Source organism: Haliscomenobacter sp., assembly GCF_965225875.1.
Classification (GTDB): Bacteria; Bacteroidota; Bacteroidia; order Chitinophagales; family Saprospiraceae; genus Haliscomenobacter.
Genome location: NZ_CBDDBS010000001.1, coordinates 173,015 through 230,685, shown reverse-complemented (window position 1 = coordinate 230,685; position 57,671 = coordinate 173,015). Strand labels below are relative to the sequence as shown.

Sequence of the window (57,671 nt, the reverse complement as noted above, 5' to 3'; positions counted from 1 at the left end):
GACAAAATCGGCAAATAAACGATCAAAATGATCACTACTCCAAAAATAGAAGATCGCATGATGCGACTGGCGGCTTCCAGCACACTTTCGTTCATTTGGTCTTTGCTCAAATGGACCGTTTGGCCGGGTTCAACTTCAATTTCTGGCCTCGCCAAAAAGCGAACGTGCAGGTAGTGTAAAGTCGCTTCCACAATGATAACCGCTCCATCCACAATCAAACCGAAGTCCAAGGCGCCCAGAGACATCAAGTTGGCACTCACGCCAAAAAGTTGCATCATGGAAATGGCAAAAAGCATGGACAAGGGGATCACCGAAGCAATGATCAGACCTGCCCGAAAATTACCCACCAGAAGCACCAGCACAAAAATGACGATAAGTGCTCCCTCGATCAAGTTTTTCTCTACAGTGGCAATGGTGCGGTTGACCAGTTTTTCCCGGTCCAAAAAAGTACTGATGGTAATACCTTCGGGCAAGCCTTTTTTGACTTCTTCGAGGCGGGCTTTTACCCGTTCGATAACTTTTGCCGCGTTTTCACCCTTGAGCATCATCACGATGCCCAACACAATTTCGCCTTCGCCGTTGTGGCTTACTGCACCGTAGCGCAGGGCTTTGCCAAAACGGACTTCCGCAACATCGGCAATGCGTACGGGCAGGCCATTGACGTTTTTGATCACAATTTGACCAATGTCGTCAAGGCTTTTGACCAGACCCTGTGCCCGAATGAAATAGACACTGCTGTGTTTTTCGACATAGGCACCGCCGGTGTTTTCATTGGCACCTTCCAGGGCAGTGAGTATTTCTGGCAGGCCAATTTGTACACTGCGCAAGCGCTCGGGACGAACGGCTACTTCGTACTGTTTCAGATCCCCACCAAAGCTGTTGATTTCTACAACTCCGGGTACACCAGTCAGTTGTTTTTTGATGATCCAATCCTGGATTTCACGCAGATCAGCCGCGGAAAACTTGTGCTCGTAGCCAGGTTTGGGTTCAATGCGGTAATGCAAAATTTCTCCCAATCCTGTCGAAATGGGGGCCAATTCTGGTACCCCAAACCCCGGCGGAATGTTTTCTTCCGCCATTTTGAGTTTTTCATTCACCATTTGGCGGGCCAGGTACACATTGATGTCTTCTTCAAAAACAATCGTGATTACACTGAGCCCGAAGCGGGAGATAGAGCGCAACTCGACTACGCCCGGTATGGATTTTACCGCACTTTCGATGGTAGCGGTTACAAACTGCTCTACTTCCTGCGTAGCCAGGGTAGGGCATACCGTGAGCACTTGCACCTGGTTGTTGGTGATATCGGGAATGGCGTCAATGGGCAGTCGGGTAAAGGAATAGATCCCGGCAATGACCATCGCCAATGTCCCTAATCCCACCATAAACTTGTTATGGATGGAAAAACGGATTATTTGAGTCAACATGGACTGTTGATTTATAGAAAAAAATAAAAAGGTGGAAAACTGGCTCAATAGAAATGAGCAATGACTAGGTGCTAGTCATTCAAGATGGGAAATTAAACTCGGGGTGGCTGCCAAATGCAGGAAAGGTGGGCTGCACCCGGATTTTGATCGTGTTGAAAAACCGAAGAGTTTTTGGGCTCCTCCCAATTATGAGGCGGCACCAGTAAATCCGCATGAAGTGGAAGCACGGAGTCTCCAGTCACGTTCATGTGCATGCAAGAATCGTGGTGTTTGGCTTTGCCTGGTAACTTAGAATGGTCGTGTTGATTGCGGTGGCTGGCGTAATCCTTGCCATAGTGTTGGCTTAGAAATTCGCTTAGGGTTGTAGCCGGATTTTCCTGGCGATGAGCTTGATAATGGGCCATGAGTGCTGGAAATTTAGCAAACTCTTCTAACCACTGTGGCGCCAGCGCCAACAGCAGGTAAAAAGCAAGCATAAATCGACTCAGGTAAATTCTCATTTATTATCAAGTAAAATGCTCCGCGCTTAAGATAACTTCGACGCGGAGCAAAGATTGCACAAAAGTCAGTAATTTTTAGTGGAAAGGCAATGAAAATTTTTAATTCAGTCAAAACAACCCTCAAAATAGGCCGATCCGATTTTGACTTTTGGCGCTGGAATCAAAACTTTGCCAAGCATCGTTGGACAAAATATTTTTGGTTAAGGCTTCGAATTCACTAGGACTCATCAGAATAGGCGTGTAGCCACTATTCATTTCATTTAGAGCCCGGATGAAGACTTTGAAATTGTCTTCACTGCCAATCAATAAGGCTTTATAAGTGAGGTTTTCCAATTCAAAATTGGGCTCTTTGAGTGCCATTTTTAGGTCGTACATTTTGCGTTCTTCCAGGTTGGCACTGGTGCGATAAGCGTCTTCCAATGAAAAATTAGCGGCGATCATCAACTCGGTGTACAAGTGGCGCAACTTGCTGTCGATGAATTGCCCCATAGGATATTCATTGAAATGATTGGGTACGTTAATCATCAGCTCAGCAGCTACTGCACTCAATTTGCCAACGTGTTCAAATTCTTCGTTGGCTACCCGATTAAAAATATCGGTCACCCATATGGTATCCAGAGAACGATAGAAGTCGTGAGCCAGTTTTTCTTGTTCAACGAGGTACAAAATAACGGACTCTTTGCTCTTGAGTTGTTGGCCAATTAGAGACTGGGCATGAAGTGCGAAAGCGGCACAAAGGAGGATGGAGAGAACCAATGTCTTTTTCATGACTGCTGGTTTTTTTCTGTTAATCGGTTGTTTACGCTAACAAAATTGCAGTCATTTCAAGGGATTTACCCTGCCAAAAGTCTTCGATCAGACTGACAATAATCAGTCCGCAATTAGAGCAGCTACGGCACTTGTTTTGGATTTATCGAGGCTCAGTGCGCCTTCTTTTTTTCCAGGAATCCGGATTTGCACCAGGTTGCGCTGGTCATTGAACAATTCCAGCATCAGTTTACTGGCAATCTCAATTTTTTGGGTTTCAGCGGCAACCGCGTTGAGCTTTAAATAGCAGGTGATGGTTTCGTGGGTATTTTCGGTCCTTTGCAGGCTGAAGTTGCCACTTTTACCATTGATTTTGAGTTGTAATTTACTGCGCAGGTATTTGATAATCAGATCGTCAGTCTTAAGTTTTCCACTTTGGATTTGAGGGGCGTAGGTTTCGTATTGAATGGCCCGAGCGAAGTCATCAGAGAAAAAAGTGACCGAACATTCCAGGTTTTTACTTTTTTCAGTACCGTAAATCTCCATCACAGTAAGGTGGATGGGGTGGGGGGCTAAGAGTGGGAAAGTGAACAGGAAAAGAAGCAATAGTTTCATCATAGTCCATTTTCCCAATAAACGATTGGGGGAACGGAAAAGTTATACCGAATTGTAGAGACGCACGGCCGTGCGTCTCATACTGGTGGGATATCAGAAAAAACCCACGGCCGTGCGTCTCTACAATAGTGTTAGGTGTAACAAGACGCACAGCCGTGCGTCTCATACTGGTGGGATATCAGAAAAAACCCACGGCCGTGCGTCTCTACAATGGTGTTAGGTGTAACAAGACGCACAGCCGTGCGTCTCTACGCTTAATCCATTGCTTTCTTAAAATCGGCGCTCTCAGGTGTCACCCCAGAAGCAAAGAAGTGAGTCAGCTTGCCGTTTTCGTCGATGAGGTATTTACAAAAATTCCAGGAGGGGACATCACTGTTCCAACCGTTTTGACTCGGGTCAGTGAGCCATTTGTACACAGGGCTTTGGTTGTCACCCTTGACGTCTACCTTTTCAAACATCTGAAAGGTTACGCCGTAGTTTTTTTGACAAAACTCTTGAATATCGTTCGCGGTACCAGGTTCCTGGCCCATGAATTGGTTGCAAGGAAAGCCCAGAACGACTACGTTTTCTTTGTTTTTTTCATAAAATGCCTGCCAATCGGCGTATTGGGGAGTATAGCCGCATTTTGAAGCGACATTCAAAACGATGATTTTTTTACCCTTGTATTGGGCCATGGATACGGTTTGTCCATCCAGGGTGGTGGCACTTAAATTGTGGAAAGAAGAGGCTGAAGACATAAGTTTAGGTGTAGCATCAGTAGAACTGGAAGATGAAACAACTTTGTTGGCATTGAAGCAACTGGATACCCAGGCTGGAATGCTGAGCAAAATGGCAAAAAGGAATCGAGGACGCATTGGTTTGATCTGTTTTATGGTTCAATGGATGTAGAACAGGTGAGGGGGAAAAAGGTTTTTGGCTTGGACAAGACAAAAACCTTTTTTCGCGTTTTGAAAAAAATCCTTGTACATGAAACTCAGAACTTTACTCTCGGTAATGGTCATTTCTGTTGCTACACTTAATGCTCAGACCATTAACCTCAAAATCGTCAATGCCCAAACACAGGAAGCTATTCCTTACGCGGCGGTTTTTTCCAAAGACAATAAGGAGGGGAGTTATGCGGATGAAAAGGGGGCGTTTTCGTTTGAATTCAGTGCAACCATTGATACAATTTTACTTAGTACCATTGGTTTTCAAACACTAAAAATGGCCTTGCACGATTTACGCGAGGAAACAAGAATTGCACTTCTGCCAATAAAGTTGGACTTACCAGTCGTGACCATTACTGATGCTGAATTCAAAAGAGAAGATATTGCATTGGGATATTTTAAAAGATTTCGCGGAATTCCCACTGGTTCTGTTGCAACCAATGCTAACAACCGCTTTGCCATGCTGATCCAGAATTCACTGGAAAAGAAGGCCTGGATTACAAAATTGAGGATCAGGTTTGACGTAGATCAGCGTTCCCTTGCATCATATTATCGCATTAGGCTGCGGATTTATGCCAATAATGAAGGGAAACCAGGTGAAGATATTTTGACATCAGCACAACCAATTGATATTCGAGGAAACCAGCAATCGCTGGAATATGCCATACCTTATGGAAGTATTTCATTCCCATCAGAAGGTATATTCATTGGTTATGACGTACTTGGATATAAAGATGAAACCGGGAACTTTCATGTGTTTAAAAGTGGACAAAAAGTCCCGAAAAAAAAATCGGGATGGTATGATTTTCTTTGCCCATCAATAGCCGTTTGGCAAAAAGCTAAAGAAAAGGAGGTTTTTGAGGCCAATGGATTGGGTGGCTGGCGCAAATCCCCTATGTTGTTTCGGCTTGGCGCTCCCATGTTTGGTATTGTTGCGAGTTTCAAAGCGCCTTAGACAAGCCCTTAGACATTTTTGTCGGCTGCGATACTAGAAGAAAAAAGCTCAGGAAATTACAACAAAATACGCTCAATTTTACACGGTCTTTATACTCCACTCAAATCAGAAGCCATGAAGATCAAGCAATTTTTCTATAATATCCTATTCCTTATGCCAACACTTCTTTTGGCCCAAAAAATGGTGAGTGTAGACAACCGTTGGTATTTTTATGATCTGTCACCACCCAAATACTATAGTGTTGAATTTGCTGCCTTTTTTAAGGACTCTGTCGAAGTCAATGGTCATTTTTACTACCAATTGTACCGAACCGTTGATTCGGCCTATCGACACGTGGAACCAAGTAAAGTCTTTTATCGGGAAGAAAAAGGAATTGTCTACCGTTTGAATAACTCAAACAACAGTGAGGATACCATTTATAATTTCGATTTAAAACTTGGGCAATCCATAGCTTATGATCGACCGGATGTGTCGCCAACTTATCAAACCATTGCCATAGTTTATTCAGTAGATACAGTTAAATTGTTGGATGGCAGTAAACGTCGAAAAATATCAGTGTACAACCCTCGCTTTCTCTCAGGTGGGTACTATATCCGTAGTTTTATTGAAGGAATAGGGAATATTGAACTGGGCACCTTTGCACCGGAGCAAATATTTGACAACGTAGGAGTGGTCTTTCGTTGTTTTTATCAAAAGGGGCAATATGTTTTTGGTAATCATGAGGGCCGTTGTCGGGATATTTACCAAAACTTTCCACTTAGTGTTAGCAAAATAGAGGAACTTAAAAACCTAAAGCTCATTCAGCATACTGGCAATGGTACCATCTCCTTTCACCTAGAAAACGTCGGAAATTATTCCTGCAAGGTCTACAATGCTCTCGGGGCAACACTATTTACCCCTGTTGTTCGGCAAGGGTTCAACCAAATTTCAGTTACGGATTTACCTAAAGGAGTTTATTTTGTTCAGGTTCATGACATTGAAAACAGAAGGCAAAAAACCTTGAAATTGGTGCATTAAAGAGTACCGGATAAACCCAAAACAAAAATGGGGCCGCCGAAGCAACCCCACCTGATGGATAAATTCTTAAACAAAAAACATCGGATTTAAGCTTCTACTTCCTCATGTTTGTGTGCATCAATCAATTTTTGCTGAATGTCCGCGGGCACTGCCTGGAATTCCGCAAAACTTTGATGGAACTTGGCCCGACCTTGCGAAATCGAGCGCAGCGTGCTTGAATACAGGTATAACTCCGCTTGTGGAGCCCGGGCCATGATCTTTTGATAGTGGCCATCCGAGTCCATGCCCAATACCATGGCACGACGCGTTTGCAGGTCGCTCATGATGTCGCCCATGACCTCATCGGGGCAGAGGATTTCTAAATCCATCATAGGCTCCATGAGTTGGGGCGCGGCATCGCGGAAAGCGTCCTTGAAGGCATGGGTGGCGGCCAGCATAAAGGCCATATCGTTGGAGTCCACAGGGTGCATTTTGCCGTCGTACACACATACCCGGATGTCTTGGCAGTGTGAGCCCGTCAGCGGCCCTTCTTCCATTTTGGCCATGATGCCTTTTTTGATGGCGCTGGAGTACTTGGTATCGATGGAACCCCCAACTACACACCAGTAGAAGGCCAGTTTACCACCCCAGGGCAGCTCTTCCACTTCCCGGTTGCGGACACTCAAATCAGAAGGATCTGGCATGCCCTCAAAATAGGGGTCGATGCGCATGTGTACTTCTCCGAACTGCCCGGCACCACCGGTTTGTTTTTTGTGGCGGTACTGCGCGTTGGCCGATTTGGTAATGGTTTCGCGGTAAGAAATGCGGGGTTTCACAAAACTCATGCTGACGCCCTGGGCTTGTTCCACCCGGTGTTTGATCAGATCGAGGTGCAATTGCCCCTGGCCATGCAGCAAGGTTTGTTTGAGTGAGGCACTCAATTCCACACTCGCCGTTGGATCTTCCTCATGAATGGTGTGTAGGGCCTTCATGAGCTTTTCCATGTCATTTTTATTGGCTTGCTCAACGGCAACGGTTACCCGTGGTTCCGGGAAAGAAATCGGTACGATTTCATGATCAGCCCCTTTGGCGTTGAGTGTATTGTTGGTGTGGGTATTTTTAAGTTTGACGGTTACCCCAATGTCTCCCGCTTTCAGTTCATTGACGGAGACTCGGTCTTTGCCATTGGCGACAAAGAGCTGGCCAAAACGTTCGATGGTGCGATTGGAGAAATTGGTGAGTTCATCTCCCGCTTTGAGTACGCCGCTACAGACCTTGAAGTAGGAGAGGAGCCCAACGCGAGGTTCAGAAATGGTTTTGTACACAAAAACCGTTGCAGGAAGGCTTGAATCACAAGCCAGGGTCTTCCCATTGGTGAGTGGCAAAGGTTTGCGATCTACAGGAGATGGACATACATCGTTGATAAAACCCATCACCCGACCAGAGCCCATATCGCGACTGGCGGAAGTACAAAATACCGGAATGATCTGGCCTTGGGCAATTGCAATGCGCAAGCCCTGCGCCAATTCTTCTTCACTCAGGTTTCCTTCTTCAAAATAGCGTTCCATCAGGGTTTCATCGTTTTCAGCGGCTGCTTCTACGATGATGCGGTGCATTTCATCTGCCCGCGCTTTTTCGGCATCGGGAATGGGACGTTTTTCGGGTTTTCCACCACCATCGGGGAAGTAGTACATCACCATGCGCAGGGCATCGATGATGGAATTAAAACCTACTCCCGGGTTGAGGGGATATTGGAAGGGCATTACTTTATTGCCAAAACGGGCAATGGCTTGTTCCAAAGTAGCGTCGAAGTCAGCTTTTTCGTGGTCAATCTGGTTGATGACAAAAATGGCCGGCGCGTCAAAAGTTTCGATGTATTCCCAGAGCAATTCTGCACCTACTTCAACCCCACTTTTGGCGTTGTGGATCAGGACTGCGGTTGTAGCCACCCGGAGGGAAGAAACCACTTCACCAATGAAGTCATCCAGGCCCGGCGTGTCGATGACATTGATTTTGGAATCTTTCCAGGAGACGTGTTCAAGCGAAGCGAAGAGTGAGCCGCCGCGTTCGTGTTCAAGGTCGGTATAGTCGGATACCGTGTTGCCCTCTTCCACGCTGCCGCGGCGGCTAATCTCGCCTCCCTCAAACAACATGGCTTCTGCCAGAGTGGTTTTCCCGACGCCGGAATGGCCCAGGAGCACCACGTTGCGAATCTGTTTACTGTCGAAGCTCATATGGTTAGTGTTTAAATGAAAAAAAGAAAACAAACCAAAAATTTTGCTTTCAGACCGAATTAGAGTGGAATATATTGATTTTTTGGTTTTTATCAAAAATAATCCTTGAAAATTGCAATGGAATTATTAGGATTATTTTGTGGTAAAAACGCATATCCTGCCGTATTCTGCTCTTTTGTCAAAAAGTTCAACGAGATTACTGCAAGAATTGCGGGATTTTGCAAAGAAAAATCAAGGGAAATGATGACTTTTGCCGTACGGGCAACCTGTTGGGGCAACCCTACGTGGTTGCCCACCTTTTAGCGGGCAGCCACGCAGAGCTGCGGCCCTACGAAATTTGTGCGCTATGATCAAATATTACAACATCAACGGCCAACAAACCCCCGTTGAAAACGCTTACCTGCACGTATCCGACCTCAGCATCCTTAGAGGTTACGGCATTTTTGATTACTTTCTGGCACGGGAAGGGCATCCCCTTTTTCTGGATGATTACCTGAATCGTTTTTACCGCTCGGCTGCAGAGTTGTACCTGGAAATCCCCTTCGACAAGGCTACGCTGAGGCAGCATATCTACGACCTTTTGGCTGCGAACGAGGTGCAGGAAGCAGGTATTCGACTGGTACTCACGGGAGGTTACTCTCCTGACGGCTATACCCCAGTCAGCCCCAATTTGTTGATCATGATGTACGATCTGCCCGCCAGCGCTTGGGAGTTTTCGGCTCAGGGCATCAAAATCATCACCCATCCTTTCCAGCGCGAGCTACCGGAGGTCAAAACCATCAACTATTCTACAGGCATCCGCATGCTTAAAACCATAAAAGAACGGGGAGCCTCCGACCTGATTTATGTGGATAAAGGTGAATGGATCCGGGAATCCGCCCGCTCCAATTTTTTCCTGGTGCTCAAAGATGACCGGATTGTCACCGCTGATGAAAAAATCCTCTGGGGCATTACGCGTCGGCAGGTGATCGATGCGGCTCGGGAGGCGGGATATGTGGTGGAAGAACGCCCCATTCACGTCAGCGAACTGGCTGAGGCCAAAGAGGCTTTTTTCACCAGTACCATCAAAGGGGTAATGGCCATCGGGCAAATTGATGAGCTGGTATTGGGCGATGGAAATATTGGAAAGGTGACGAAGGTGTTGCAGGATTTGTTTGTGGAGAAGGTGAAAGGGTATTTGGCGACGTGTCAAATCTAAGGTGTGTCTATGGTGCCTGTGGTTTCTAAGGTGGTTAAATAAAATGCACGAACAGTATTTTCACCACCTTAGAAACCGTAGGCACCATAGACGCACTTCAGGAAGCTATAGGCTTACTTCTCCGACATCGATACCGAACTCTTCTTCACAATAGGCAACCTCACTTGCGAAGGATACTGCGCCGAATGGTGCACATTGTTGTGCGCCACTACGCCCACCGCTTCATCCCAATTGTTCCCACCGGTATTCATGTTCCGGTCAAAACGCGGGAAGTTGCTGCTGGAAATTTCAATGCGGATGCGGTGCCCCTTTTCGAAAAAGTTGCTGGTCGACATAGCGCTCAATTCGAGCTTGTACACCTTACCTTTCTCCATAAACACCTCCTTCTCATAACCCTCGCGGTAGCGCACCCGTTGAATGGTTTCATCCAGGTTATAGGCTTTGCCATCGGGATATACATCGATCAATTTGATGGTGAAATCGGTGTCTTTGACATCGGAAGAAACGTAGAGCGTCGTTTCAATAAAGCCACTCACCTCTACTCCTTCCGCCAAGGGTTCGGTCGTGTACACCAGGATATCGTTGCGGGTTTCCATTTTTTGTTGGTCAAAAGCGCCACCCTGCACAGCATTGCCCGTACAGCATACGTTACCGCCGTAGGATGGAACGGGATTCTGGGGATCATAGGCAAAGGCATCGGGAGTATCTTTGGCCGGAGCAGTTGTACTCAATTTACCATCGCCGTACAAACTATTGGCTTTGCCTCCACTGTTGAGGAAATAGGTGGTCATTTGGGCGGTAGCGGGTGGCCACACTTCGGAAGATTGCCACTTGTTCAAGCCCATCGTGTAATACTGGACTTTGGGTGTTTTGGTCAAGATGCCATTCTGTTCTCCTTTCAACCAATAATCAAACCAACCATAGGTCAAATCATCGTAATTCAGGCGCGCATCACCTACGCTGCGCTCACCCACGATGGTGTTTTCGGTGGCCCGCTTGTAGGAGCAGTGGAGCACAGGGGCAATAACCAGGTACTGATTGTTGCGCACATTGGGGTCTTTGGCGGTAGCGCGGACGTGATTGTACAGGGCGATGTTGGGGCTGCTCGACACATCGTACCAGGAAACAAACCAGAATCCCGGGCGCTCAATTGGCATATTGTCGTGGTAAAGCCCACCCTTGTACCAGTCCGGGTCATTCGGTTTGCGGCGAATCATTTTTTCATAAACCCCCACCGGGCCATTGGCATTTTTGATGATGTCCTGGATGGGGAGGTGTGCCAGGCCTTTGCTCCAGTCAATCCGAGCTCGCTCAGGATCGAGGTCAAAGGAACGGGAAGCGCGGATCAATTGCTCCTGAGTAGCGTCTTTGGGAAACATCGGACGAATCACATCGTTTTGTACCCCGTAAAGCCAGGCTGTAAACAACATTTGCCCGGCTCCACCGCGGTACCAGTTGCCTTGCTCATAAAATTTACCAACCCGACCAACCCCTGCACCAAAACTTTGGGGAATGAAGGTTGTCAAGGCTGGGTGATTCAATCCTACCACCGCCATTTGCCATTCAGCTGTTGATGAGCACCCAATTGGCGCAACTTTTCCATTGCACCAGCTTTGTTTGGAGAGCCAATCTACTGCGTCGTACCCATCGGTGGTGGGTGGCCCGAGGATATCCCAATCGCCTTCGGAGAAGTAGCGGCCACGTTCGTTTTGTACGACATAAGCATAACCCCGTTTTACGGCCTCCAATGCGGATTGGTAAGTGCCATTGCGTTGTTCGCCATCACCCCAGGAGTTGAAGTTGTAGGGTGTTTTGGAAAAAATGACGGGTACTTTTTTGTCGCCTTTGGGGCGGAAGATATCGGTGGCGAGGCGGATGCCATCGCGCATGGGCATCATTACTTTTTGATCAACAATTGCGATCTCCTGTAATTGTTTGAGCACGTCGGTCTGCACGGCTGCGGCCTGCGACCATAGTTTTGGCGTCATGAGCACTAAGCCCAATAATGCCAACCATAGTTGATTTTTCATACTAAAGCTGTCTGGTTTCACAAAGTTGAAAGCTAAGCAATAGCTGGCAAAAATGGATGAGCATTTTGCAGTTCACTGATAAATAGCTGACAAAATCGGAAACTTTCAGCTCCCCTAATGGCTTAAAGCTGAGTGCTACGACCGCTTACCCAATTGCACGTTCAGGAACAAATTCAAGAACAGAGGCTGATTCTTTACATTGGGCGCTGTCTCTGTTTCAATCATAATGGGCACCTTTTGGAAGTAAAAATCGGCCATGATGCCTACTTCAAAAGCTTTGACAAATTCATCAAAAGCGCCCCAGTCGAAGTGCAGCGCAACTTTGGCGTGACCGCCGGGCAGGAAACGAGATTCTCCCAAACCCTTCGAAAAACCATCTGCACCGTAAATGCTGTTGATGTCGAGGAAGCGGGTTTCGTTCTCGGCAGAATATTTTTCACTGCGGAAATTGCGGTTAAAATCTTCAGGTACATAGCGCAGCAGCAAATAATAAGGCTTCAGAATCCCCAAACTGGCCCCCGCGGAATAATCAAGGCCGAGGGCCAAACCTTTGCGGCGTGCTTTTTCAGAGAGGTAGCGCTTTTCGCCAAAAGTAGCGCGCAGCGCATAGAAGTTATTTTGTTTGCCATACACAAAGCCCCGGAATGCACCTTCCAGTGCCGCGATTTGATTGCTTTTGTTCTGGCGGGTTTCGCGGACGTGTTTGAGTTCACCCAACTCAATGCCCCAATAGGAGGTACGGTTGTAAGCCCGGATGTTGCCAAACTGGACACCCGCAGCTATACCATTGGTGTGTGGTTTGAAGTTGAAGGCAAATTCCTTGTTGTAAACCACGCCTTTGCGGCTTTGGTAGTTGTTTTGGCCCAGGGAAAGTGTCTGTTGGGCGCTTGCCAAAAGTGGCAAAATCAAGGCCAGCCCCAGGCTTATGTAGCGTATGTTGATGTTTTTCATTTTCTTAAGGTTATATTCGCCAAGAAGGAATTATCTTTAAACAAACCAGGAGCAAAATGTTTGCTCCGCCTTTGATTTAAATGTACGATTTTTTGGAAAAAAGTGTACACTCTATGCTGGATTTTTCCAAAAAAGACAAATTTCCGTATGCAGATCACCATTTTTAGCACCAATCCTTCCCCTCGCCTGGACTACGTACTCAAGGTTTTTTTTGAGCACTTGTCTTCCCATCCCTATACCATTACTTACGATAAAAACACCTACCTCCGATCTACTGGAGCCAAGATAAATTACAGCAAAGTTTCACTGGATCCCGAAGAATTGTGGGTCATTCCGGAAACTTTGCTGTTTCAAACCAGTCTGCAACACTTCCCTGTACAGGTAAATTGGGTCGAAGGTTGCCCCTGGTTGAGTTTTGAAGAAAAAAATGCCGGGCATTTGCCCGCTGATCCTTTGGCCAGTAGTTTTTACCTCCTGAGTCGTTATGAAGAGTACTTGCCTTTTGCGGCTGATCAACATGGTCGCTTTAGTGCGGCGCAAAGTTTTGCCAAGCGGGAAGGCTTTTTACAAATGGCAGTGGTACAGCATTGGTTGAATGCTCTACTGGAAGTTTTTCAGCAAAAATCCCCTGACTTTCCACCCCCATCGCTGCCCTATTCCTTTGCCCCCACCTATGATGTGGATATGCCCTGGGCTTTTTGTTATCGACCCTGGTGGAAGCAATGGGGAGGCAGCCTGAAAGATTTGCTTTTGGGTAAAAAACAGCGTTGGCGAGACCGCAGGCGGTCGCTTAAAAACCCCGAAAATGATCCCTTTTACACTTTTGTACAACTGCACAAATGGCATGAAAAATATGGCCTCTCTCCCCGATTTTTCCTATTAATGGGCGATGCTGCAACCTACGACACCAATCCATCCCCCAGTCTGCCCGCCCAGCAAACTTTGATTCGGGATTTGGCGGCACGTTATCCGTTGGGCATTCATCCATCCTACTTATCCAATAGTGAGCCCGAGCGGTTGACTATGGAAAAACAACGTTTGGAAAAAATAGCAGATCAAGCCATCACCCATAGCCGCCAGCATTTTCTCAAATTGCACTTGCCGGAGACTTACCGCCGCTTGATTGCAGCGGGTATTCAGGCGGATTATTCGATGGGCTATGCCGACGATACGGGATTCCGTGCGGGCAGTGCAATGCCTTTCCCCTGGTATGATCTGGAGCGTGAAGCTTGCACAAGCCTGATGATACATCCATTTGTGGCCATGGATGTAACCCTGCAACAATACCTGGGGTTGACCCCTGAAGAAGCTTACTCTCGCCTTAAAGAGTTGTACCAGGAAGTAAAACGAATGGGCGGGCCATTCTGCCTGCTCTGGCACAACAGCTCGTTTTATGCCGAAGATGGTTGGGCTGGCTGGGCCGAAATGTATGAGCAGGTGCTTGATTTTGCTCGTTGACTATCCTGCTTAGGGGCTATCAAAAAATAAGTGATCATTTTGCCAGAGGATTAGATAAGTAAACGTTTCATTTCAAGTATCTTATCTAATCCTCTGGCTCAGGAAAAATGATCACTTATTTTTGCCCCACTACCTAGAGCCGTTTGTAGGTTTTACTGAACCGGTATGCCGCCATCACATTCCACATAAAATCCCGATTACCGGCAATGTTTGATGTAAACGTTTGATTGATGGTGCCTTGCAGACTAAACGGGAAATGTTGCTTTGTGATGATCCCTGTTGCAGTAAAATAATTCCCTGTGGAGCCATCAACGTTTAGGAAATAGACCGTAGGAATAAATTGGAATCTAAAATTGCCACCTATCTTGATGTTGCTGATGCTGGTGTTTAAAAATAATACATGGGTGGTTTGTGGCCCGTGATTTTGCAAGCCGTTGCCATTCAAATAAACTGCTCCGACACTCCAATTCGGAGTAATATGAAAATTAGGTACAGCCTCAAAAGCCACAAAACGCAGCATTTCGGTGATTTCAGTTTGAACACCTTTGTCAATGACTTCTTTTCGAATAAGGCTAAAAGCAGGATGAGTCTCGACCCTAAAAGTGAATTTTTTAGTGTCAATAAGTTTGTAGCGCAGCCAAAAGATCAAACCACCTTTGCTGGCATCGGGTACCAGGCGAATATCCGGGTCAAAACTGAATCGCTTCTTCTGAAAGTAGAGATTCATGATGACTGCTGGGCTATTTAAAGAAAAGGTTGGAACGATTGAGAAGCCATTGTTGGTGATCCCAATCGTTCCAGAAAAACTGCTTATGATGGCGGTGCTATCTACAGATTGCCCAAGGCATCTCGATTTGGTAAAAACAATCAAAAGGATAACCAGAGAAAAGGCGCTTTTGAGTTTCATTTGTAGTGTATTGAAGGTGCTGATTTGCAAATGTTTAAGTGGTTTTTTAAACAGGTGCAAATATAAGCCTTCCTTACACTATGGAGTAATGATTTTCAATCCAATTCTTACGAATTTCAAATAAATACTCAATAATGACCACGGGTTTTTATGATGACCCAACCTCAAAAGGGTGCTCAATCCGCTAAAAATTGGAAGACCCTTTCCAAGGGCTGCACCACTGGCGAGTTATCTGCATTCACCTCCATGATATCTGCCATATAATCCCACCATTTGCGCATGATCGGCAGGCCCGGCAACAGGTCTACGCTGTGATCAATACGGCGCTTTTGGTAAGCAAAAAGGTGTCCGGTACGGGGCTCCAGAAAGATTTGGTAGTCCAAAATCCCGGCCTCTTTGATTGCCGCTGATAATTCTGGCCAGATTTCGTCGTGCCGGCGTTGGTACTCTACCTCATTGCCTTTAATGAGGTAGAGTACAAAAGCGATTTCTTCAGTATTTGCCATGATGCTGAACTCTTTACAAACGTTGGAACATCAATTTTACCGGCCCTTTCAGCCCCGAAGGTACTGGTGCCCAGCTGGAAGCGTCAAAAGGTTGGTAGCGGATGTCCACAATATTGATGTCGTAGAATTTTTTCCAAGGCGTTTTTTGCCGATCCAGGTAGCGCACCCGATTGGCCGAAAGATTGGTCACCTCGATCTGGATGGTATTCTCTTTTTGCAAAACTCCCTCTGGTACATTGAGTACAAAAGGCAAGCTCCAAACCGAACCCAGGTCGCGGCCATTGATGCTCACCTTCGCCATTTCTCGCACATCACCCAGGTCCAGGCGCGCTGGTTTTCCAACCTGAAATTCGGGCAAGGAAAAGCTCAAGCTGTAACGCCCGGTTCCACTGAAATACTGTGCCAGAGTATCTGGAGCCTCGGTCCAGGAAGCCAGGGTGTCGGCTTGATAGCCCTTGGGTACGAAGGGTTTGCCGCTCAAAAACTCCACTTTCCAGGGGCCGGTGAAATCTTTCACATCGGCTTCTTCAAATGGCAGCGGCCAACGGGTAAGGGTAGTATCCGCCTTATCCAGCGCCTCGATGAAAATGCTAGAACCAGGGGCCAGTTGCAAAAAGGTTTCAATGTTATTTGGACCCAAGGTTCTGAATCCTTCCCAACCGCTTTGTTGGCTTAAAGGGTCATATAATTTCAGCATTTTGGCATTACTCGCCAAACGAACCCGGCCTTCTTTAAACCGCCCAGATAAGTTGCTGATGAAGTACAGAGTGCCTTTGTCAGTCTTTTTGCGGATAAAGGACAATCCCTTTTCAGCCAGAAATTCCCGACGTACGCCAGCCTTGCTGAGTGCCGCCCCCAAATCCCGAACCAGGGTGACTTGGAAATTCGACATCAAGGCCTGCATAGCTTTGCGCCGCTCTTCCAAATTATTCCAGCCATTCACCGTACGAGGCAATCTGGCTTCAAACAGGATTGAGGCTCCAGCCTGTTTGAGCCGAACTAAAGCCTGGATTGTGGCCAGGGGAATAAATTCGGTTATGGGCAAAACCAGCGACTTGTACCGCGCACCACCCGTGGAAACCAGAACGCCATTTTCAACCTTCAATCCCTGAATTTGCCGATCGGAAACAAAATCATAGGCCAGGCCTTGGGCACTCATCCAGGCGGAAGTTCGCCCAAAAGGACTGTCTTTTATGTCATGCACCATTGAGTGAACCTCCATCGGGTGGGTTTTGCCCTTGCGCCCGGCCGCATGCCACACATCGTAAATGGGGAAATAGAGCAGCACATCGTTGTCCGGTTTGGCCGCTTGCAAACGGCTTTGGCTGCGCTCGATGTAGGCGTTCAGTTGGGGCAAAAATGGCCAGAAATGACTTTGTTGGTTAAAATTGGTAGAGGCGTAAAACAACCAGCCGGGGAACTCTGCGGCGGGTGGAGAATAAGGCACCCCGTGGTAAAAAATATGATTGACGCCGGATACCAAACATTCGTCCACAATTGGTTTGACTTGTGAGAGGGCTACTTTGAAGTGGTTGCCCAACCAGGTAGCTGTTTCACAGGATACCATTTTGCGCCCGGCTACGTGTGCTGCTGAGGCCGCCCACTTGATCACAAAAGCATCAGGTTCGCCAAAACGGTTGACTTCATAATCTGGGTCAACGCGGTAACCAGGAATGCCATAAGGTTTGCTGCCAAAAAACTCGGTTTCGGGCACGTCGGAAGCGGCGTAGAGGTCGAGCAGGTTGGCCGGGGCCCCATGGGCTTCATTGCGCACAATTTTGCCAAACTGTTTGCCCAGTGCCATCAGGGGTTTGGTGAAGTCTTCCAGCAAAACGTCGGAAATGGTCTCATGGTAGTCGGCCCAGACCCGTTTTTCTCTATCGGTGATGGCGGTATCTTGTGCCAGTACATCCAGGTGGGTGAGCAGGTCATAACCGCGCAGTTGTTGGAATTTTTGCACAAAAGTGCTGGTCCAGTTGGCCCCGTAAACTTCGTATGAATCATTGTAAAATGCCCGCACCCCGTAGTTTTTAGCCATAAACACCTGGGCAAAGGTTTGAAAGTAGGTTTTGATAGCCGTCGCGTTGAAGTGGTCGAGCACCCAACCTTCGGCACCCGGGGCGGCCCGTTTAACTTTTTGGCCAGTGGGCAACTGGTACAGTGCATAAAGGTCGCTTTCCCGTGGGTATTCCCAACTGATGCCTTTACTGATGTCCAGTTTTTGGATAAAAGCGCTGTGAGAATAGGCCGATACTGCTATGAGTTTAGCGTTTTTCCATTTTTCAGGGACAGCTGGCAATTGGGTGATTTTTTCATTTGCTTTTACATCCATGCGTTGCACCTGAAAGGCTTGTGCGGCATCTTGGGGTTTGACTTGTGCGCCCCCAAAAGGCCAGCCAGTGCCCAGGGTCATGTCGATGCCCAGGCCCAGTCGTTTGGCTTCAGTACAAGTGTAATCCAACATGGCCAACCACTGCGGACTGAGGTAGGGGATAAAATTGGCTTCTTCGCCCTTCACGCCGTAAATGGGAATGATGTGCAAGCCCCCAAAACCGGCTGCCGAAAAATCTTCGAGGTTTTTTTTAATGTCGGCTTTGTTGACGGCACTGCCCATCCACCACCAGTAAGCCCAAGGCTTGGCGGAACTGACTTGGGCACTGAGGAAAAAGGGAAGAATGAGGAGTAAGGAGATCGTAGTGAAAAGCTTGGAAAAGCTCTGCAAGCGGAAAAATGACTTGGACATGCGCTGTAGGTAATTTTGTTCGGGGGGCAAAGGTAAGATACTTTCTTGGGAAAATTGATGTGCTAAAGCGACATCAATAGCAACGCGGATGAAACGGATCAAGCGGATTTACACGGATTTTCTTTTGCCTGCGGCAAAAGTTTTTAGCCACAAATGACACAAATTTTCACAAATTTAAGCACAAACTTCGTTTGCGCTATTGAGCTAAGAGACGAACGAAGTGAGTGTCCAATTTGTGAAAATTTGTGTCATTTGCGGCTCCTTCAATCACGCCGCAGGCGGGATAAAATCCTTGTTCATCCGCCTTCCGTGTCACCAGCGCTGCTACCATGTCGCTTTTGAACTGATACAAGCAAACACCCTACGACGCCTTCCCCCGCACCGCCATCGGCTTCAAATCCGTCAACTCCGCAATGCTCACCTTCCGGTTTTGTTCAATGCTCTTCCGAGCCGCAATCCCGATCAGGCAAGACATCGCACCATCGCGAGTTCCCGCCTTCAAACCAAACGGATCGGCCATATTCGGATCGCGGAAAATCATGTCGTGCATCCGTTTGTCGCCGCCGCCGTGGCCACCTTTGAACTTGGGTACTTTGACCGACTCGTGTTTGCGCGCAAAATTGTCCATCACGATGATTTCCTCGTATTCGGTGGGTACTTCGTTGTTGTTTTGGGCCATTTCCTGGGCATGGCGATTGGCCTGATCAACACTTTCAAAAACCCCGTGCTGATAAGGGATATCTTGCCAGGAATCCAGACGGCCGTTGAAGCCGTTGAACGCAATGCGCCAGCCTTCGTAAGGTGAATAGGTGGTCAGCGAGTAGTTGACCAGCACCCCGTTGGCGTATTGGATTTGCGCCGACATCTTGTCATAAATGTCAATTTCGGAGCGCCATACACAACCGTCACGGAAATAGCCGTCGTGTGATTCGTTGTCGGTGTACAACGCCGTGTAGTATTTGTCTTTGGTGACATCGTAATAAAACTTACACTTGTCTTTGTGCTTGCAAGTGCGGCACTTGATGCCTCGGAAGGAATTGTTGGCCCCGTAGTGATCCAGGCTGCCGAAGGCGGTTACTGCAACCGGCTCTGAATTGATCCACCAGTTCAACAAGTCAAAGTGGTGTGTAGCCTTGTGCACCCACAGCGAGCCACTCCGCGACTTGATGCCATGCCAGCGACGGAAATAATCCGAGCCGTGGTACACGTTGAGGAACCAGTTGAAATCGACGGACACCAGTTTGCCTACCCGGTCCTGCATCAAGAGCTCCTTAATTTTGGTCATGTGAGGTCCGTAACGGTAGTTGAAGCCGATGGTGACTTTACGCCCAGTGCGGCGCTCCGCATCCAGAATGGCCTGGCATTTGATTTCATCGGTGGTCATGGGTTTTTCAGAGATCACGTCGGAACCCATTTCCAAACCCTTGATGATGAACTCGTGGTGGGTCGCATCCACCGTGGTAACGATGAGCACATCCGGTTTTTGGGCGCGCATCATTTCTTCAAAGTCGGTGTAGGTTGGGCAAGTGGCACCGATGTACTTTTTGGCGGCTTCGACCCGTCCGGGGTTGATGTCGCACAATCCGACAAATTCAACCATATCCCCGTAGTTATCCAATACGGTTTTGCCCCAAAATCCGGTGCCCCGGCCTCCGGTACCGACCATGGCAATGCGTTTTTTTGCCCCTAAATGGGACATGCCTGTCAGGTTGGGTGCTGCCAATACACCTCCAGCTGCTACCGAGGCCGTTTGGATAAATTCTCTTCTGTGCATAGTGCTTATAGTTTAAAGTTGAAGGGTTTTTATATTGAAATGACTAAGGTTTGCATAGCGATGAGTGACATGTGTGATACAAGTCAGAGAGACTGCTTAGAGCCTTCCTAGTATTTATGTGGTAAGTAGTAGTAGAAAAAAATGTGTAGTAGTAAAAGTAAGAAGAGTAATAAAAAAACAGTGATGCAAGGTTACGAATTTTGATGCAAAAAACCTTCCTGTGCTGTCCTGTACTAATTCCGAAAATCAAAATTAGTGCATTGTTGGGGTCTAAATAAAAAGATGATACGAAATTTTTATTTAGACTTGCCTAAATAAAAATTTCTGCTTACCTTAGCGGCGTATTTTCCCAAAATCACTCAATCTATGCTGGCTCGCTACATATTCCTTTTTTTGTTGCTGTTTCCAGGATTTGTTATAAGCCAAACGGCTCGTTTGCAAGGCAAAATCCTGCACGAAAATAACCCATTGCCTTATGCCCATGTACAGATCAAAGGCACTGCCTGGGGTGCCATCAGCGCTGACGATGGTTCCTTTGTAATCGAAAATATGGCAAAGGGACAGTATGAACTCCAGATCTCTGCCCTGGGTTATCAGGTTTTTTCTCGCTCGATTGAGGTACAGGAAGCCTCACTTGACCTGGGCAGCATCGAAATGCAAGAAGATATACTGGGTTTGCAGGAAGTAGTAGTGACTGGAGCGATGAAAGAAACCTTCATCAAGGATTCGCCGGTCAAAATAGACGTGATCACCCATCAGTTTTTGCTGCGCAACAGTGCCCCTACCAACCTCACCGAAAGCATCAAAATGATCAACGGGGTGCAAGAAACAGTGGCTTGTGGGGTTTGTTTTACCAATAGTTTCAGTATCAATGGTTTGCCAGGAGCCTACACTGCGGTGTTGATTGATGGTACCCCTTTGTACGGCAACTTATCGGCGGTTTATGGACTGAATGGTATTCCATCTACTTTTATCGAACGGATTGAAGTGATCAAAGGGCCCAATTCCACTCTTTATGGCTCCGAAGCGGTGGCCGGAGTCATCAATGTCATTACCAAAGATCCTGCGCGCCAGCCTAAACTAGGCCTGAGCACCATGTTGACCACCCACGGTGAGTCCTACGGAACCTTGAGCTTCGCTCCCAAAGTAGGCAAGTGGAATACCTACTGGGGATTGGATTGGGCTTACAGCAATTCCTTTTCGGATGAAAATGCCGATGGATTCAGCGACCGCATCCACATGGATCGCTACACGGTATTCAGCAAATGGTCGATGGATCGGCCAGAAAAGCGGCGCTTCAATATTTTTGGCAAATTGTACTACGAGGATCGCCGCAATGGGGTAGAAGCTTTTTTGAAAAACCGGGCTTACCGTGAGATTCGGGGCAGCGACTATTATTATGGTGAAAGCATTTACACCCAACGTGCCGAAGTGTTTGGCACTTACGATTTGGCCACACCCACCCGCATGTGGATCGACTTTGCCTTTAACAACCACAATCAAAACAGTTATTACGGTGCTGATTTGTACGAAGCAGAGCAGCAAGTGGGTTTTACCAACCTCATCTGGAACCCAAAATTGAACAAACACGACCTGCTCCTGGGCTTGACCAATCGCCCTGCAACGCTACGACGACAATACCGTGGCCACGCCAAATGGTGCCGACCTGCAATACATTCCTGGCGTATTCGTCCAGGATGAATGGACCATTCAACCTAAAATGACCTTGTTGCTGGGCTCTCGTTTGGATTTGTACAAAGGCAATGGCCCTATCTTTTCCCCCCGGCTCAATTTGAAATACAAAACGGGCGATTGGACTACCTGGCGCCTGAATGCAGGTACTGGCTTCCGGCTAGTCAATTTATTCACCGAGGATCACGCATTTGTCACCGGACAACGAGAGGTTGTGATCACTGAAGACCTGAACCCCGAGCGCTCCTATAACTTTTCCATCAACTACAACCATATTTTCACCTTGGGTGAAAGTCAGGGCTCACTGGACATCGACGCCTTTTTTACCCATTTTCTCAACAAAATTATTCCCAGTTACGACACTCCTGGGAAAATCATTTACGCCAATACCGATGGTTATGCCCAAACCCGCGGCATCAATATTTCTTTGCAGCAGCAATTTCGTTTTCCCTTGAGCTACACACTGGGAGCGAGTTTTTTGCGCAGTACCCAGTATGATGCCATCGAAAATGGCAATTTTGAAACCCGGGCCATTCCCTTCGCTCCTGCCTGGACCGCTTTATCAGTGGTCAATTACCGTTTCAAAAAAGCAGGCATTACCTTGGCCTATACCGCCAATTGGACGGGTAACATGGCGCTGCCAGAAGTGTTTGATTTGGATCCAAGCGGGCAACCCTACCCGACACCCCGGCCTACTCGTTCCCCTATTTTTTCGGTGCACAATCTCCAGCTGATCAAAAGCCTCGCCAAGGGGAAACTGGATGTATTCACCGGGGTGCAAAACCTGTTTGACTACCGCCAGGTCTATTCCCCACTAGTAGGATTCAACGACCCACAAACCCAGCCGGGTTTTAGCAATTACTTTGACACGGCCTATGCATTTAGCCCCATTCATGGACGAGAATTTTATTTGGGTGTACGTTGGTCACGCTGATTCCAAAAAAATCTGCTAATTTTCCAGTCTGAAAGTGTATTTTAGACCACACTACTGGACATTATGCTCGAAGGACATGAATTGCCACGTGCTTTAGCGCGTGGAACGGGACTGCCCCTTTTGATGGGCTTTAGCCCAAGTCTTGATTTTCAAGCCAGGGCTAAAGCCCAAATCCGAGGATGTTCCGGTGACCCCAGGCTGAAGCCTGGGGCAATTCAAGTCCTCCGAGCGAAATGGCCGGTGTATCAGACTGGAACACTATGAAACAACTACTATGCATCTTCTCCAGCCTTATGCTGGTACATGTGCTGTCCGCGCAGGTAAACTTTGATGTGCTCATCAGAAACGGCCTGTTGATAGATGGCACGGGCCAGCCGCGGGTCAAGATCGATATTGGGGTGCGCGACGGAAAAATCGCCGCCATGGGTGGTTTGGGCGGAGCAACTGCTACACAGATTATCGATGCTACCGGAAAAATCGTCTGTCCAGGCTTTATCGATGTTCATACCCATATCGAAGGCAGCATCCAAAGCAATCCCAGTGCGGCCAATTTCCTTTTCGACGGGGTTACCTCCCTGGTTACAGGTAATTGTGGCAATTCGGCCAAAGACCTAAATGCCTTTTTTCAGGAATTGGAAAAACTCGGCATCGCGGCCAATGTTGGCACACTGGCGGGGCACAACACCATCCGCAGCGAAGTGATGGGCTCGGTCAATCGTGCACCTAGTGCCAAAGAGCTAACCCAAATGCAGGAATTGATGACCAAAGCGATGAAAGATGGAGCTTTGGGCCTGTCCACAGGTTTGATTTACATCCCCGGCACCTTTGCCAAAACGGATGAAATTGTCGCTTTGGCCAAAATTGCAGCACAATACAAAGGCATCTACGCTTCACACATTCGCTATGAGGATCACCGGGTGTTTGAGGCGGTTGAAGAAGCCGTCACGATTGGCAAGGAAGCCAAAATACCGGTTGAAATATCTCACCTCAAGGTAGCGGGCAAAGCCTCCTGGGGAAAAAGTGAGGCCCTGATTAACAAATTGTACGAATACCGCAGCGCAGGAATTGATGTCATGGTGGATCAATATCCCTATACTGCCAGTAGTACTACTTTGAGTACCCAAATCCCCGATTGGGCCTTGGGTGGGGGCAATGATTCACTTAAAATCCGCCTTGCCAATCCCAAAACAAAAGCGGCAATAGTCGCCGAAATGAAAAAAATGTTGGCCGAAAGTGGAGCTGAAAACTACAGCTTTGCCGTAATCGCCAATTGCCCCTGGGATACCACCCTGAATGGAAAATCCATCCCCCAAGTCACCCAAAAGCAAAAAGGCGAAACCTACAAGCTGGACGATGAGATAGAAACCGTACTCAAACTCTGCTCCCGTGGCCCTCGCGTTCAAATGGTATTCCACAAAATGGGGGAGGAGGACGTCAAAAAAATCATGCAATTTCCTTACTGTATGATTGCTTCGGACGCAGGGGTAGCCAGTTTTGGCCGCAGCATGTTGCACCCTCGCGCTTACGGCACCAATGCCCGGGTATTGGGTGCCTACGTTCGGGAGCAAAAACTCATGGCCCTGGAAGAAGCCATCCGTAAAATGACCGTACTACCAGCAACTCGTTTCAATTTGACTGATCGTGGCCAACTGCGCCCCGGCAAAGCTGCCGATATTTTGATTTTTGATCCCAATAAAATCAGTGCTCCGGCAACTTATGATCAACCCCATGCCTATTCTACGGGTATGGAATACGTTTTTGTCAATGGAATTGCCGTTATAGCATCAGGACAACTGACTGGAAAAAAACCAGGGGTCATTTTAAAAGGAACCCAGGGTTCCAGGACTCCATAGTTTCAAGCTTTGAACCCAAGTTCTGGAACCCTGGAACCCCGTAATTTTGTTCGTCCCCAAAACCTATCCATATTATGCGTAAACTTCTACTCCTCCTCGGCTTTTGTTGGTTTGCCGGCATCGAACTTTCCGGGCAAAACCTGGTGATGGCTGCTCAATTCACCAAAGAAGGCGACATAGCTTTTACTGAAAAAAAATACAACAAGGCGATCAAACTGTACAAACAGGCACTGGTTATCAGTGACAGTTTGCACGCCGCCCGGCGTGGAATGGGGGCCGCATATGAGCAGATGGGCGACTACCAACAGGCGCTAAATGCCTACCTCAAAGTGGTAGAACTAAGCCCCAAATTTTCGCGGGCGGTTTATTATGAAATTGGCCAATTGTATTACAAACTGGGGCAAAAAATGCGGGCAGTAACCTATTTTCAGCAGTTTCAACGCCTGCAATTGCTCGAAGACCTTTCTTTTACGGCCAATGGTTTGCATGAACAAACGCTGGAGGCAGGCTACCTCGAAAAATTACCCAACAACATTCGAGCCTGTACCGTTTCCCAAGATACCAATGTGTTGCTCAAAGATGTAAGCGTCTACAATCTGGGGTCCAACATCAATGATAAACACGACCAATATTTCCCCTGCTTAACCAATGACCAATCTCTTCTCTTTTATACCCGCATGAGCGCCACCGGCCGCGATGAGGATTTGTACTACAGTATTCACGAAGTGAATGGCTGGCGCAGAGGCGAGAATGTGGGCAATACCTTCAACACCAAATTGGACGAGGGCATGAGCACCCTCGTACGCGACGGGCGGCGGATGTTTTTTACCGCCTGCAAACGGGAGGATGTGATCGGAGTGTGTGACATTTGGGAAGCCCAAATCGAGGGCCACGAAATCAAGGAAGTGAAACCCATTTTAGGTCATCCCAACTCAGAAAAATGGGAATCACAGGCGGCGATTAGTTGTGATGGCCGCACCCTTTATTTTTCGAGTATCCGTGAAGGTGGCCTGGGTGGTGCCGACATTTGGTACAGCAAAAAGATGCTGGATGGCAACTGGAGCCCCCCGATGAACATGGGGCCCAACATCAACACTGCCCAGGATGAAGAGTCTCCTTTTATTTCCAATGATGGCCGCACCTTGTTTTTTACTTCTACGGGCCACTTGAGCCTTGGCGATCAGGATATTTTTATGAGTTTTTTGAACTCAAAAGGTGTTTGGGAATTGCCTACCAACCTAGGCCCGGAGATTAATTCTCCATTTACGGAGCGCTGTTTCTACTTGTCTGCAGATGGACGTACCGGTTATTTTGCTTCCAATCGACCCGAGGGTTTTGGAGGGATGGACATCTATCAGGTACAGTTCAAAGAGCCTTTGTACAGTGAACCGATGACTTTTGTGGAGGGGTTTGTAAAAGATTCAGTTTCAGAAAAACCGATACAAACCGTTGTCAAAATCACCGATCGGGAATCCATTCAAACCGACCCGGACGGAAGGTTTTTTATTTGCCTGCCCTCCGTCTCCCTTTTGCATACGGAAGCCAGCGTAAATGGATACCTGCCCTATAGCCGTAATTTCAACATTCCGGTTTGGGACAACAAACGTTTTTATTCCCTTGAACTTCGCCTGCAACCGGTGTATGTAAAACCAGCCGATGTTCCCAAAACCAAGAACAACAACAACGGGAGCAGTGACACTACTGCAACCACCATGAAAGTGCGCAAATCCCAACGTTACAATAAGAGCTTTTTATTCAAGTTTGACAGCGATGAAATGGAGATGAATGAACAAGACAAACTGGATGCATTTATCGCGACCATTGCGGGTAAAGAAGTACAACGCATTGAAATAGACGGCTATGCCGACGACATTGGCAACAATGGCTACAACTTTGAATTGTCGGAAAAAAGGGCCAAAAAAATCGCCCTTTACCTGGTAGATAAAGGCTACCCAGTCAATAGAATAGCCCTCAAAGGCTTTGGCGAAAGTACCGACGAGACCATCAAAAAACTCAATCGAAAAGTAGAGTTGAAAATCATTACTTTGGAATAAAGAAAATGCTTATTTGATTTAAAACAAAGCAATATTGATTTTGTAGAAAACGTTTTGTTAGAGCAATATACATACGCCACTGTAATGCCCAGGCGCATCTATACACTGTAATGCGTAAAAAACCTCGTACCTATATGAAACGTTTATTCCTCCTCGCCGTATTGCTGGCTTACACCCTCAGCAACCAGGCTCAAACTGCACCAACTGATCGCTTACCACTAGATCCCGCAGTACAAACCGGAAAGCTCAAAAACGGGCTGACCTACTACATCCGCAAAAATGCCAAGCCCGAAAAAAAGGTCGAACTCCGGCTGGCCATCAATGCGGGTTCGCTACAGGAAGATGACACCCAACTCGGTTTGGCCCACTTTTGTGAACACATGGCCTTCAATGGAACCAAAAATTTCCCCAAAAACGAATTGGTTGGTTTTTTGGAAAAAATGGGCATCCGTTTTGGTGCCGATTTGAACGCCTACACCTCTTTCGACGAAACGGTTTACATGTTGCCTGTGCCCCTGGAAGACCCCGGCAATTTGGAAAAGGGCTTGCAAGTACTGGAAGACTGGGCGCACAATTGTACTTACGACCCGGCTGAAATTGACAAAGAACGTGGGGTTGTTTTGGAAGAATCCCGGCTAGGCAAAGGGGCATGGGACCGCATGTTCGCCAAATACCGCACTCAACTTTTTGCTGGTTCCAAATACGCCAGTCGCCTACCCATTGGCAAGGATGAAATCATCAAAAACGCCAAGCCTGAAACCATCAAACGTTTTTACACCACTTGGTACCGACCCAATTTGATGGCGGTAATTGTGGTTGGGGATGTTGATCCGGCTGCTACTTTGGCGTTGATCAAAAAGCACTTTGAGGCCATTCCCAATCCTGCTACCATTGTTCCCCGGGTTGCTACCCCGGTGCCTGCCCGGAGCAAAACCGAAGTTCGGGTGGTCAGCGACAAAGAGGCTACCAATTACAGTCTGCAAATTTATTACGACAACATTAAGAGCGCAGATGCCAACACCCTGGGCGCTTATCACCAGTACATTTTAGGGCGTTTGTTGACCAGCATGATGAGCGCCCGCTTCCGGGAGGCGTCCCAAACCGCTAAACCACCGTTCCTCGGTGCGAGTGCATTTAATGGGGGCATGGCCCGGGGTTACAAAAGTTTCACCCTTTCCTGCGGCATCGGCAAGGTAGGCATCGATACTGCGCTGACGGCGGCATTCGGGGTGTTGGAACAAGCCCGAAAATATGGCTTTTTACCTACCGAATTTGAACGTGCCAAAAAAAGTATGCTCAACTCAATGGAGAGTTTTGCAAAAGAAAAGGACAAAACCGAATCCGAAGACTTCGTGCAAGAATACCTCAGCCACTTTCTGGAAAAGGAACCTTCCCCGGGCATTGAACTGGAGTTGAAATACCACCAGGATTTTTTGCAAAAAGCCACGGTGGAGGACGTCAACAAACTTTTTAGCGGCTTCAAAATGGATGGCCACAAATTCATTTTGCTGACCGGGCCGGAAAAAGGCAACCACACCCTGCCAACCGAAGCTCAACTATTGGCGATGTACACCAAAGCCAGTAAACAGGTAGTCAAACCCTATGAAGAAAAAGCCCTGGCTAGTAGCCTGATGTCCGCGCCACCCAGCGGTGGAAAAATTACCAAAGAAAGTTCCAACCCAGCCCTAGGTATTACGGAGTTAACCCTAAGCAATGGTGTAAAAGTCACCTTAAAAACCACCGATTTTAAAAACGACGAAATCCAGTTCCGCTCTGCTCGATTTGGGGGCGTCAACAACTACCCAGTGGAAGATTTGCGCAATGCTTCCTTAATTACGGGGATAGTTGCTGAAATGGGGTTGTCGAGTTTTACACCTAGTGATGTGCGCAAAATCAACGCAGGTAAAATCGCCAATGCCCGTCCTTCAATTGGCAACCTGAGTGCCGGTTTTTCAGGAAGTAGCAGTGTCAAAGATTTTGAGACCGCACTACAAATGGTTTACCTGTACGCCACTGCTCCCCGGCGTGATGAAGCCCTTTTTGCTGGCTACAAAGCCAAACAAAAATCACAGTGGGCCATGATGAGTTCGAACCCCCAGTTTGCCTTTTACGATACAGTCGGTACTTGGATGACGAACAATAGCCCCTGGCAATTTGGCCTCCCCAAACCCAACGATTATGAAAAGGTCAATCTCGATAGGGCCATGGCCATTTATAAGGAATGTATTGGCGATGCTACGGGGCAACACTTCATTTTTGTAGGCAGTCTGGACGAGGCCAAAATGAAACCCTTGATTGCCCAATACCTGGGAGCCTTACCTGTCAGCGGCAAGGAGCGCAATTGGAAAGACAATGGCATGCGCAACATTGCCGGAGTGCAGGAACTCAAGGTATACCGTGGTGCTGAGGCCAAAAGCGAGGTGCTGATTGCATGGCAAGGCGAGGTGGCCTACACGCCCGATCTGGATTTTCAGGCAGACGCACTGGCCGAAATCCTCAACATTCGGGTGATTGAAAAAATGCGGGAAGAAATGAGCGGTATTTATGGGGGCAATATGAGTTGTTCGATCAACAAGCTACCTTTTGAAAACTTTAATGCTTCCTTGACCTTCCCTTGTGGCCCGGAAAATGTGGACAAACTCATTGCAGCAGCCTTGGCGGAAATTGAACAAATCAAAACCAATGGCCCCAAAGAGGAAGACCTGGCCAAGATCAAAACACAATGGATGGAGCAAAACAGGGAAAAGGTCAAAACCAACGGTTATTGGCTGAGTGAATTGAACAACATCCAGATCTTTAAAACTGATCCCCAGCGAATGCTCAATTTCGACAAATACCTGGCGGCGCTTACAGCTCAAGACATTCAAAATGTAGCCAAGATTATTTTTGGTGGGCCGAATCGGGCCACGGCGGTCTTGTATCCAGCGAAGTAGTGAAAAGTGAAAACTGAATAGTTGATTGGCGAAAAGCGAATAATGAGAAGTAAAAAGGACCTCCCTTTGCTTTTTGTTATTCGCTTTTGCTTTTTTACTATTTTTACTTGAAGTTGATAAAAAACTACATCGGATCATGAAGCGAATTTGTGTCATTGGCGCAGGCTGTTCGGGTATTACCACTTTGAAAAATTTATTGCAAGCGGGGCTGAGTGATGTCGTCTGTTACGAGCAAAATGAGCAGATTGGCGGCAATTGGGTGTACTCGGCAGAGGAATCTCATTCCAGCGTGTGTGAGACGACCCACATCATCAGTTCCAAAACGATGTCGCAGTATGCCGATTTCCCTATGCCTGCGGAGTACCCAGATTACCCTTCCCACGATCAATTGTTGAAATACTTTCAGGCTTATGCCGCGCATTTTGGTTTGTATCCCTACATCCGCTTCAATACCAAAGTACAAAAGGCAGAAAAAATAGCAAGTGAAAAATGGGTAATCACCCTTGGCGACGGCCAACAAGAAACCTTTGATTATTTGTTGGTTGCCAACGGGCATCACAATGTGCCCCGACACCCGGAGAACTGGCCAGCGCAATTTGGGGGCAGGTACTTGCATTCCCATAATTATAAAACTGCCGCGCCATTCAAGGATCAAAGGGTCTTGATCGTTGGTGCAGGCAATTCCGGTTGTGATTGTGCGGTGGAAATCAGTCGGGTAGCCAGTTTTGTGGCCATCAGCACCCGCGGCCCACAATACATCGTGCCCAAGTTTTTTATGGGCAAACCCACGGATACCTTTAACGGTCAGATGTTGTGGGTTCCGAAACCTATTGCAGCATTTTTGCGCCAACTGAGTCTGCGCATCCAGGTGGGGAAATATTCAGACTACGGTTTGCCTGATCCAGATTTTCCGGTACTCAAAGCGCACCCTACGGTAAATTCCGAGTTGTTGTACAAAATCCGTCACGGCAAAGTCCATCCCCGCAAGGGTCTGGTGAAGGTGGAAGGCCGTAAGGTGTTTTTTGCGGATGGGGTAGCGGAAGAGTACGATACCATCATTGCAGCAACGGGTTACAAAATCAGCACTCCTTTTTTTGCGCCTGATTTTATCAATTATGAAGAAGCTGACCGGGTTCCCCTTTACCTGCGCATGTTCCATCCCGAACACCCTAGCCTGATTTTTATTGGGCTTTTTCAACCGCAGGGTGCCGTTTGGCCGTACAGTGATTTACAGGCCAAGCTGGCTGCAAATTACATTGCCGGGCGCTGGACCTTGCCCAAAAATCTGGCAGAGTTGGCCGAAAAGGATGCCGAGCACGTTAGTCGGGAATTCCTCAAGGCCAAACGCCACAGCATTGAGGTTCACGCGCATGAATTTGAGCGGGAATTGAAAAGGCAGATACCCAAAAATGCTCCGGCTTGGTCGCTAGAAACGAGCAATTCTGTTTATTAATATTTTTCAGTAGCAATTCCGCACATTCACCCTTTAGTCCATTTCATCATGCTGCAAGCCAACGTTTTTTCCCAACAAGTTGCCCTGGTTACCGGCGGCGGAAGTGGCATCGGATACGCCATTGCCAGCCAATTGTTGAAGTCAGGTGCCCAGGTTTTTATCTCCGGGCGCAAGGAAGAAAAACTCCAAAAAGCCCAAGCGAGCCTGAGCCAACTGGGCACTTGCCACTACCAGGTATGCGACATTCGTGATAGTGCCCAGATTCAACAACTCGTGGAATTTATCCGGGAAAAAGCCGGTCGTCTCGATATCCTGGTCAACAACGCGGGCGGGCAATTCCCCTCTCTGGCCGAAGACATGGCTGAAAAAGGCTGGAATGCCGTCATCAACAACAACCTCAACGGCACCTGGTACATGACCCAGGCGATGGCCAAAGCTTTTTTTATCCCCCAAAAACAAGGGTCTATTCTCAACATCATCGTCAATATTTACCGCGGTGTGCCTGGGATGGCCCACACTGGTGCGGCCCGCGCCGGAGTGGACAACCTGACCAAAACCCTGGCCGTGGAGTGGAGCAAATACAACATTCGGGTGAATGCAGTGGCTCCGGGGATCATCCAATCCTCCGGGCTTGAAAACTATCCCCCCGAGATGTTGAACGGCCTGGCCGAAACCATTCCGATGCAACGCCTTGGTACTACTGATGAAGTGGCCTGGTTGAGTGTGTTTTTGGTTTCTCCTTTTGCCTCCTACATCACGGGTGAAACCATGTACGTAGATGGTGGGCAACGCCTACATGGCCAACAGTTTCAGATTTAAACAAGAGCGTAATACTTTGCGAAAACATTCACACTACTGGGCATTTTGCTCGGAGGACATCAATTGCCCCAGGCTTCAGCCTGGGGTCACAGGGTCACCCTTGAATTTGGGCTTTAGCCCTGGCTTGAAATTAAAGGCGTTGGCTAAAGCCCAGTCAAAAGCCAGAACCCGGTCCACGCGCTAAAGCACGTGGTAATTGATGCCTTCCGAGCAAAAAATCCAGTAATGTAGCAAACATCAGTCCATGGTGCTGCAAGACAAACAAGAACTCATAGGTTTGAATGAAGCCGACCTGAAGAGCATTTTGGCCTATTTTTATGAGTGGGAACAAAAAAAAGGGGATGCCGTTTTTTTGCGGCAACCTGAAGGAAATGATTGGAAAACCTACTCCTGGAGCGAAGTTGGACAAATGGCGCGCCGCCTCGTTCGGGCTCTTCATGGAATGGGTCTGGAACCAGGAGATAAGGTAGCCATCGTATCCAAAAACTGCTACCACTGGATCGTTGCCGATCTGGCGCTGATGATGGGCGGGTTTGTTTCAGTGCCTTTTTATCCCAACCTGACCGCTAAAGAGCTCAATCAGGCCTTGGTAGCTAGTGAGGCAAAGGTTATGTTGGTGGGCAAACTGGACGATTGGCCCAGCATGCGATCAGGAGTGGTGGAAGGAGTTGAACTGATTCGTTTCCCTCACTACCCAGGCAATTCATTGGTTGAAGAAGGCCTGGATTGGGACCAATTATTGGACAGTGTCACCCCCATCGAAGGCAATCCACTACCAGGACTTCATGAGCTGTGGACAGTCATTTTTACCTCCGGCACCACCGGCGTACCCAAGGGCGTAATGCTGAATTATTACCACGCCGCAGCCTTGATTCACAACGAAAAAGTCAATGGCAACCTGATCGATTTTTCTACCGAAGACCACCGCTTTTTCTCCTTCCTGCCCCTCAATCACATTGCCGAACGCATCATCATTGAATGTGCCAGTATGGCCACCGGGGGCACCGTTTCTTTCAGCGAGTCTATCAATACTTTTGCCCAAAATCTACAAAGCACCCAACCCACCCTATTCCTGGCCGTGCCGCGCATTTGGTCCAAATTTCAATTGGCCATTTTGGAGCGTTTGCCAGAAAAGCGCTTGAATTTGTTGCTCTCGATTCCAGTACTGGGGGCATTTTTGAAGAAAAAAATCATTCAAGGACTGGGTTTGAGTAAAGCTAGGGTTTTGTTGACCGGTGCGGCACCTACACCCGATTCGTTAAAGTCTTTTTTCAATAAACTCGGTCTTGCCGTTCAGGAAGTTTACGCCATGACGGAAAACGCGGGGGGCTGTACCTTGATGCCCCGCGCCGACATCCGCCCCGGCACAGTGGGCAAACCCATGGCCAATGTTGAAGTCCGCATCGATCCCCAAACCCAGGAAGTGATCATGCGGGCACCCTGGGTGATGGCCGGGTATTACAATGACCCGGAACGCACTGCTCAAGTTATTCAGGATGGCTGGCTTCATACGGGCGATCAGGGGGAAATCACCCCGGATGGTTACCTGAAACTGACTGGCCGGGTTTCCGATACGTTTAAATCCGCAAAAGGGAAATTCATCGTCCCCGCGCCGATTGAATGGGGTTTCGCCAAAAACAGCTACATCGAGCAGTTGTGTGTGGTGGGTTTTTCCATCCCACAACCCCTGGCACTGGCCGTACTTTCTGAAATTGGCCAAAAAACGCCCCTGGAAATGGTCCAAGCTTCTTTGATCCAAACCCTTGAGGAGGTTAATGCTGGATTGGCACATTATGAGCGGGTGAAGGCGGTGGTCATCACCCGGGAGCCCTGGGCAGTTGAAAACGGGGTGCTTACTCCAACTTTGAAAATCCGGCGGGAGGCCTTGAATCGGAAGTATGCGGAGCAGTATGAGTATTGGTTTGAAAAGGGAGAGCGGGTGATTTGGGAGTAGCTCGCCTGCTAAGGTGTTTCTTAGGTGCCTGTGGTTTCTAAGGCGGTGAAAGAAAAAGAGTGACCTAAATTTTCACCACCTTAGAAACCTAAGTAACAACTTCAGTAGATTTGTCCTCAATTCCATCACCACATTTCCTCAACATGCCATTAATTGACACCATCCGCCAGCACGTCGAAGCAGATTACGAGCACATTTTTAACCTCTTTTGCCACTACAACGAAAACCCCGAACTCGGGATGGACACCTTTAATACCTCCAAACGGCAGGCCGAAGAGCTTCGCGCTGCGGGTTGTGATGTGGTCGAAATGGTGCGCGAAACGGGAGTTGTTGGGGTGATGAAAAATGGCGAAGGCCCCACCTACTTATTTCGGGCCGATTGTGATGCCTTGCCCCAACCTGACCTGCGCGGAGAAGCCTGGGCATCTAAAATTCCCAATGTCGGACATCAATGCGGACATTCTTTGCATTCTGCAAACTTGGTTGGGGTTGCAAGAACAATGGCTAAATTGAAATCGGAATGGGCGGGTACGATGGTTTTTGTGACCCAACCCGGTGAAGAATTTGACAATGGCGCCGATAAACTCATCAAAGCGGGTTTGTTTGATCATTTTCCAATGCCAAAAGCGGCTTTGGCCTACCATGTTTCACCAACCTTGCCAGCTGGCACCATCGGAGTAGTGCGTGGCCCAGCGATGGCTTTGATCGAAATGCCCAAAATCATCGTCAAAGGGGTGAGCGGCCACGGGGGCTACCCCCAAACCACCAAAGACGCGGTGGTGCTGGCTTCGAGTATCATTATGCGTTTGCAAACCATCGTCAGCCGGGTGATGTCGCCTTTTGAACCTACCGTAGTGTCGGTTTGTAGCATTCACGGGGGGTCGTCGCACAATATTTTGCCCGATCAGGTGGAATTGAAACTCACGGTACGGTGCTTCAGCGTGGCCGTTTATGAGAAAATCATGGCGGAAATCAAACAGATTTGCGAGGGGGAAGCCATTGCCTCGGGTTTGCCGAAAGAGCTGTTCCCCGAAGTCATTGAGCGCGGCTTTTTTACCAAACCCGTGATCAATGATGTGGCGTTGATGGACGAATTACAGTCCAGTTTTGAACAGACCTTGGGGAAAGATAGGGTACGCCAGGAACCATGTTACACCTTCGGCGAGGATTTTTCAAGTTATGGGCTGGAGGGCAAAATTCCATTGGGCTTCGTTTGGCTTGGCTCGGTCAATCCGGATAAATTTGATGAAAACATGCAAGCCAAACCTACGGAAACCTACCCGCCGCTGCATAGCTCGGTTTTTAACCCGTATCCACCTGGGACGATCCGTACCGGGGTTACGGCAATGACTGCGGCGCTGATTCAGTTGTTTAAAATGGGTAGAGATTATTAAACCGCATTACCCAATCTGAAAATAATGGAGACGAAGTACGACTCCGAACGCCCCCTTCGAAAGTTTCGGACTTTCGAAGGGGTTTGTCTGCACAATCTTGCGCTAAGGAACTTTTCAAAAGGCGCGTAGCTCAGGCATTCATTTTTCTCCTGCTTTTTCACCCTTCATTCCCGCTCTTTCACCCCCTTATTTCCGTCACTTCAGCCGCAAAGCCCCGCCAATTCTGCGGCCTGGCCCGTGCTTTTTGCATCCTTTATTCAACGAAATCATTCGATCATCCAACAATGAAGGATCATGAAAAAGTACAAAATGCTGGCTGCAAGTTTACTCATACTGGCCGTAGTAGGCTGGGGGAGGGCGCAGTCCAAACTCCTGTATCAAGTCTCTTTGAACTTCCCGGCTTTTGGCATGCCGGGCTATCGGCTCAGTGAAAATTTCCGGAATATGGGCCTCAGTGCGGGCATCACTTATCCGCTCAATCAAGCGGAAACATCGGGGTTGCGCCTGGATTTGGGGCATTACCGCACCCGCGCCCAAGGCAGTAGTTTTTACCTGCAAAGTCAATTCAGTTATCATCCCCACTTCGGCAAGATTGAGGCTGGTTTTGATCTGGGCCTGGGCTACCAATTGAATCAGGGTTCGGGGCCGGGCCTGGTGCGGGATGCAGAAGGTCAATGGCAAACTCAAAAGAACCAAAAGGCGCTCTTTTTTGTACCTGCGGGCCTGCATCTGGGCTATCGGGTTAGTGAACATTGGCGGCCTTTTGTGCAGTATCAGGCACAGGCGCTCCTAGGCTACAACGAAGCCTTCCCCGTTTTTCCCGTCCATTTGATCACCGTAGGGCAAACCTTCAAATTTTAATTCCCATGAAAATTGCACCCATTTTATTCCTGCTGGTACTCGGGCTCCTGAGTGCCTGCGAGAGCACCGAACAAGCCATTGCGCCGCAGCAAAACTGTGCGGCACCGGGCATTAACCCCACTCATCCTTTGGCGGGGCGTTTACAAATGTTGATCGACAGCTTTGTTGCCGAAGGTATTCCCGGCGCAGTAGTGGCGGTCAAGGATTCCCGTGGAGTTTGGGCTGGAGCCAGCGGCTTGTCCAAACTGGAAGATCAAACCCCCATGCAAACTTGCCAGGTTCAACACGCTTACAGTGTCAGCAAAACCTTTATTGCTGTGGCTACTTTGCGCCTGGCTGAACGAGGTTTGTTGAAACTGGACGACCCGATTGCCAATTATTTGCCCACAGCAATTGCCAATCGCTTAACCCAGGCAAAGGGTGTCACGGTGCGCATGTTGCTCAATCAAACTTCGGGGTATCGGGAGTTTCACGAGGACTTACAGCGACTCTCGGACTTGCTCAATCGGCCTACCCGCCCTTGGTCACGGGAGGAGCTGTTGGAATACGTCATTGAAAAACCGCTGCTTTTCCAACCGGGAACCGATTGGGCCTACGCCAATACCAATTATTTGCTCCTGACCTATGTGCTCGAAAAAGCCAGCGGAAAAGACCATGCCGAGGTCATCGAGGCAGAAATCCTGGAGCCTTTGCAATTAAAAAACACCTATTATAAACTACAAAGCGGCTATCCTGGCAACCTAACTTTGCCCAACCATTATTGGGATCGGTACGCCAATGGGGTATTGGAAAACTGCACCCAAACCAACCTCAACATCGCGGCTTATTCCGGGTATGGAGAAGATGGAATCATCTCCTCCCCGCTCGATTTGGTCACTTTTATGGATGCGCTGGCTAGCGGAAAATTGTTGAATGCACAATCCTGGAAGGAAATGACGAGTTGGGTGCAGGGCAAACAGTCAACTGAGCCGGATTATGGTTTGGGCTTGGTATGGGTGAATTTTGGTGGTGGGCAGCCCGAGTTTGGGCACTACGGCGGCGGCATCGGTGGCCAATGCTCCTTGATTTATTTGCCTCAACAAAAAATAACGGTATTTACTTCTACCAATGTGGGTCGGGAAGGAGGTGGGCGTTTTGCTTTTTTGAGTAGTGTGCTGGTGAATCGGGTACCGGAAACATTGTCTAAGTTGCCGTGATTAACATTTTAGAGAATAAAAGCATAGTTGTACTTTTGCACCGAACGTACAGCTATGCTTTTATCCATTTCCTATCCTGACCGCAACCTTCGTTTGATTGCCATTCCATTGTGGGGATTCCTGTACCGCAACATTGGGGAGGTCGCCTCATTTGGCCAATTGTTGAAGGACCCACAGTACTATCTGGATTTGGGAGTATCCATTTTGGTTACCTTTTTGATTTGGGAGCTCAACCGATTTTTTATCCTCCGTTTTGACAAAAAATATTCCTGGGTGACGCAAGCCTTACCCCGCGCATTGATCCAAGGTGCCACCTGTTTTGGCCTCTCCAGCTTCATTGTTTTGATGGTTACATTTGTGTACAATACCTATCTGGCGCAACGGCATCCGCTGTTCAACATCGAGATTGTTTTTATGACCGATATCCCGATGGCTTGTATGTTTTTGCTGGTGATGCACTTGTTGTACACCGGAATGTGGTTGCGGGTTTACCATCAGCAAGTGGTGGAAGGTTTGCAGGATCGGATCAGCAGTTTGGAAAATCCCATAACACTCAGTACCAATCTATCCACTGGGCGTTCTTTGCGCAGTTTATTGGTCAATCAGGGCAAAGCCCAGGTACCTTTGAACCTCGAGGAAATTGCCTACCTCAGTGTGGCAGGAGATTTATGCGTGATCCGCAACCTGCAAGGGCAATCCTTCACCGTTGATCAGACTTTAGAGCAGTTGGAAGAAAGCCTGCCAGGCAGCGAGTTCTTCCGGCTCAATCGACAAATTATTGCCCATCGCCAAGCGATTCGCAAGGTGGAAACGGATGGGTCGGGGCGTTTGCTTTTGCAATTGAATCCGGCTTTTTCGGAAGAGGTGAGTGTGAGTAGGAAAAAAGCAAATACCTTTAAGCACTGGATGATCGGTCAATCAGAATAACAGTTTACCTGATAATTGTAGCCTATTTGAATCGGTTTTTAGACAGCCAAAAGTATTTTACCCATCCATCAATTTTCCACCGACGACCAACAACCTTTCCCCGTCGCTAGACGACATTTTTCCCTTTCAACCCGCACTCGGTCGCAATTGTTTAAACTTCAAGTAACTGACCCAATAAAGTTTCGTATTTTTCCGGCTTAGAGCTGGTTTACACAAGCTCTTACAATTTAAAGTCCATTTTGCACGTGAACAATATTTGTTCGATTTTACTAACCTGCAATTTTTATGAAGTACATTTCTTCCCTGCTCTGTCTGGTTCTTGTCAGTATTGTATTGACTTCTTGTGGTGGAAAAAAAGCTGAAACTGCTATGGCTACTGGTCCTGGTGGAAAACCAGGCGGCCCTGGCGGCCCGGGTGGTCCTCCGCCTCCCACTCCAGTCGATTACATGATCGTCAACTCGCAAGTACTGGAAAACACACTGTTCACTACGGGTAACCTTGTCCCCAACGAACAAGTCGACATTCGCCCCGAACGTTCCGGACGGATGACCAAACTGCTCTTCAAAGAAGGCGCATTGGTGCAAAAAGGTACCCTTCTGGCTGAACTGGATCGCGAAGAGCTGGAGGCGCAATACGCCAAACTTAAAGTCAGTGAAGCTTATAACGAGCGAGAGCTCAAACGCGCCAAAGACCTTTTAGCCATCGACGGGATTTCTCAAGAGGATTACGACCGGATTGGTCTTACCCTGGATCAAACCCGGGCCGATATGCGCATTACGCAGGTTGCATTGGACAAAACCCGCATCCGGGCGCCATTTAGTGGGAAATTGGGATTGCGCCAGTTGAGTGAAGGTGCTTATGTATCTCCCAACGACATCCTGGTAGGTTTGCAACAAACCAACCCCATTAAACTGGAATTTGAAGTTCCCGAGCGTTTTTCCCGCGACCTGAAAGCAGGTCAACGCATTCGTTTCAAAGTGGAAGGGCTCAATGAAAACTTCAGCGCAGACATTTATGCTTTGAGCAATGAAGTAAATGCTAATTCCCGTACCCTTACCGCCCGGGCGCGTTGTGCGAACCCCAATGGCACTTTGAAGCCGGGTAACTTCGCCAAAGTACAAGTCATCACCAGCCAGAACAATGCGGCAGTATTGGTGCCTACCGATGCAGTTATTCCCATTTTGAATGGCCAGCAAGTGCTGGTGATCAAGGGGGGGAAAGTAAAAATGCAGACCGTATTGGCGGGTCAGCGTCTGGAATCTGCTATAGCCATTTTAGACGGCCTGGCACCTGGCGATACCGTGATTCTTTCGGGCTTATTGGCACTAAAAGAAGGTATGCCCGTGATTCCAACCAAATTGCTTGAATCTCCAAATTCGAATGGCCTATGAATATGTCTTCTTTGAGCATCGACCGGCCGGTAATGGCTACGGTGATCTCCATAGTGATTGTTCTTTTTGGGTACATTGGTTTTCGTTCATTGGGCTTACGGGAGTATCCCAGTGTGGACCCACCGGTGGTATCAGTGCAGACTAGCTACACTGGGGCTGCGGCGGATGTAATTGAATCACAAATTACGGAGCCACTGGAAGAGAGTATCAACGGGATTGCGGGGATTCGCTCGCTGTCCAGTACCTGTTCGGATGGCCGGAGCAACATCCGGGTTGAGTTCGAATTGGGAATTGACCTGGAAGCCGCCGCCAACGACGTGCGCGAAAAAGTATCTCAGGCGCAGCGCAACCTGCCTTTGGATGCCGACCCCCCCGTTGTTTCTAAATCTGATGCGAACTCTAACCCCATCATGTCCATCACGGTCCAAAGCAATCGCCGGAACCTGATGCAGTTGAGCGAGTTCGCCAACAACGTGATGAAAGAGCGCATCCAAACCATCCCTGGAATCTCCAATATTCGGATTTGGGGGGAAAAGCGGTATGCCATTCGCATCAAAATGGACCCAACGTTGCTATCCGCATACCAGCTTACGCCGGTGGATGTGCGCGATGCCTTGCGGACCCAAAACATCGAATTGCCATCTGGTCGGGTGGAAGGATACCGCACTGAGTTGACCCTGCGGACGGAAGGGAAGCTTTCCACGCCCGAAGAATTTTCCAATATTGTTCTGCGCGACAACGGCTCGGGTACGATCCTGTTGAGTGATGTAGCTACAGTGGATCTGGAGCCGCAAAACAAAAGATCTATCCTCCGGGGCAACAATGTCATTCCCATGGTAGGGGTGGCCATTACGCCACTGCCGGGTGCCAATTACATCGACATTGCTGACCGGGTGTACGATCGGGTCGCCGAAATAAAGAAGAACATACCTGAAGACATCACCCTGGACTATGCTTTTGACGGTACCATCAGTATCCGCAAAGCCATCAAGGAGGTAGAAGAAACCCTTATGCTAGCCTTTGGCCTGGTTGTATTGGTGATCTTCTTGTTCCTGCGCAACTGGCGGACAACCCTGATTCCTGTTATCGCCATTCCAATTTCCTTGATTGGTGCTTTTTTCATCATGTATGTGTTCAATTTCTCCATCAATATCCTGACCCTTTTGGGAATTGTATTGGCAACGGGTTTGGTGGTGGATGATGCCATCGTGGTGATGGAAAACATCTTCCGGCGGATTGAAGAGGGGCAAAAACCTTATGAAGCAGCCCATGAAGGTTCAAAGGAAATTTACTTCGCCATCATTTCTACTTCGATCACCCTGATCATTGTATTCTTACCCATTGTATTTTTGCAAGGTTTAACGGGGCGGTTGTTCCGTGAGTTCGGAATTACGGTAGCGGGATCCATCCTGATTTCAATGATTGTTTCGCTCACCTTGACGCCGATGATGAGCGCCCGTTTTTTGAAACAACAAAAACATGGCTACATCTACAACCTGACCGAAGGTTTTTTCAGCGGGATGACGAATTTGTACAACAGTACCTTGAAAAGCTTTATGCGGGTAAGAGGAGTTGCCTGGCTTGTCACCATTCTGGCTGGTTTTGGTATCTACACTTTGATGAAAAAAATTCCTACCGAGTTGGCTCCGATGGAGGATAAAAGCAGCTTACGGGTACAGATGACGGCACCAGAAGGTACTTCTTTTGAGATCATGGACCGTTACGTACTGGAAGTGCTCAAAATGGTGGATACCCTGCCGGAGAAGCGGGCCGTTATTGCGGTAACTGCTCCTGGGTTTAGTGGTGCCGGTGCGGTGAACTCCGGATTTGTCAACATCATCCTCAAACAACCCGAAGAGCGTACCCGGACCCAGGATGAATTGGCCAAGTTTCTGTTTCCCAAAATTGCTCAGTTGAACTATGCTCGTTCACTCATTACTCAGGAACAGACCATCGCAACGGATCGCCGGGCGGGTGGTTTGCCCGTACAGTTTGTGGTTCAAGCACCGAATTTTGATGATTTGAAGGAAAAAATGCCGCTTTTTATGGAAGAAGCGGCGAAGCAACCTGAATTTGCGATAACCGACCTGGATTTAAAATTCAACAAACCCGAACTACGTCTGGAAATTGACCGCGAACGTGCGCGTAAATTGCAACTCAATGTACGGGATGTTGCGGAAACCCTCCAGCTGTATTACGCTGGTCAGCGTTATGGTTATTTCATCAAAGACAGCAAGCAATATGAAGTCATTGGTGAAGCAGACCGCATTTACCGAGACGATCCTCGCGACTTGTCCTCTTTATATGTGCGGAACAAACCTGGCGAATTGATCCCGATCAGTAACGTAGTACGGATCATTGAACAATCCAGTCCACCTCAACTCTATCGCTATGATCGTTATCTGTCAGCTACGGTATCTGCGGGTTTAAATCCCGGGTTCACCATTGGCCAGGGGATCGAAGCGATGGAAAGGGTTAAGGCAAAGGTCTTGAATGAGTCTTTCCAAACAGCATTAACTGGTACCTCCAAGGACTTTAAAGAAAGTTCAAGCGGGATCATGTTTGCCTTCTTATTGGCTTTGGCGCTGGTTTACCTTACCCTGGCTGCCCAATTTGAAAGTTTCTTTGATCCATTGATCATCATGTTCACGGTGCCACTGGCGCTGGTTGGGGCTTTGTTGTCGTTGTGGTGGTTCAACCATACGCTCAACATCTTTAGCGAAATTGGGATCATCGTTTTGGTGGGTATTGTAACCAAAAACGGGATTTTGATTGTAGAATTTGCCAATCAAAAAATGGAGGAAGGTATGAGTGCTTACGAGGCAGCTGTTGAGTCGGCGACCTTGCGTTTGCGTCCCATCCTGATGACCAGTATTGCCACCATTCTGGGGGTTGTACCGATTGCATTGGCCTTGGGTGCTGCTTCGACGAGCCGGATCCCGATGGGCGTTTCAATCATTGGTGGCCTGAGTTTCTCTTTGATCCTCACCCTCTACGTGATTCCAGCCATTTACACCTTTTTCAACCGACAAAAAGTAGTGAAGCATGAAGCGATCGCAGTTGCTGAATAATATTATCTGTTTATCACTAATCCTATTTACTATTTCATCCTCTTACGCTCAGCCTCTGCTGCGCGTAGAGGATGCTGTAAAAGTGGGTTTGGAGAAAAATTTCAACATCCAGATCCTGCGCCAGCAAGAGCAAATTGCCATCAACAACAATACGCCGGCTCGGGCAGGAATGACACCAACGGTAAACACTACGGGAACCGTTTCCTATGCCATCAACAATACCCAGCAAAATTTCTTCAATGGAGAAACAAGAGGGGCGCCCAATGCAGGTACTTTTAATACCCGTTTGGCGGTAGAAGCGCTATGGACCCTTTACGATGGCTGGCGCATGTACGCTGCACGTGATCGTTTAACTGCTTTTGAACAACAGAGCCGGGCACTCACCACGGCACAAATGCAGGCGGTGGCGGCAAACATCACGCTGTCTTATTACAACATCGTTCAGTTGGAGCGCACTACCGACAACCTGCGTTATGCGGTACGTCTGGATCGCGACCTGCTCAATCTGGTGCAAGCCAAAAAGACCATTGGTAGTGCTACCGGATTGGAATTGTTGCAGTCCCGCTCGCGTTTGACGGCAGATAGTGCCCGCCTGGTGCAGCAGGAGGCCGATATCAGAAGGCTTTATATGGCTTTCAATCAATTGTTGAATCGCCCGGTTGATGAACCGTTTCGGGTGGATACCACTCTTGCTTCTCAAATGGTGATCAGTGTTGATGAGTTGGTACAAAATGCCAAGCAGTCGCACCCGGACATCATTCTGAGCAAACTAGATCAACAAATCGCCTCCTTGAATACCCGGGAGATCAAAGGCACTTTCAAACCTGAACTTGATCTGACTGCAAACTTGAACTATTCTTATCAGCGCAACGCTGTGGGTTTGATCCTTTCCAACCGCAACCTTGGCCCGGTGGTGGGCCTCACCGCTCGTTATCCGATCTACGATGGGCATTTGCGCAAACAGAATTTGGCCAATGCAAAAATCGCAGAAGAGAATGTCAAATTGCGGCAGGATGAACTTTTGTATACGCTCGAAGCACAAATCCGCACCCGCTACGCCGATTACCAATCGCTCAAACAATTGCGCGACCTGGAAGACGCCAACCTACGGGTAACTGTGGATCAGGCCAATCTGGCGCGGGAATTGTACCGTTTGGGGAAAATCACCAATTTTGAGGTGCGGGAATCTACCCTTCTGGAGGTTCAGGCACGGGATAGGGCCATTCAGGCTGGTTTCCGTCTCAAACAAGCGGAGATTGAACTGCTGGATTTGGCGGGGATGAAAATGTTTCAGTAAGGTTGAGGAGTTGAGAGGTTGAGGAGTTTAGGCTACCGCGAGTGACTTATACAATGACAAGGTCAAAATCACTCGCGGCAGCCTCAACTTCTAAACTCCTCAACTTCTAAACAAAAAAGGCGCCCGGAGTTCATCTCCCAGCGCCTTTTCCTATTTTATAAAAAAACGTAAACAAGTTCTTAAGCCCGCTCCCGATAGTTTTCTTCGTACAGTTTTTGCAATTTTTTACGGGCAAAGAAAATCCGGCTTTTGATGGTACCCAGGGGTGAGCCCAGTTCTTCCGCAATTTCTTCGTACTTGAACCCATCGTAAGCCATCAAAAATGGCTCGCGAAAATCGGTTGGCAAAGTGTCAACCAGGCGCATCAGCTCTCCAAAAGAAACATCGTGCTCCCCATCGTTGTGGACCCTTTCTTCCCCGGAATTGAGGTAGAAATTGTTGGGGGTCTGATCTACGATCATGTTGCGGCGCACTTTCTTGCGGTAATTGTTGATGAAAATATTCCGCATGATGGTCACTGCCCAGGCCTTGAAATTGGTGCCCTGGTTATATTTGTCTGCATTGGTGATGATCCTTACCGCAGTGTCTTGATAAAGGTCGTCAGCGTCGTTGTAGTTACCGGTCAGTTTGAGTGAAAAGGCGCGCAATGAATTGCTCACCTTGTCAAGTTGCTCGTAGATCGGATTTTGAATCGCGTAAAGCATGGTCCGGTGATTTATTTGGGTTACAGTATTGTAATAAATTTTTACAAAAATAAAGAATGCTGGGGATTTGTGCAATTATTTTTACCTATTTAGATTCATTTTTAATAAAAAAAGTCGCAACGCGACAGTTTTTTCCAAAAATAGGGAATTTTGTTAAAAAAATTAACACCCATAAAACAATGAGCGCTTAAATTTGTATTCTAGTAATGAGATTTGAACCACTAATTGGGGAAGACGAATGGAATTGATTCGTCGTTCAACTGCTTAATTTATTACGAAGGACCTTTTATTTTTTTTCGCTTTTTATTTTGGATGATTAATTTGGATGGAATGGAACCAATGGTTGACTTTACTTATTTGGACAAAAACATTCGTTTTTTGCGCAAGCAGATGAACTTGAGTCAAGAAGAACTTGCGTTAAGGATCGGATTAAATCGAGGCAACATTGCTTCGTACGAAAATGGCACCGCCGAACCAAAGGTGTGTAACCTGCTGAGGTTATCCCGCTTGTTTGGTGTTTCCATTTGTGATTTGGCACAACGGGATTTAAGTGGAGATGAGGTGCCTTGTTCAAATGGCAATGGCCACGCCAAAAAAATCCAGACTGCTGAGCCACAAAATCCCGAATTATTGAACATCATCCACGGCAATGCACAGCGCAAATTGCAGATGATGGAAGGTTTGGTGACCTGCAGCCGCTTAAAGCTTGAACAGGTTCACACCCAAATCCCCCCTGAGCTACAATTGATCATCGTCAACTTTGAAGAATTGTACCGCACCGCCCGTTCCCTCATGGATGAACACCTTTCACTGCTCAAAAGCCTCAATTGCAAAGATTCTTCTGCAAATGAGTGATCTTTAGGAGATTAATTGTTGCACTACATTGATGTTTTTTATATATTGTAGCGATTTTAGTTATAGTATAATCCCATAAGTACTATGAAAAAACTGTCCCTACTCAAGGGCTTGCTGTTGGTATTTAGCCTATTTACAGCAAGCCAAAACTTGCACGCAGTGCAATTCGAGCACTTGTCACTGGCCGAAGCCAAAGCTAGAGCAGCTCAATTACAACGTCCTTTACTGATTCATTTTGCCGCCAATTGGTGCCTGCCTTGCCAATGGATGGACAAAAACACTTTTGCCGATCCCGAAGTGTCCGCTTACCTGAGCAATCAATATTTGGCCGTAAAAATCGACGTGGATGAAGTGCAAGGTTACGCCGACAAGGAAACTTGTGGGGTAAAGTACCTGCCTTCTTTGCTGATTTTTAATGCATCAGGGATAGTGGTTTTCCGCTATGAAGAAACCCTCGATGCCGTACAAATGCTGGAGGTATTGCAAAAATACGATACACCCGCCAACCGCATCGCACCACGTGCTGTCTATACCGTACCTGTGGTGAACCTGAACACTTCTAACACGGTTATTGCCCAAATTGGGGAGAATGATCCAGCTACTATATCTGCGAAAGTGGAGGATGATCCTGCTCAACTGGACGCTCAACGTCGACCACTCAGCCCAAGCTCAGCAATACCCGCAATGCCTACTTCCCGCAAGATGGGCATTCAAGTGGGGGTTTACAGCAGTTATGAAAATGTAATTCGGCAGGTACAGTTTTTTGAAAAAAAATTTTACAAAACGGTCCACATCTCCTCCCAAACCACCAATGGAGAAACCTATTATCACCTTATTGCCGGGCCGTTTGAAACGCCAGCTCAAATGCAAACTTACCTCAATGCCTTGCAAAAAGATGGACTTAAAGGTCTAATAGTCACCTTATAATGTGTTAATTTGCTAATGTGCTGATCAGCCGATTGTAGAAAAACAGGTAGCTTGATATGTAAATCAATAACAGTGTTTTTTGAGGGCTAAATCAGCACATTAGCGCTTTTTGAATTCCCCAACTTGTCAAATCAATACAGCCGCTAATTGGCAAATCAGCAAATTAGCTCATCAACACATCAAATATTTGTCATTCTGTTTCGTTTCTTTGTCGGAGTATTTAAGGAGTGTGTCCGGTTTTATGCTTCATGCTACCAATGATAAATGGCACACTCTTGGTTCGTTCAGGACAAACAGAATGATGAGCAAAATGAGCAGATTTTTCGGCTATCTAATCGTATGTTTATTAGTGCCAGCTGGTGCTATTTTCGGTCAAGAAATCGACCATATTCGGTCAAAGTACGATATCAAAGGCCCTCAACTAAGGCAAGCTTGCGACAATCGTGCCGGTACAGTTACCATCGGACCAATCAAAGGACAAAGCAATACCTCAGGAGGAGGAACCATTTATCTTTGCTTTGGAGACTCGATTTCCATTAAACACAATGGCGATTTTGTGATCAATGACCCTGATCGATCGACATTGTCGGGGATCAAATACTTGGTCACGACCTGTCCTCCCTCTGAAGAATTTGCAGGCCCAGATGTCCCCACTATTCAAAAAGAGCCGTGCCTATTTCCGGATGCAACTATAACTATTGGGCCAAACACTTTTTCGAAAGGTGATTACTGGACGATTTCAGATCCAATCAAAAGAAATGGTGATATCGTTATTCGTAATCTTGGAGGCTTTATTGAAGGATTTGGGAAAAATAAGCCAGTAAGCCTTTATCTCACACCCATTACATCGGATGACTTTGCAGGAGATACAAATGAAGCTGGTGGCTGTGTGGTATTTAATCCTGAAGCTACCTTTCGAGTAGTTTTGCTCAAACCTGTCGATACAGCCCGTGTTCGCACTAAGGTGGACAATGCTGGGTGTACCGGATCTTTTATCGTTGGAGGTGGTGTACCTGAGTTTGACCCGAATGAACGGTTTACAATCACGGTTGTGAATGAAGATGACCCCTCAGTTGTGGGGGTAGCCAAAGCTTCCAGTACCAATAACAATACGGCTAGGCATTTGGACTCAGTGGCCTTTTTTGTCCCCCAACCTGGTCGATACATCATCACCATCACAGATGGACGAAATTGCAATAAATCATTTGCGGTGAATATGGCAGGTTGCCAGGCCGTTGGCTTTCAGTTGCCTTTTTTAAATGCGAAAACAGGCGACGAGATTTGTGTGGATTTGAAAACCACCAATTTTACGAAGGTAGGGTTGTTTGAAATGAACATCCGTTGGGATACTGCAGTATTGGAATTCGTACGCACCCAGAATTTCAACGCAGCCTTGGGCGGTTTTGGTGCAGGGAGTATTGGTCAAACTTCCGATAAATTGGGACTGGCCTTGTCCTGGTCTGATAATACGCTTAGAGGGGTAACTCTTGCCGACAGCTCTACCTTGGTTACTTTCTGCTTCAGAGTAAAAGGGGCTTTGGGAACAACCAGCCCACTTCATTTTGAAGGATCACGAGACCCCTCTGAAACAGTGGGTACACCTGATCCAGCCAGATTGGGTTATGTATTCCGAGATGGGCGAGTGAATGTTTCAGATGATGTGCTTTTTACAAGTGTCAAACTGTCTGGATTGCAATGTTCTGACAAAACGGATGGCGTGATTGAGGTCATTGCGGACAAAGGTGTTGCTCCTTACACGGTGAGTTTAAGAAAAACGGCACCAACAGCTCAAAACTTTCAAGATGAACAAATCACAAAGCCAGGGGGAAGTTTCCGCTGGGGAGATTTGGATTTCGGTACGTATGTTGTCACCATTCAAGACAACAGTAGACCTACTGCGAATACCAAAACATATAATGTGGAATTCGCACGCCCACAAGAATTGGGCGTTGTTGTTGAAGTTTTATCCGAAGTATTGTGCCATGATTCAAAAACAGGGAAACTTAGAGGAAACATTACTGTTAATTCGATATTGGTTCCGAATCCGGATTCCACTTTTAAATTTCAGTGGAATATCCCAGGTAAAACCACCCCAATAGTTGATTCACTGGGATCTGGGAGTTATTCCGTAACGGTGACGGATAGCAAAGGGTGTTTTTCCAGTGCAAGTGGAGGCCTTACTGCTCCCTTAAAGCTTGATCCCATCCCAGATGTTAAAGCGAATACGTGTAGTGGTGTTTCAGATGGTTCAATTACGCTCAAGGCAAGTGGTGGAGTTCCTTTCAGCGGTGGCAGATACATTTTCAAATGGTCAACTACTCCTGCTGACACCTTAGTTACTTCAGTCATTTCAAACCTCACCGAAGGGAATTATGCAGTAACTATTTCGGACAGTAGGAAATGTTCTAAGGTGTTTACTTTCCCGGTTGAACCCTTTAAGGTTTTAACAATCGATACGGCAGTGACTGATGTAAGTTGTTTTGGGCTTTCTAATGGGACAATCTTTGCTGCTGGACAATCAAATGGAGGATCTTTGTTGCAACCTGTAACTTTTACCTGGACTGGTACTACTGTAACCCCGAAAGATACTTTAGCAACAAGTATTTTGGATGGAGTGCCAGCTGGAACGTACATCGTCACCATGCAAGATGCTGACCCCGCTGGTTGCCGCGTCTCCGACACCATTATCGTCAAACAACCCACTCAACTTTCCGTTGCCCAAGGTCGTCTGCAAAACGAAACCTGTCGCCCCGGCAACGATGGCTTGGCATCTATCAAAGTGAGCGGCGGTACCAAACCCTATGCCTACGAGTGGCGCCTGGACACCCTGCTGCTCACTGCCCAAACCGATTCACTGGCCACCGGCTTACGTTCTGGAAATTACGTGGTCACGGTGATCGATAGCAACAGGTGCGATACTACTTTCATGCTCGACATCAATGCGCCGGCAGGACCTCAAATCACCCAGCTCAACGACTTTACCTTGCGTTGTTTTGGGGATGCCAATGGTCGTTTGTCAGTAAGGGCTACTCCAGTTCCGGGCACCACCATTACTTCTTACACCTGGGACAACCAGTCAAGTGGCCAGGATCTTACAAATTTACCAGCCGGGCGCTACATCGTAACGGTAACAGGTAGTGATTTTTGTAGCTCGGTGGACACCGCTCAGGTCATTGCCCCAACACCCATAAGTGTGGACAGCATTACGGCTGTGGCACCACGTTGCCCGGGAGAGGCCAATGGCTCGCTGACCGTGAATGTCAGTGGTGGTACCGCACCCTATAAATTCTTGTGGAAGGACCAGGGACGGGATACTTCTCGTTTCCAATTGCGTCCAGCCCTAAAGGCCGGTATCTATGATGTGAGTGTATTCGACGCCAGTGGTTGCCCCTCCGTAACGGGCTCGGCGACTTTGCAAGACCCACCACGCATCGTCATTACTTTTACTGATAGTACTGGGGTAGCCTGTTTCGAAGGCAGCAAAGATGGCCGAGCTACCGCTACCGCACAGTTTAGTGATGGAACTTCAGGCTTATTTGAATTTACCTGGCAAGGCAGTCAGGAAACCTTTGCCGGAGTAGCCAGTTCAACCGCAACCATGCTGTCTGCGGGTATGAACGTGGTGGTGGTAGTGGATTCCAATTCCTGCGCTGCTGCTGACTCGGTACTGATCACCAGCCCACCGGAGATTAAAATTTTAGCCGTGGTAGAAGCAGTGACTTGTTTTGGCCAGGCTAATGGAAAAGTAAAACTCACTCCCGGAGGAGGAACCCCACCCTTTAGCATTGCCTGGCAAGGGATTGGGTCTACTCAGGATAGTTTGAGCAACTTGCAGGCGGGTACATATACGGCAGTCATTACGGATAGCCGCAATTGCCCCAAAACACAGGAGATCGAAATTAAAGAACCTGCTGAACTTAAGGTGGAAGTGGATCAATCCTTCTCTCGAGCCTCCAGTTGTAGCAATACCAATGATGGTCGTTTTGGGATAGTGGTGAACACCGATGAAGGCATCAATCCTTTGCCTGAAGATGCCTTTACCTGGTCGGGTGGGATATCGCGCCCAAATTCTCCTTTTGCGGAAAAACTGGCACCGGGCACCTACTCGGTAACTGTTACAGATACCAAAAATTGTACGGATTCGACAAGTTACACCGTGGTATCTCCACCGCCTGTAATTGGTCTGCTCAACCCTGTCACTGAACCACGTTGTTTTGGTGATGCTACAACACTGACCGTAGATACAGCTTACGGCGGCAATGGGGTTGACCTGACTGATTTTACTTTCACTGTAGACAACAATGGCATCAGCTTCCCGCTGAATCAAGCCGCGAATATTTTTGCGGGCCAACACATCGTAGCGATTGAAGATCAATTGGGCTGCCAATACATCGATACGATCGTCGTGAACCAACCGGAGCAATTGAGCGTATCCTTTAATCCAAACCAGGTAACCGTGGAATTGGGTGATAGTTTGCAACTCACCCCGATTGTGACCAGCACCAAACCCATTACAGGTTACGAATGGCTACCTGCCAAAGGACTTTCTGACAATAAAATCGAAAGTCCCTACGTGCTCACTGCCACCCGTACCGAACGGGACATGCGCGACGACACGGAATTTATCCTGACGGTAACGGATACCAGTGGTTGTAAGGCTGAAGGAACCATCTTCGTGGAGCTTGACCGCAACCGCAATTTCTACATTCCCAACGCATTCTCTCCCAACGGAGATGGACGCAACGACGAATTCCGGGTGTTTGGCTGTAAAGGTGTAAAAACCATCAACTACGCCAGGATGTTTGACCGTTGGGGCAATCAGATTTTGGAAGCCAAAGGTATTGTGCCGGATTGTGCAGGTGGAACCATCGTTTGGGATGGCCTATTGTCCTCCAAACTGGCCAATCAAGGTGTGTATGTATACATTATTGAAGTGGAATTCCTCGACGATGTGAAGTTGTTGTATCGCGGGGATGTGGGATTGATTCGGTAAAATACGTAGGGGCAACCCTTTGTGGTTGCCCCTATCTATGATACAAAAATGCGATTGGGCAAGCCGTAAGGCTTGCCCAATCGCATTTTTTATATAATGAATTTGCAATCACGATTGCCATTTACAATGGGTAAACCCATCAGGGCAACCACAAAGGGTTGCCCCTACCGCAATATCATCAAACTGCCCGTTGCCAATTTTTCCTCACCTTTGCAACGGTAGCGAATTTTATACAACATCACGCCAGGGTTAACTTCTTTTCCCTGGAACTTTCCATCCCAACGGGAGAAAGCATCGGCGGAACCAAATACGCGGCTCCCCCAACGGTCAAAAATTTCAAAAGCCAGCAGTTCCTGAATGACGAAAGGATTGCTGATGCCAAAAGTTTCATTCAAACCATCTCCATTGGGCGTAAAGGCTTTTGGCAATAACACCTGCCCACAATCCAGCGTGTTGGGATCAATCACAGTTATTCTGATTGAATCTGTAGCTACACAAGCTCCACTATCATCCGACATATCGACGGTGTAAAAATGGATGCCTGGACTCAAAGGCTGAATGACTGGTTCTTTTTCAAAAGGAGAAACTACATCCAGGGTGGGCGACCAGTTGAAAATATAATTACAGGTAGGCCCTATTTTGATTTTCACAGCACCACCGACAAAAATGCTGGTGTCGCGAGTTACGATGTTATCGGGCTCTACGGTATACAGTGATTTGATTTCGTTATCGTTTAAGGAGCGGTTGTACAGTCGTAACTCATCCAAATAACCTTCAAAAGGGGCTTGATTCGCTACTCCTGGACATGGCGAGTTGCCCATGATGAATTTTCCATCGTTCGATAGATTGATTCGTCCCTGCGTGTTCAATTCCTGAATTTTGACGCCATTGATGTACAATTTGACTTTATTCGCTTCCCGGATTACGGCCACATGGTGCCAACATTTTCCAGCGGGAACTTCACCAATCAAATTGACCGTTTTGGCTCCTTCTCCTAAAAAGACATTCAGGGTCCGGGTGAAAGGGCGGAACCGGATGTAAAATTGATTGCCATCGGTTTTGCAATTGCTGGTGAGTTTGTGCACCAGGTATTGAATACCGTTGGAATTGGTTGATTTAAAATAAAAACTCAAGCTGAAATCTTCGGTTGTAAACTCGTCGTTGGCTGGGCCCATCACCACGGCGTTTCCGTTGGCTCCCGAGAATTCCAGGGCTTTTCCTTCAACGCCGCAATCATACGTACGGTTGAGGGCGGGTTGAAATGCATTGGCGGTATTCCCAGCCGCATCTGCATTGCTGTTTTCAAAAGGATAAAATGCCACCAAACCAGCTTTGGGTTGGGCATACATCGAAAGCGAACAAAAAAGGCAGAATAAAAATGCAGCTATTCTCATGGTATTTTTGGAATTGGCAAAATAATGGCTGATCGCTACGCATCCGCAGCAGATCGGTTTCTTGTAAAAAACGAAGGAAGGGAAGGCTTATTTTAGGCTATCCTTATTTGAAGAAACCATCCAGCCCTGGAGGCATCATGTCTTTGAGCAATTGTTGGGTTTCTTCCGCCTCTTTTTCCAGAGCACTGTTTAGCGCGCGATTGATGGCAACCAAGAGCAAATCTTCCAACTCCTCAGCTTCAGCATTTTTCAAAAAAGCGGGGTCAATGCTGATGTTGGTGATTTCGCGGTTGGCGTTGGCACTGATTTTGATGGCCCCATCGCCTGCCTCACTTTCTACAATAAATTCGGCCAGTTTTTCGCGCATGGCTTTTTGTTGGGCCTCCATATCGCCAAACATGTTTTCAAGTCCAAACATGGTACGGTTTTTTTGTCGGTAAAATATGTGCGAAGATATAACAGAACGTACAGGAAACGACAGTATTTTATACATTTGTGCGCGTTAAACCAGTTGCAGCATAAAACTGTTTTGGCATTAGTACCTACCTGTAGTCAATAGAGGCTGGTACACGGGAGCACAAATTCTACTTACTGCGTAAAATAGCGCCATCATGGCTTTGGATCAAGTTGATGTAGATCAGGAAGAAAAAAAGGTAGGTAAAGAAATGTCTTTTCTGGACCACCTGGAGGAGTTGCGTTGGCACATCATCCGCTCGTTGTCGGTTATTTCTGTTTTCGGGATAGTCCTGTTTATCAAACAAGACTGGATGTTCAACGTGTTGATTTTTGGCCCTTCCAAACAAGATTTTATTACCTACCGAGCACTTTGTTCGTTTTCAAAAAGCATAGGCCTGGGTGATACCATGTGTTTTGCGGCTACCGAAGTTAATCTGCAAACCATTGGTTTTGCTGAACCCTTTGTAACCAGTATGTGGGTTTCCTTTGTGGTAGGTTTGATCTTGTCTGCACCCTATGTACTCTGGGAAATCTGGCGCTTTGTAAGCCCTGGTTTGTTGCCTAAGGAACAAAAAGCGGCTACCGGAGCAGTTGCCATTTGCTCATTCCTATTCCTGTTGGGCGTGGTTTTTGGTTATTTCCTCATGGCTCCTTTTGCCATCAACTTTCTGATCGGCTACACCATTCCCGGGGTAACCAACGTTCCGACCCTCAATTCATACATCAACTATATGGTGATGTTTACCCTGCCCTTAGGGCTGGTATTTGAGTTGCCAGTGGTGGTATACATTTTGGCTAGAATCGGGCTAATCACCGCACAAGACATGCGGGCTTTCCGCCGGCAGGCTATTGTGGTTATTCTGATCGTTGCAGGGATCATCACACCGCCAGATGTGGTTTCTCAAATGTTGGTTACCGTACCTTTGTATACTTTGTACGAAGTCAGTATCATCATTGCCAAAAGAGTAGCCCCACGGGATGATGACGACGATGAACCTTCAAAAGCAGTAACTCCTTCATAGTTGAGAAGTTGAGAGGTTGAGGAGTTGAGGCTACCGCAGTGACTTGGGCAATATCCTTGTACAAGCCGCTGCGGTAGCCTCAACTCCTCAACTCCTCAACTCCTCAACTCCTCAATTTTCAATCGGATGGAACGGATTTCGAGTAACCTTACCCTGATGTACAAAATTGTACTGCCCATTTTTTGGATTGTAATGATGGGTGGTATAACGGTGGCCATTCTGATGAGCAAATTTGCAGGGATTGGCAATACCTCTTCGTTTGCAGTGAAGGCAGTGATGTTGTTTGTATTCGCCACTGGAACTCTGTTTCTGGCGTTCACCTTGATGCGCCTCAAAAGGATAGAGGTAGGTCAGGAAGGGGTATACGTGACCAATTATTTCAAAAATGTGCGCTACCCTTTCAGTGAGGTAGATGGCATTACCACTACTTCTCTGGTGCTTTTTTCGGTGGGCACCCTACATTTAAAAGGCAAAGGGAGTTTTGGCAAGAGCATTACATTTATCCCTAGCCCGAGTCGATTTTATTCTTTTTTTGAGGAAAATCCGGGGTTGAAGGAGCGGCTCTTGAAGGTATAAGAAAATTAAGGTTGGTTTATTGCTCTACTCTTACACCTATGAAAGCACTTTTTTCCGTTTCACAAACCCCACAAACATAATCCTCCGGCAACTCGGCAAAAGCTACTCCTGCCGGGATTCCCCGCAAAGCATCACCATAACGACCATCGTACACCGACAAACAATTGGGACAGCGGTAGGCTTCATTGTCGGATACTGAATGCGCGGCCAATACGGGCTTAGGCACAACCAAAGGTTTGTTCTCCTTAGCCACAGCACCCAAGCCATCAAAATACAAGCGGCTCAATTCCATGAGTAAACCCGGCAATTCAATTTTATCCACATCCTGCGCATAAGTCAGGTACTCCAGGGTATTGGGATCGAAGTTTTTGGCATGGAGTACATTGTAGGTAGGACGCACCTGAAAATGCTGTACAACCCTTGGCTGTGGATTGCGCTGGATGAGGATTGAGGTAAAATTGATGCTGTAAGTGCTGGTAATTCCAAAGGTTAGACCATATGTACTGATGTCATTTTGGTCAAAATTGCGCACGATGAAACGTTTGAGGTCCATGGCCTCGTCGTCGCTGGCGGGAATGTGCCAGTTCATTTCGAGGGAAGAATGGCGCTCGTTGATCCCAAAACGCCCCAGCAATTTTTGCCAGACCATTTCGTACCGCTGGTGAATACCCTTGACGATGAAGGACTTCCAGGGGGTGATGCAAATTTTGCCAATTTTGCACTCAAAACACAAGTCACACATGGCTTTGAGGAAATTCAAATCGTAGCGATTGTTGCGCCAATACAAGCCCAGCCAGTATTGATCCACATTAAAACGATTCATTCCCTCGTAATATGGGAAACTATAGGTGGGTAATTGTAATGGCTCTTGGGGCACCCGGCTATTGGTTTCCAAAGTCCGGTTGAGGTAGTTGAACAAGCTGGGTATGTCGGCAATATTTTCCTCTAAGTTTTCAATGGCCTTGGCAATCCGTGCCATGTCCCAGGAGTAAATCAGCACTGGAAAGGCTTCCGGTTTGGTCCAATGGGGTAAACGCACGTAAAAATGCCAGTAATCTTCAATGTTGGAAGCAATGAAATTGAGGTGTCCGGTGAATAAAGGTACCAAACGTTGTTTGGGATCAGTGATGTTGATCTCCAGTTTTTGGGGTTCCGCAAACTGTTCCAGCACGTAGAGGTACATTGCACTGCTCAACCATGCCGTACCCGGAAAAATATCCGCTGAGACGTAGGAGCATAGGATGTTTTGGTGCACATTGGCTGATAGATTTTCAATGCTTAACTGCGGAAAATCCTGAGCAATGCTGCTCAAATCCTGATCGGTAGGCAACAAAATATCCTGCCGCGAGCCAAACATCAGTGCGTCCAGCCCGGCCAATTCAGCCAGCTCCACGATTTGTTTCAGCTCACTGGGCGAGAGCACTCCCCCTTTTACCAGAATGCGCTGTAGGTTCTGTCGCATGAGACGTTTGGTTTAAAACTTGATCCAATAATGCTTTTACCTCGGGTTTGCAACTGCCACAACCCATTCCTGCGCCAGTGGATTTGCATAAGGATTTAAAATCCTTGCACCCGCTTTGGATGGCGGCACTTAAATTGCCTTCACCCACCTGATTGCAGGAACAAACCAGTTTTCCTTGCACTGGAGTCCCTTGATTTTTACCCCGCAACAACTCCTGCCGTTTTTCAGACAATTCAATTTTGTCCTCAATCAAAGTTTTGAATTCGGCAAACTCAGCTTTGTCACCAATCAAAATGGCCCCAACCAGGCGATCTTTATAGACCACACATTTTTTGTAGTAGCGTCGACTCAGGTCCGTAAATACAATTTGCTCATAATCCCAGTCATCCTCCGGGCAATAGATGTCCCCCACGCTGCACAAATGCAGGTCTTCGAACTTGAGGATGTTCATCAGCACCGAGCCATTGTAGCGGCTGCTGAGGTTGCCGTTGAGGTAGTTGGCCAGTACATCGGCTTGCTGTTCGGCTGCAGCGGTGATGCCATACAATTCACCCTTAAATTCGGCAATTTCGCCCATGGCAAAAATGTGCGGATCACTGGTTTGCAGGTAATCATTGACCACAACTCCCTTTCCGCAACGGATCCCGGCATTTTTAGCCAAATCGATATTGGGAATGGTACCAATGGCGTAGACGATGGCGGTACATTGAATGGTACGGCCGCTTTTGAGGTTGACAATCACACCCGCCGACGCCTCGGCTACGCTCGGCGACCGGTCACTGAGCGGAGTCGAAGTGTCGGAAGTGATGGTATGCACCTCATTGTCAAAATAAATCTGAATATCGCGCTCCATCACGTCTTCGGCCAAAAGTCGGCTACCGATGGTATCCAACTGGCGTTCCATGAGGCGAGCGGCCCGTTGAATAAGGGTGATTTTTACATTAATGTTGCGCAGCGCAGCAGCCAATTCCAGACCCAACAGGCCACCACCGACGATGGCTACGTGTTGATCTTCCCGAGGCAAGCCACTTTCTTCGAGGTAATCTTTGAGCTTATCGGCGTCCTGACGCGAACGCATGGTGAATACGCCCGGTAAACTGAGCGGCACTTCCCGAGGCACAATGGGCCGACTACCTGTAGCCATAATCAGGGCATCGTAGCCATGAATTTGTCCATTTGAATCGGTAATGGTTTTGAGCAACGGATCAATTTTTTCTACGCCTATGCCCAGGTGCAGTCGAATGCCTAATTTTTCAATCTCACCATCGCGCATTTTGAGCAGTTGCTCCCATTCCAGGTGTTCACTCACATATTCGGGCAGCAAGACCCGATTGTAAAAGGCATGTGGTTCCCGCGAAAAGACGTGGATTTCATCCTTGTGGTTTTTTTCGCGGTAACTTTGAATAAAACGATAAGCGGCCGCCCCAGCTCCAACGACTAGTATTTTTTGAAAGGGTTTCACAAATTGACTGACCTGCACCGTAGAAA

The 57,671-nt window shown here is 47.6% G+C and carries 41 protein-coding genes and 1 pseudogene (2 of these 42 running past the window's edge); 24 read left to right on the top strand and 18 right to left on the bottom strand.

Features of this window, described 5'->3' with window-relative positions; all coding sequences use genetic code 11:
- The 5 genes from ACO08K_RS00870 to ACO08K_RS00850 form a co-directional block, all read right to left on the bottom strand.
- A protein-coding gene (locus ACO08K_RS00870; protein ID WP_421794495.1) for a CusA/CzcA family heavy metal efflux RND transporter crosses the window boundary here: on the bottom strand, positions 1–1,424 show its 5' portion. The gene continues 2,926 nt to the left of window position 1, outside the view; 1,424 of the gene's 4,350 nt are visible here — the first part of the coding sequence; it begins with the start codon at positions 1,422–1,424; the stop codon falls past the left edge of the window.
- Between the two features lie 92 nt (positions 1,425–1,516).
- On the bottom strand, positions 1,517–1,924 hold the full coding sequence (locus ACO08K_RS00865; RefSeq protein WP_421794494.1) for a hypothetical protein: 408 nt from the start codon (positions 1,922–1,924) through the stop codon (positions 1,517–1,519).
- Between the two features lie 120 nt (positions 1,925–2,044).
- Positions 2,045–2,692 carry a DUF2202 domain-containing protein gene (locus tag ACO08K_RS00860; RefSeq protein ID WP_421794493.1) on the bottom strand — a complete coding sequence of 216 codons (648 nt, stop codon included), beginning with the start codon at positions 2,690–2,692 and terminating at the stop codon, positions 2,045–2,047.
- A 102-nt stretch (positions 2,693–2,794) separates the two neighbouring features.
- Positions 2,795–3,286 (bottom strand): DUF6702 family protein, encoded by a 492-nt coding sequence (locus ACO08K_RS00855; RefSeq protein ID WP_421794492.1) that lies wholly within the window; start codon positions 3,284–3,286, stop codon positions 2,795–2,797.
- 254 nt (positions 3,287–3,540) lie between these two features.
- Positions 3,541–4,140 carry a glutathione peroxidase gene (locus ACO08K_RS00850; protein WP_421794491.1) on the bottom strand — a complete coding sequence of 200 codons (600 nt, stop codon included), beginning with the start codon at positions 4,138–4,140 and terminating at the stop codon, positions 3,541–3,543.
- A 112-nt stretch (positions 4,141–4,252) separates the two neighbouring features.
- On the opposite strand from ACO08K_RS00850, the gene ACO08K_RS00845 reads away from it, so the two are divergent.
- Together ACO08K_RS00845 and ACO08K_RS00840 are read left to right on the top strand one after the other, a co-directional pair.
- Positions 4,253–5,167 (top strand): carboxypeptidase-like regulatory domain-containing protein, encoded by a 915-nt coding sequence (locus ACO08K_RS00845; RefSeq protein ID WP_421794490.1) that lies wholly within the window; start codon positions 4,253–4,255, stop codon positions 5,165–5,167.
- Positions 5,168–5,185: 18 nt separating this feature from the next.
- Positions 5,186–6,184 carry a T9SS type A sorting domain-containing protein gene (locus ACO08K_RS00840; RefSeq protein WP_421794489.1) on the top strand — a complete coding sequence of 333 codons (999 nt, stop codon included), beginning with the start codon at positions 5,186–5,188 and terminating at the stop codon, positions 6,182–6,184.
- Between the two features lie 86 nt (positions 6,185–6,270).
- Here the strand turns inward: ACO08K_RS00840 and ACO08K_RS00835 are convergent, their stop codons facing one another.
- Together ACO08K_RS00835 and ACO08K_RS00830 are read right to left on the bottom strand one after the other, a co-directional pair.
- Positions 6,271–8,397, bottom strand: coding sequence for an elongation factor G (locus tag ACO08K_RS00835; protein WP_421794488.1), 2,127 nt, complete (start codon positions 8,395–8,397; stop codon positions 6,271–6,273).
- A 92-nt stretch (positions 8,398–8,489) separates the two neighbouring features.
- Entirely contained in the window at positions 8,490–8,693 is a 204-nt protein-coding gene (locus ACO08K_RS00830; RefSeq protein ID WP_421794487.1) for a hypothetical protein, read from the bottom strand.
- 50 nt (positions 8,694–8,743) lie between these two features.
- Between ACO08K_RS00830 and ACO08K_RS00825 the strand changes: the two genes are divergently transcribed.
- Positions 8,744–9,595: an aminotransferase class IV gene (locus ACO08K_RS00825; protein WP_421794486.1), complete on the top strand. Its 852-nt coding sequence runs from the start codon at positions 8,744–8,746 to the stop codon at positions 9,593–9,595.
- Between the two features lie 113 nt (positions 9,596–9,708).
- Here the strand turns inward: ACO08K_RS00825 and ACO08K_RS00820 are convergent, their stop codons facing one another.
- Complete coding sequence (locus tag ACO08K_RS00820) at positions 9,709–11,625, bottom strand: CocE/NonD family hydrolase (protein WP_421794485.1); 1,917 nt, start codon at positions 11,623–11,625, stop codon at positions 9,709–9,711.
- Positions 11,626–11,760: 135 nt separating this feature from the next.
- A complete protein-coding gene (locus ACO08K_RS00815; protein WP_421794484.1) occupies positions 11,761–12,576 on the bottom strand; it encodes a hypothetical protein in 816 nt (271 codons plus the stop codon).
- A gap of 147 nt (positions 12,577–12,723) precedes the next feature.
- Between ACO08K_RS00815 and ACO08K_RS00810 the strand changes: the two genes are divergently transcribed.
- Positions 12,724–14,034 carry a polysaccharide deacetylase family protein gene (locus ACO08K_RS00810; RefSeq protein WP_421794483.1) on the top strand — a complete coding sequence of 437 codons (1,311 nt, stop codon included), beginning with the start codon at positions 12,724–12,726 and terminating at the stop codon, positions 14,032–14,034.
- 133 nt (positions 14,035–14,167) lie between these two features.
- On the opposite strand, the gene ACO08K_RS00805 is transcribed toward ACO08K_RS00810, so the two are convergent.
- The 4 genes from ACO08K_RS00805 to ACO08K_RS00790 all read right to left on the bottom strand — a co-directional run bounded on the left by ACO08K_RS00805 (position 14,168) and on the right by ACO08K_RS00790 (position 19,964).
- Positions 14,168–14,941 (bottom strand): hypothetical protein, encoded by a 774-nt coding sequence (locus ACO08K_RS00805; RefSeq protein ID WP_421794482.1) that lies wholly within the window; start codon positions 14,939–14,941, stop codon positions 14,168–14,170.
- Positions 14,942–15,117: 176 nt separating this feature from the next.
- Complete coding sequence (locus tag ACO08K_RS00800) at positions 15,118–15,447, bottom strand: L-rhamnose mutarotase (RefSeq protein WP_421794481.1); 330 nt, start codon at positions 15,445–15,447, stop codon at positions 15,118–15,120.
- A gap of 13 nt (positions 15,448–15,460) precedes the next feature.
- A complete protein-coding gene (locus tag ACO08K_RS00795; protein WP_421794480.1) occupies positions 15,461–18,190 on the bottom strand; it encodes a glycosyl hydrolase in 2,730 nt (909 codons plus the stop codon).
- A 361-nt stretch (positions 18,191–18,551) separates the two neighbouring features.
- Complete coding sequence (locus ACO08K_RS00790; protein ID WP_421794479.1) at positions 18,552–19,964, bottom strand: Gfo/Idh/MocA family oxidoreductase; 1,413 nt, start codon at positions 19,962–19,964, stop codon at positions 18,552–18,554.
- A 366-nt stretch (positions 19,965–20,330) separates the two neighbouring features.
- On the opposite strand from ACO08K_RS00790, the gene ACO08K_RS00785 reads away from it, so the two are divergent.
- The 15 genes from ACO08K_RS00785 (at position 20,331) to ACO08K_RS00715 (ending at position 43,794) form a co-directional block, all read left to right on the top strand.
- Positions 20,331–21,665, top strand: a complete 1,335-nt coding sequence (locus ACO08K_RS00785) for a TonB-dependent receptor (RefSeq protein ID WP_421794478.1) — start codon at positions 20,331–20,333, stop codon at positions 21,663–21,665.
- Positions 21,607–22,590: a TonB-dependent receptor plug domain-containing protein gene (locus tag ACO08K_RS00780; protein ID WP_421794477.1), complete on the top strand. Its 984-nt coding sequence runs from the start codon at positions 21,607–21,609 to the stop codon at positions 22,588–22,590. The genes ACO08K_RS00785 and ACO08K_RS00780 overlap by 59 nt, the downstream gene beginning before the upstream one ends.
- Positions 22,591–22,850: 260 nt before the next feature.
- Positions 22,851–24,443 carry an N-acyl-D-amino-acid deacylase family protein gene (locus ACO08K_RS00775; RefSeq protein ID WP_421794476.1) on the top strand — a complete coding sequence of 531 codons (1,593 nt, stop codon included), beginning with the start codon at positions 22,851–22,853 and terminating at the stop codon, positions 24,441–24,443.
- A 74-nt stretch (positions 24,444–24,517) separates the two neighbouring features.
- On the top strand, positions 24,518–26,497 hold the full coding sequence (locus ACO08K_RS00770; protein ID WP_421794475.1) for an OmpA family protein: 1,980 nt from the start codon (positions 24,518–24,520) through the stop codon (positions 26,495–26,497).
- Between the two features lie 134 nt (positions 26,498–26,631).
- Positions 26,632–29,430, top strand: coding sequence for a M16 family metallopeptidase (locus ACO08K_RS00765; RefSeq protein WP_421794474.1), 2,799 nt, complete (start codon positions 26,632–26,634; stop codon positions 29,428–29,430).
- A 136-nt stretch (positions 29,431–29,566) separates the two neighbouring features.
- The gene (locus ACO08K_RS00760; protein ID WP_421794473.1) at positions 29,567–30,883 is read left to right on the top strand and encodes a flavin-containing monooxygenase; all 1,317 of its coding nucleotides are present in this window, start codon (positions 29,567–29,569) and stop codon (positions 30,881–30,883) included.
- A gap of 48 nt (positions 30,884–30,931) precedes the next feature.
- Complete coding sequence (locus ACO08K_RS00755) at positions 30,932–31,702, top strand: SDR family oxidoreductase (RefSeq protein WP_421794472.1); 771 nt, start codon at positions 30,932–30,934, stop codon at positions 31,700–31,702.
- A gap of 244 nt (positions 31,703–31,946) precedes the next feature.
- The gene (locus ACO08K_RS00750; RefSeq protein ID WP_421794471.1) at positions 31,947–33,656 is read left to right on the top strand and encodes an AMP-binding protein; all 1,710 of its coding nucleotides are present in this window, start codon (positions 31,947–31,949) and stop codon (positions 33,654–33,656) included.
- 143 nt (positions 33,657–33,799) lie between these two features.
- The gene (locus tag ACO08K_RS00745; protein ID WP_421794470.1) at positions 33,800–35,050 is read left to right on the top strand and encodes a M20 metallopeptidase family protein; all 1,251 of its coding nucleotides are present in this window, start codon (positions 33,800–33,802) and stop codon (positions 35,048–35,050) included.
- Between the two features lie 294 nt (positions 35,051–35,344).
- A complete protein-coding gene (locus tag ACO08K_RS00740) occupies positions 35,345–35,911 on the top strand; it encodes a hypothetical protein (RefSeq protein WP_421794469.1) in 567 nt (188 codons plus the stop codon).
- A 5-nt stretch (positions 35,912–35,916) separates the two neighbouring features.
- A complete protein-coding gene (locus tag ACO08K_RS00735; protein ID WP_421794468.1) occupies positions 35,917–37,107 on the top strand; it encodes a serine hydrolase domain-containing protein in 1,191 nt (396 codons plus the stop codon).
- Positions 37,108–37,161: 54 nt separating this feature from the next.
- Positions 37,162–38,034 carry a LytR/AlgR family response regulator transcription factor gene (locus ACO08K_RS00730; protein WP_421794467.1) on the top strand — a complete coding sequence of 291 codons (873 nt, stop codon included), beginning with the start codon at positions 37,162–37,164 and terminating at the stop codon, positions 38,032–38,034.
- 285 nt (positions 38,035–38,319) lie between these two features.
- Entirely contained in the window at positions 38,320–39,426 is a 1,107-nt protein-coding gene (locus ACO08K_RS00725; protein ID WP_421794466.1) for an efflux RND transporter periplasmic adaptor subunit, read from the top strand.
- Positions 39,423–42,497: an efflux RND transporter permease subunit gene (locus ACO08K_RS00720; protein ID WP_421794465.1), complete on the top strand. Its 3,075-nt coding sequence runs from the start codon at positions 39,423–39,425 to the stop codon at positions 42,495–42,497. The genes ACO08K_RS00725 and ACO08K_RS00720 overlap by 4 nt, the downstream gene beginning before the upstream one ends.
- Positions 42,472–43,794 (top strand): TolC family protein, encoded by a 1,323-nt coding sequence (locus ACO08K_RS00715; protein WP_421794464.1) that lies wholly within the window; start codon positions 42,472–42,474, stop codon positions 43,792–43,794. Before ACO08K_RS00720 ends, ACO08K_RS00715 begins: the two co-directional genes overlap by 26 nt.
- Positions 43,795–43,973: 179 nt before the next feature.
- Here the strand turns inward: ACO08K_RS00715 and ACO08K_RS00710 are convergent, their stop codons facing one another.
- Positions 43,974–44,498, bottom strand: a complete 525-nt coding sequence (locus tag ACO08K_RS00710; RefSeq protein ID WP_421794463.1) for an RNA polymerase sigma factor — start codon at positions 44,496–44,498, stop codon at positions 43,974–43,976.
- Between the two features lie 330 nt (positions 44,499–44,828).
- Between ACO08K_RS00710 and ACO08K_RS00705 the strand changes: the two genes are divergently transcribed.
- The 3 genes from ACO08K_RS00705 to ACO08K_RS00695 all read left to right on the top strand — a co-directional run bounded on the left by ACO08K_RS00705 (position 44,829) and on the right by ACO08K_RS00695 (position 51,273).
- A complete protein-coding gene (locus tag ACO08K_RS00705; RefSeq protein WP_421794462.1) occupies positions 44,829–45,353 on the top strand; it encodes a helix-turn-helix transcriptional regulator in 525 nt (174 codons plus the stop codon).
- 84 nt (positions 45,354–45,437) lie between these two features.
- Positions 45,438–46,280 (top strand): thioredoxin family protein, encoded by an 843-nt coding sequence (locus tag ACO08K_RS00700; RefSeq protein ID WP_421794461.1) that lies wholly within the window; start codon positions 45,438–45,440, stop codon positions 46,278–46,280.
- A gap of 310 nt (positions 46,281–46,590) precedes the next feature.
- Complete coding sequence (locus tag ACO08K_RS00695; RefSeq protein ID WP_421794460.1) at positions 46,591–51,273, top strand: gliding motility-associated C-terminal domain-containing protein; 4,683 nt, start codon at positions 46,591–46,593, stop codon at positions 51,271–51,273.
- A gap of 164 nt (positions 51,274–51,437) precedes the next feature.
- On the opposite strand, the gene ACO08K_RS00690 is transcribed toward ACO08K_RS00695, so the two are convergent.
- Both ACO08K_RS00690 and ACO08K_RS00685 read right to left on the bottom strand, forming a co-directional pair.
- Positions 51,438–52,667 (bottom strand): LamG-like jellyroll fold domain-containing protein, encoded by a 1,230-nt coding sequence (locus ACO08K_RS00690; protein ID WP_421794459.1) that lies wholly within the window; start codon positions 52,665–52,667, stop codon positions 51,438–51,440.
- 103 nt (positions 52,668–52,770) lie between these two features.
- Positions 52,771–53,085: a YbaB/EbfC family nucleoid-associated protein gene (locus ACO08K_RS00685; protein ID WP_421794458.1), complete on the bottom strand. Its 315-nt coding sequence runs from the start codon at positions 53,083–53,085 to the stop codon at positions 52,771–52,773.
- 193 nt (positions 53,086–53,278) lie between these two features.
- Here ACO08K_RS00685 and tatC point away from each other — a divergent pair, with 193 nt between their 5' ends.
- The gene (gene tatC / locus ACO08K_RS00680; protein ID WP_421794457.1) at positions 53,279–54,145 is read left to right on the top strand and encodes a twin-arginine translocase subunit TatC; all 867 of its coding nucleotides are present in this window, start codon (positions 53,279–53,281) and stop codon (positions 54,143–54,145) included.
- Positions 54,146–54,271: 126 nt separating this feature from the next.
- Positions 54,272–54,721, top strand: coding sequence for a hypothetical protein (locus ACO08K_RS00675; RefSeq protein WP_421794456.1), 450 nt, complete (start codon positions 54,272–54,274; stop codon positions 54,719–54,721).
- A gap of 16 nt (positions 54,722–54,737) precedes the next feature.
- Here the strand turns inward: ACO08K_RS00675 and ACO08K_RS00670 are convergent, their stop codons facing one another.
- The gene (locus tag ACO08K_RS00670; protein WP_421794455.1) at positions 54,738–56,183 is read right to left on the bottom strand and encodes a rubredoxin; all 1,446 of its coding nucleotides are present in this window, start codon (positions 56,181–56,183) and stop codon (positions 54,738–54,740) included.
- Positions 56,128–57,671 (bottom strand): annotated as a pseudogene (locus ACO08K_RS00665) (molybdopterin-dependent oxidoreductase) (it continues 2,075 nt past the right edge of the window). The gene ACO08K_RS00670 and the pseudogene ACO08K_RS00665 overlap by 56 nt, the downstream one beginning before the upstream one ends.

Coding starts and splice junctions, on each gene's coding strand:
- ACO08K_RS00865 (WP_421794494.1), bottom strand. CDS start 1,924: ATGAGAATTTACCTGAGTCGATTTATGCTTGCTTTTTACCTGCTGTTG.
- ACO08K_RS00860 (WP_421794493.1), bottom strand. CDS start 2,692: ATGAAAAAGACATTGGTTCTCTCCATCCTCCTTTGTGCCGCTTTCGCA.
- ACO08K_RS00855 (WP_421794492.1), bottom strand. CDS start 3,286: ATGAAACTATTGCTTCTTTTCCTGTTCACTTTCCCACTCTTAGCCCCC.
- ACO08K_RS00850 (WP_421794491.1), bottom strand. CDS start 4,140: ATGCGTCCTCGATTCCTTTTTGCCATTTTGCTCAGCATTCCAGCCTGG.
- ACO08K_RS00845 (WP_421794490.1), top strand. CDS start 4,253: ATGAAACTCAGAACTTTACTCTCGGTAATGGTCATTTCTGTTGCTACA.
- ACO08K_RS00835 (WP_421794488.1), bottom strand. CDS start 8,397: ATGAGCTTCGACAGTAAACAGATTCGCAACGTGGTGCTCCTGGGCCAT.
- ACO08K_RS00825 (WP_421794486.1), top strand. CDS start 8,744: ATGATCAAATATTACAACATCAACGGCCAACAAACCCCCGTTGAAAAC.
- ACO08K_RS00820 (WP_421794485.1), bottom strand. CDS start 11,625: ATGAAAAATCAACTATGGTTGGCATTATTGGGCTTAGTGCTCATGACG.
- ACO08K_RS00815 (WP_421794484.1), bottom strand. CDS start 12,576: ATGAAAAACATCAACATACGCTACATAAGCCTGGGGCTGGCCTTGATT.
- ACO08K_RS00810 (WP_421794483.1), top strand. CDS start 12,724: ATGCAGATCACCATTTTTAGCACCAATCCTTCCCCTCGCCTGGACTAC.
- ACO08K_RS00805 (WP_421794482.1), bottom strand. CDS start 14,941: ATGAAACTCAAAAGCGCCTTTTCTCTGGTTATCCTTTTGATTGTTTTT.
- ACO08K_RS00800 (WP_421794481.1), bottom strand. CDS start 15,447: ATGGCAAATACTGAAGAAATCGCTTTTGTACTCTACCTCATTAAAGGC.
- ACO08K_RS00795 (WP_421794480.1), bottom strand. CDS start 18,190: ATGTCCAAGTCATTTTTCCGCTTGCAGAGCTTTTCCAAGCTTTTCACT.
- ACO08K_RS00790 (WP_421794479.1), bottom strand. CDS start 19,964: ATGCACAGAAGAGAATTTATCCAAACGGCCTCGGTAGCAGCTGGAGGT.
- ACO08K_RS00785 (WP_421794478.1), top strand. CDS start 20,331: ATGCTGGCTCGCTACATATTCCTTTTTTTGTTGCTGTTTCCAGGATTT.
- ACO08K_RS00775 (WP_421794476.1), top strand. CDS start 22,851: ATGAAACAACTACTATGCATCTTCTCCAGCCTTATGCTGGTACATGTG.
- ACO08K_RS00770 (WP_421794475.1), top strand. CDS start 24,518: ATGCGTAAACTTCTACTCCTCCTCGGCTTTTGTTGGTTTGCCGGCATC.
- ACO08K_RS00765 (WP_421794474.1), top strand. CDS start 26,632: ATGAAACGTTTATTCCTCCTCGCCGTATTGCTGGCTTACACCCTCAGC.
- ACO08K_RS00760 (WP_421794473.1), top strand. CDS start 29,567: ATGAAGCGAATTTGTGTCATTGGCGCAGGCTGTTCGGGTATTACCACT.
- ACO08K_RS00755 (WP_421794472.1), top strand. CDS start 30,932: ATGCTGCAAGCCAACGTTTTTTCCCAACAAGTTGCCCTGGTTACCGGC.
- ACO08K_RS00750 (WP_421794471.1), top strand. CDS start 31,947: ATGGTGCTGCAAGACAAACAAGAACTCATAGGTTTGAATGAAGCCGAC.
- ACO08K_RS00745 (WP_421794470.1), top strand. CDS start 33,800: ATGCCATTAATTGACACCATCCGCCAGCACGTCGAAGCAGATTACGAG.
- ACO08K_RS00740 (WP_421794469.1), top strand. CDS start 35,345: ATGAAAAAGTACAAAATGCTGGCTGCAAGTTTACTCATACTGGCCGTA.
- ACO08K_RS00735 (WP_421794468.1), top strand. CDS start 35,917: ATGAAAATTGCACCCATTTTATTCCTGCTGGTACTCGGGCTCCTGAGT.
- ACO08K_RS00730 (WP_421794467.1), top strand. CDS start 37,162: ATGCTTTTATCCATTTCCTATCCTGACCGCAACCTTCGTTTGATTGCC.
- ACO08K_RS00725 (WP_421794466.1), top strand. CDS start 38,320: ATGAAGTACATTTCTTCCCTGCTCTGTCTGGTTCTTGTCAGTATTGTA.
- ACO08K_RS00720 (WP_421794465.1), top strand. CDS start 39,423: ATGAATATGTCTTCTTTGAGCATCGACCGGCCGGTAATGGCTACGGTG.
- ACO08K_RS00715 (WP_421794464.1), top strand. CDS start 42,472: ATGAAGCGATCGCAGTTGCTGAATAATATTATCTGTTTATCACTAATC.
- ACO08K_RS00710 (WP_421794463.1), bottom strand. CDS start 44,498: ATGCTTTACGCGATTCAAAATCCGATCTACGAGCAACTTGACAAGGTG.
- ACO08K_RS00705 (WP_421794462.1), top strand. CDS start 44,829: ATGGAACCAATGGTTGACTTTACTTATTTGGACAAAAACATTCGTTTT.
- ACO08K_RS00700 (WP_421794461.1), top strand. CDS start 45,438: ATGAAAAAACTGTCCCTACTCAAGGGCTTGCTGTTGGTATTTAGCCTA.
- ACO08K_RS00695 (WP_421794460.1), top strand. CDS start 46,591: ATGAGCAGATTTTTCGGCTATCTAATCGTATGTTTATTAGTGCCAGCT.
- ACO08K_RS00690 (WP_421794459.1), bottom strand. CDS start 52,667: ATGAGAATAGCTGCATTTTTATTCTGCCTTTTTTGTTCGCTTTCGATG.
- ACO08K_RS00685 (WP_421794458.1), bottom strand. CDS start 53,085: ATGTTTGGACTTGAAAACATGTTTGGCGATATGGAGGCCCAACAAAAA.
- tatC (WP_421794457.1), top strand. CDS start 53,279: ATGGCTTTGGATCAAGTTGATGTAGATCAGGAAGAAAAAAAGGTAGGT.
- ACO08K_RS00675 (WP_421794456.1), top strand. CDS start 54,272: ATGGAACGGATTTCGAGTAACCTTACCCTGATGTACAAAATTGTACTG.
- ACO08K_RS00670 (WP_421794455.1), bottom strand. CDS start 56,183: ATGCGACAGAACCTACAGCGCATTCTGGTAAAAGGGGGAGTGCTCTCG.